Origin of the sequence: Streptomyces sp. NPDC004609, from assembly GCF_042873655.1 — a bacterium.
GTDB lineage: Bacteria > Actinomycetota > Actinomycetes > Streptomycetales > Streptomycetaceae > Streptomyces.
Map to the genome: position 1 here is coordinate 1 of NZ_JBIALS010000036.1, position 57,671 is coordinate 57,671.

A 57,671-nucleotide genomic window follows, 5' to 3' on the forward strand; every position below is an offset into this window, starting at 1 on the left:
TCGCCCTGGCGGCGCCCCCTTCGGCCACCGGGGTCGCCCCCCCCCCCCCCGGCGCCCCCCCCCCCCCGGCCCGCGGGGGCGCGCGGGGCCGGGCCGCGCGCGACGACCGGGAGCGGGACTGGTACCGCCAGATCGTCGACCAGACCGTCGGTTCCTCGCTGATGAAGCGGTACGGAACGCTCGACGAGCAGGCCGCCGCGATCGTCTTCCTCGCCTCGGACGAGGCGTCCTACATCACCGGCACCGTCCTGCCCGTCGCGGGCGGGGACCTCGGCTGAGGCGGCCCGATCCCGGCTCCGGCCGGCCGGTGCTAGCGTTCTGGAGCATGGACACCCGTCCTGAGCAGCGACGAAGCCTGATCGGTCGGGTCGGCGAGGTCGCCGCGCTGACCCGGGCGCTCGACGCTGCCCGCGCGGGCAGGCCCTCGCTGGTGCTCGTCGAAGGGCCCGCGGGCTGCGGCAAGACCGCCCTCGTCGACCATGTGCTCGCGGGCGGCGGGACCGCCGTGGTGCGGGCCACGGGCGTGTCCTGGGAGTCGGGGCTCGCGCTCGGCGTGGCCCGCCAGCTCCTGCGGGCCCGCGGCACGGACCACGAGCACCCCGCCGGGCCCCTGCCCCCGCCCCCCTCCGAGCCGGAGCCCCCGGCCCGGACCCCCGCCACCCCCTTCCCGCCCGCCGTGCCCGCCGCCCCCGCCGTCCCCCCGGGGCAGACCCCCGCCGTGCCCGCCGCGCCCGCGGACCCCGCCTCCTCCGTGCTCGGGGCCGCCGAACAGCTCCACCGCCTGTGGGCGGCGCACCGCCCCCTGGCCGTCGTCGTCGACGACGCCCACTGGTCCGACGCCGACAGCCTGCGCGCGGTCCGCTCCGCCGTACGGCGGATGTCGGACGAACAGGTCCTCGTCGTGCTGATCGCCCGCGACCCCGGAGGCGACGACGAGGCGTACGCGGACCACCCCGCCGAGACCCTGGACTTCCTGGACGGCTGCCGCGACGACTCCATCAGGGTCGGGCCCCTGGGGGCGGAGGACACCAGGGCCCTCGCCCACGAGGCCGCCGGCGTCACCCTGAGCCTGCCCGCGGCGCGCCATCTGTGCCGCCACACCCGGGGCAACCCCCTCCACATCACCCAGCTCCTGCGGGAGCTGCCCCGGGAGACCTGGCAGGACTGGCAGCCCGTCCTGCCCGCGCCCGCCCGCTACACCGCGGCCGTCCACGGCCGGCTGGCGCGCTGCGGGGACGCGGCGCGCACCCTGGTCGAGGTCTGTTCCGTGCTCGGCGAGGACGCCACCGCGGCCGAGGCCGCCGTACTGGCCGGTCTCGGCGATCCGCTGCCCGCCGCCGACGAGGCGCGCACGGCGGGCCTGCTGACCGCGACCGTCGACCCCGGGCGGGCCCTGCTGTCGTTTCCGCACCCGCTGGTGCGGGCCGCCGTGCTCACCGGCATCGGGCTGACCCGGCGGGCCGAACTGCACCGCCGGGCCGCCGGGATCACCCGGGACGAGGGGCGGCGGCTGGCCCACCGCGTCGCCGCCGCCACCACCGCGGACGCCTCACTCGCCACCGAACTCGACGCGTACGCGGCCGAGCGCGCGTCGGCGGGGGAGTGGGCGGCCGTCGCGGACACCCTCGTCAAGGCCAGCCGCCTCAGCACCACCGGGGCCGTACGCCGGGACCGGCTGCTGCGGGCCGTCGACGCGATGGTCGGCGCCGGGGACATCCCCCAGGCCACCGCCTTCGTCGCCGAACTGGAGAGCTTTCCCGCCGGCACCCTCCGGGACGTCGTCCTCGGCTATCTGGCCATCATGAGGGGCCGTGCGGCGGAGGCCGAGACCTTCCTCACCGAGGCGTGGGCGCGCTGCGACCACGAGAAGCGGCCCGATCTGACGGCGAAGATCTGCCAGCGCCGGGTGCTGCACGCCCTGGGCCGCTGGGACGCCGCCGGCCTGGTGGTCTGGGCCCGCCGGGCCCTGGAGCTGGCGGACCCCGCCGATCCGTCCGCGATCGAGTCCGAGGCCGTCCTCGGGCTGGGGCTGGCGGCCACGGGCCGGTCGGACGAGGCCGTCGCCGCCTACGAGGCCGCCGCCGAACGGCTCGTCGGAGGCGCCCAGCCCCAGCGCTTCCAGCTCGGGCGCGGCTGGGTCGACCTCGCGCTCGACGCGCCCGAGGCGGCCCGCCGGCGGCTGGAGGGCGCGGTCCCGACCGGGTACCGCATGGGATCGACCCGGATCTCGCTGTGGGCGCAGGGCTGGCTGGCCCGGACCCAGTTCGCGCTGGGGGCGTGGCCGGAGGCCCTGGAGACCGTGGAGCGGGCGGCCGGCCGCCTCGCGGACGTCCGGATCGAACTCGTCCGGCCGCTGATCCACTGGACCGGCGCCCAGATCCACGCCCTGCGCGGGGACTGGGAGGCAGCCGACCGGCATCTGGCCGAGGCGTCCGCCGGGATGGACCACTACGAGGTGATGCTGGTGCCGTCCTGCCTCGCGCGGGCCCAGGTCGCCGAGGCCCGCGCCGACTACGAGCGGGTCGTGGAGGCCCTGGCGCCGGTCCTGCATCTGCCGTCCGGGGACGCCGTCGACGAGCCGGGCTTCTGGCCCTGGCAGGACGTCTACGCCAACGCCCTGGTGATGACCAACCGCGTCGAGGCGGCGGACGCGTTCCTGAGCCCGTACGAGGAACTCGCCGCCCGCCGCGGCCACTACTCCACCCAGGCCCGGCTGGGCGCCGCCCGCGGCCGGATCACCGGCGCGCACGGCGACATCGAGACCGCGCGGGGGCAGTTCGAGGAGGCGCTCGCCCGGCTGGAGCACCTGCCACTGCCCTACGAGCGGGCCAGTGTGAACTTCGCGTACGGGCAGACCCTGCGCCGCGCGGGCAAGCGCCGGGAGGCCGACACGGTCCTCAAGAACGCCCGCGACGCCTTCGTCACCCTCGGCGCGCGCACCTGCGTCCAGCGCTGCGAACGGGAACTCCAGGCGGGCGGTCTCGGTGTCGCCGAGCGCGGGGCGGCGGCCTTCGCGCTGCCCCGGCTCACCCCCCAGGAGCAGTCCGTGGCCCGGCTGGTCGCCGCCGGTGCGAGCAATCAGGCGGTGGCGCTGGAGCTGTTCATCTCGGTCAAGACCGTGCAGTACCACCTGACGCACATCTACGCGAAGCTCGGCATCCGCTCCCGCGCCGAGCTGGCCGCGCGCTTCCGGGACGAGGCCGGCACGCCCTGACCCCCGGCATACGGCGGGTCAGGAGGAGCGGCGGGTGCTCGCCCGGACCCTCAGTCGGCTCGGTACCACCGAAGGCCGTTCGACGGTCTCGTTGTTGAGCCGCTTCAGCAGCATGGAGACGGCCGCCCCCGCCTGTTCGGCCGGGCGCAGGTCGATCGCGGTGATCGGCGGGTCGGACTGCTGGGCGAAGCGGTTGTCGATGCCGATGGCGAGCATCAGGTCCTCGGGGATGCGCACGCCGCGTTCGCGGCAGGCGCGGGTGGCGCCCTCGCTGTACTGCTCGGCGGAGGCGATCAGCGCGTCCGGCGGCTCGTCGGCGTCCAGCAGGGCACAGGCGGCGCGGTAGGAGTCGGCTTCGAGACGGTCGACGGAGACATGGGCGACCAGCGGCGCCAGACCGTGCTCGGCGCACCACGACTGATAGGCCTGTTCACCGTCGATGGTCCAGGCCCAGGAGGACCGGGCCGACAGCAGGGCTATCCGGCGCGCGCCCTCCCGGTGGAGATGGCCGAGCAGATCGCGCATGTTCTGCTCGTTGTCGCCCGAGACGTAGAAGGGCCGCTCGGGACGGTCCGGGTCGCGCTCGATCGACACGACCGGGATGCCCATGCCCTCCAGCATGTCGATCCGGGGGTCACCGGCGGCCGGGTCGCACAGGACGACACCGTCCGGGCCGATGAGCCGCCACTCGTCCTCGGTGCTGATCCTCGGCGTCAGCATCAGGGCGTACCCCTCGCCGAACGCGGCACGCGCCGATCCGGACGCGATCGTCATGTAGTAGTCGAGACCGATCATGTCGTGCTCGTTGCCGCTGACGTCCCGGTGCGGGAGGACGAGCGCGATGGTGCCGGTACGGCCCTGCCGGAACGCCTGCGCCACCCGGCTCGGCCGGTAGCCGAGGGACGCCGCCGTCTCCCGGATGCGCTCGCGGGTCTCCCGGCGGAGCTTGCCCTTGTTGTTGAGGGCGTCGGAGACGGTCGTCACCGAGACCCCGGCGGCGGCGGCGACATCGCGGATCGTCACCCGGCCGCCTGAAGTCCTGGTCACCTTCACTACGGAACCACCAGATTCCCTCGGAGCACTGCTCGGCATCGACACGGATCAACACGAACCAACGCGGCCGGGGCGCTGTGCACGGTGCCCGGCGCGTACGCATACCGTACGACGGGGGGTGGGGGTATGCCGACAGTCCGGACGACCGGCACCGGGGCCCCGCGATCCGGTGTACGGGGGCCGGCGCCCGCCCCTCGCGTACGGGGACCGCGCCCCGCCCGTCGGCGGGGCGCCGTCCCCGCGTACACGATCAGCGCGTCCCCGCCGGCGCGGGCGCCGTCCACAGCTCGCCCGCCCGGCCCGCCACGACCCGGCCGCCGCGCACGAGCCGGCGCGGGCCGGGCTCGTTGCGCAGGGCGTCGGTGAGCGTGGTCGCCGCCAGCACGGTGAAGTCGGCCCGCCCGCCCGCGCGCAGCTCGCCGTACGGCACCCCGGCCGCCCTGGCCGCGTGGCCGGTCACCAGTTGCCATGCCGTCGCGACGCCCCGGTCGTCCTCGTCGCTCAGCGGGAAGGCATGCCAGGCCATCCGGGCGGTGTCCATCGGGTCGAGATTGCCGAACGGCTCCCAGTTGTCCTGGAGGTTGCCGGTCCCGGCGGCCACGGTCACCCCGGCGGCCAGCAGTTCGTTCGCCCGTGACACACCCCGGTACGGGTAGGAGCCGCCGAGGTTGGACGGGCACACGGTCACCACGATCCCCGCCTCGGCGACCTTGGCGATCACCCGGCGGGCGTCGTCGTCCGGGTAGGTCTCCAGGGCGCCCACGTGGTTGGCGTTGACCAGGCCCTGCATCCCGTGCGCGACCGTGCGCTCGGCCAGTGGCTCCAGCAGCCGCTCGGTGGGGTCGGTGAAGTAGTCGACGTTGATGTCGATGCCGACGCCGAACCGCTCGGCCAGCTCGAACACCTGGTCCAGATGGGTGAGCTGGTCCTCGAACGACCGCTCGTTGTTGGGCCAGCCGCCGACCCGGTGGGCCCCGGCGGCGAGCGCGGCGGCCACCAGGTCGTAGGCGCCCGGGTCCTGGACCAGCCCCTCCTGCGGGAACGCGGTCACCCGCAGCTCCACCAGGTCCGCGTGGGCCTCGCGCGCGTCCATCACGCCTTCGAACGAGGTCAGTCCGGTCACCGTGTCGATGTCCGCCTGGCCCGCGACCGTACCGACGCCCTGCGACGCGGCCAGCCGCAGGAACGCGCCCGCGCGGCCGGCCACCTCGTCCCGGGTGAAGGTGGCCTTCAGATCGCGCTGCCGCTGCATCAGCGCGGGCCGCTCGGTCAGCCGGGCCGGCAGCCCCAGGGGTCCGATCGAACGCCGGCTGAGCGCCTTGTCGGGGTGGCTGTGCGGCTCGGTGAACGGAGGGGTGATCAGCCCCCCGGCGGCGGCGATCCGCTCGGGGGCGGTGACGCCGCCGGCCGCGCCGGGACCGAGGGCGGCGATCCGGCCGTCCCGTACGACGACATCGACCGTGGCGCCGTCGAGCGTGGCGCCCTCGACGATCAGGTCGGCGGTGGTGGTGGTCTCAGAAGCCGTCACGGTTGACGTCCTTGTAGAGGAGGTACGACGGGCGGGTGGATCCGGTCGCGTAGAAGGACTGCGGGCAGTAGGGGGCCATGTAGACGAAGTCGCCGGCCGAGACCTCGACATGGTCGTCACCGAGGTAGTAGACGCCTTCGCCCTCCAGCATGTAGAGGCCGTGTTCCTGGTGGTGGACCTCCACCATCCGGAACCGCGAACCGACGTCGAACCGCATGACGTTCATCGCCATGTCGTAGCGGGCGTCGTCGGGCAGCAGCGGGGCCCAGGTGCCGCCGATGGTCTCGTCGGGGTGGTGGGTGACCTCGTCGGTGTGGCCGATCACCGGCTCCGGAGCCGCGACCCCGGCCACCGGCTCGTACCGGCGCTTGACCCACAGGACCCGGCTCGCGCCCGGTGTCTCGATACCGAAGACGACCCCTTCGGGGAAGTACGCGAACCCGCCCGGCTCCAGGGTGTGGAGGGTGCCGTCGGCCTCGACGAGAGCCCGGCCGTCGAGGACGTAGAGGAAGTTCTCGAAGCCCGAGCCGAGCGGACGGGTGCTGCGGCCGCCCGCCTCGAACTCCAGCAGATACTCGCCGAAGCACGCCGGGACCGCGCGGGGGGTCGCGAGCGGCTTGGCGATCACACCCTCCAGATGCGGAAGCGCGTTCTCGACCAGATTCTCCGGGGTCATCAGGATGTACGCGCCCCGCACGCGACCGCGGCTGGCGCTCACATGATGGACGGTTGGGCTGTGCGTCATGATCAACTCCTGGGTGTGCGGCGTCAGAGGGAATACCGGCCGTCGACGAGAACCGCGCGGCCGTCCACCTGGACGGCGGGGCGCTCGACGACCATGTCGACATGGACCGGGGACTCCCAGTCGGCGCCGGTGTACTCGGGGAAGGGGTGGCCGAAGGCGATGTGCACACCGGGCACGTTCTCGTCGAACAGCAGGTTCCCGGTGATCGCGGGCAGCTCCCGGTTGGTGCCCAGGGCCAGTTCGCCCAGGCGCAGTCCGCCCGGGGCCCCGGCGAGCCAGTCGCGCAGCCGCGACGCGAGAGCGGTGTCGGGGTGGTGAAGCGAGACCGCGGCCCCGCCCGCGACCTCGATCAGCAGCGGTTCGCCGAGCAGCCCGGAAGCGGCGTTGAAGGGGTAGCCGACCACCGACACCGCGAGTACGCCCTCCGCGGTCAGCGGGGTGCAGAACACCTCGCCCTGCGGCAGCCGCCCGCCCTGCCCGCCGCACTGGTAGAGGCCCGTGAAGGGGGTCCAGGGCCGGTCCGGGCCGCACCTCAGCTCCAGCTCGGTGCCGGACGCGCTGGTGACCCGTACGGACCGGCAGCCGGCCAGCAGATCGCGTACGCCCAGGGTGAACCGGGCGACCTCCGTGTAGTCGACGGCCATGCCGATCCCGAGACAGACGTCGTCCAGCGCGGGCATATGGGCATGGCGCGCCCCGAAGCGCTCCAGGTGCTCCCAGAACGACGGGTCCCAGGCGAGCAGATCACCCGGATCGGCCGCCGCGAACACCGTCACGGTCGGGGCGTACGCGTCCAGGGCGCGCCCGATCTCCCGCCGTGCCGCCTCGTAGCCGGCGGCCACATCGGGGATCACCACCACGGCCGCGGTGGTCACGGCGTGGGCCTGGTCGGCGATGACACCGGCCAGCGCCCGGGTCCCGCGGTCGGTCAGCACGAGCACCCGGTCCGACCCGGTGACCGCGAGGCACGTCCGGATCAGCTCACGGGCTCCGCGTGCGACCTCGGCCGCCGAGGGGCTCAGATCCGGCACGGCGCCTCCCCGGACGGCCGCCGGGCGGGCCCGGACAGCGGAAGATAGCGGCCCGAGCCCTTCGGCGCGGTGACGGCTCCGTCGAGCGCCACCGTCCGGCCGCGCACCACCGTCCTGACGACCCGCACCGTGCTGGTGCGGCCGTCGTACGGCGACCAGCGCTCCTCGGCGTGCTGCTGCCGCTCGGAGCTGACCACCCAGTGGGCGTCCAGGTCGAGCAGGGCGAAGTCCGCGTCCATACCCGGCCGCAGGGCCCCCTTCGAGCGGTCCGCGCCGCAGATCCGCGCGGGGCCCTCCGACATCAGGCCGACGATGTCCGCCAGGGGCATCCCGCGCCGCAGCGCCTCGCCGACGACCAGCGGCACGTACTCCTGCACGCTCTGGATGCCGAACGGGCAGCGGAAGACGTCGTCGGACGCGGCGAGCTTGTCGGCGCGGCCGTAGGGGCAGTGGTCGGAGACGACCGCCTGCACGTGACCGGCCCGCACCCGGTCCCACAGCCGCTCGACATGGCGCTCGTCCCGCAGCGGGGGAGCGCACACCCCGAAGCCGCCCAGCGCGGGCAGTTCGGCGGCGTTCAGCAGCAGATGGTGGGCGGTGACCTCGCAGGTGGCGTCCACCCCGGCAGCGCGCGCCCCGGTGACCAGATCGACGGCCTCGGGCGTGGACAGATGGACCAGGTGCACGGCGCAGCCGGTCCTGCGGGCCAGCCGCAGCACCTCCCGTACCGCGTCGATCTCGGTCGACGGCGGACGCGCCTCCAGCAGGGCCGAGAAGTCGGTGCGCCCGCGCGCCCGGAGAGCGGCCTCGCCCGCCGCGAGCGCGTCGCGGTCCTCCGCGTGGACGAGGACCCGGGCCCCGAGCCGTGCCGCGGTCGTCATCCCGGTCAGCAGATCGGCCTCGGTCGCGGGCGGGAAGTCCATGTCGTTCTCGGGGAGGAACGCCTTGAAACCGGGTGCGCCCAGCGCGTGCTGGCCCGCCATCTCGTCCAGCGAGGGCCCGGTCAGCGCGCCCCAGAGACCGAAGTCGACCACCGCGCCCGCCGCGGCCGAGTGCCGCTTGTCGCGGTAGCGGGCGGCGGTCGTGGTCGGCGGGTCGGAGAAGGGGTGCTCGACGACGAAGGTGACTCCGCCCGCGGCGGCGGAACGGGTGCCGGTGTGGAAGTCGGTCTCCAGGGAGATGCCCGGGACATCGAAGTGCACATGCAGATCGATCACCCCGGGGACCAGATGCAGCCCCCTCGCGTCGATCGTCTCCGCGGCGGTGACCCGGGTGCCCGGGGGGACGAGGGCCCGGACCCGTCCGCCGTCGACCAGCAGGGTGCCCGGCCTCGGGCCCTCCGGGGTCAGGACGGTGGCCCCGGCGACGGCGAGATCGACGCGTTCGGCGGACCGGGCGGACCCGGCGGGGGAACGCCCGGCCGTCCCGGACGCGCCCCGCGGGTTCGAGGTGCGCCCGTCGGGCGCGCCGGGGGCGGGCCCGGGGCCGCGGTGCGGACCGGCCCCCGCGGACACGCGGTTCGCGGCGGGCCCGGTGGTGACGTGTGTGCCGCCCGCGCCCGGGACGGGCCCGTCCGGGGTGTACGGGCCGGGTGCGCCCGGCCGGTACGGGGTCACGGCCGCACCGGTTCCGCCGACGCGCGGGCCCCCGTGTTCCGGCGGCTCACCACCCGCCCGCGCCTGAGCGTCGTACGCGTGGAGGGCAGGTTGGCGAGCGCCGTCGCCCGGTCCGGCGCGTCGAACAGCACCAGATCCGCGTCCTCGCCCACCTCGATGTCCCCGGGACGCCCGCCGACCACGGCCGACGCCTGCCCGCAGACCATCTCCCACGCGGTGTCCACCGCGCCCTCGTCGTGGAATCCCGCGCCGAAGAACGCCATCTGGGCGCGGTCCAGCGGATCCAGGGTGCCGAGCGGGTACCAGCCGTCGTTCATGTTGTCGCTGCCCGCGGCGACGACCGCGCCCGCGGCCATCAGCTCCCGGGGGCGCGACAGCCCGCGCGGCCCGCCGTCCAGCAGATTCAGCGGGACGACCACGATCCGTACGTCCGCCTCGGCGACCTTCGCGACGACCCGCGCCGCGTCCGCGTCCGCGTACACCTCCAGACCACAGCAGTGGCTGGCCAGGACATGGCCCTGATATCCGCGCCGGATCGTTTCCTCGGCGAGGTACTCCAGCATGGTCTCGGTCGGGTCGATCATGCAGTCCACGTGGATGTCCACATCGACGTCGAACCGTTCCGCCAGGTCGAAGACCTCGCGGACATGGGCCTTCTGCGCCTCGGCGCCGTCCTCGACATTGGGCCAGCCGCCGATCAGATCGGCGCCGGACGCGAGCGCCTCGGCCAGCAGGGCCCGGGACTCCGGGTCCCGGGCCAGCCCCTCCTGCGGAAAGGCCACGATCTCCACGTCCAGCAGATGCGCCACCCGCTCCCGGGCGGCCAGGACCCCGTGGAAGCCCCGCAGCCCGGAGACGGAGTCGACGTCGACGTTGGCGCGCAGCCGGGTGACGCCGTTCGCGGACGCCAGCCGCAGGGCGCGGGTCGCGCGCTCGGTCACGTCCTCGGCGGTGAAGCCCGCCTTGATGAGCCGGGCGCGTTCGAAGGCGTCCCGGGCGCCGGGGGGCGCGAGGGTGCGGCTGTACGCCTTGTCCGGGTGGTAGTGCGGTTCGGTGAAGGACCGGGAGACGAGTCCGCCGCCCGCGTCCAGGATCTCGGGCGCGACGGCTCCGCCGGCACGGGGGCCGCCGGGGCCGTCCGCGGCGAAGTCCGGGCCGCTCGGTTCGACGGCGGCCACCTTTCCCCCGCGTACCCACAGGTCCACGAGCCCGTCGCGGCCGTGGACACGGCCGCGGCGGATCAGCAGGTCGGGCCCGGACTGCCGGGTGGTCGGCTGGGCGCTCGGCATGGCGGTCTCACCACTCCCATTCGTTGGCGGGTACGCGGATGTCGGACGGGTTGGCGACCACCGCCGTCACGCCGGCCCGCAGGGCGGCGATCTGGAGCGCGAGGTCCATGCTCGGGCCGTTGTGCCCGATCCGGGCCACGTGCTCGGGGGTGTCGGGCAGATGGACGAAGCCGCACCGGGTGGGCAGCCCGCGCAGGGCCGCCAGATGGAGCGCGGTGTACATGACGGCGTTGCAGCCGTGTGTCGAGGCGGAGTTGGAGATCAGCGCGGGCACCCCGGCCTCGCGCATCGCGGTGCTCATGGCCTTGATCGGGAGGGTGGCGAGATAGGCGGCCGGCCCGTCGGGATACAGCGGTTCGCCGGCCGGGCGCCGCCCGTCCTCGGCGAACTGGAAGTCCTCGACGTTGACCGCCGTGCGCTCCACCGTGACGGTGGTCCGTCCCGAGAACACCCCGCAGGAGACGACCGCGGCGGGCGCGCCGTCGCACAGCAGCGGGAACAGGGCCTCTTCGGGCCGCTCGTTCCAGACGAGGCTGCGCCCGACCACACGGTGGCCGCCGATCTCCTCGCCGTCGAGCGCGAGTGCCACGGCGGAACTGGGGTTGTCGGCGTAGTGCAGCTCGGTCCGGCACGCCAGGGTGCCGAAGGCGCCGTTACCGGTCACCAGAATCCAGGGCTGGGTCATCACACATCTTCCGAAGGATGGAATGCACAGATCGTCAGGCGGAAGGGTTGGCGACCGCCATGGCTCAGCATCATGACGGATGACGGCCGGAAAAGAAACGTTTCTTTTTTCGAAAGAAACGTTTCTTTTGGAGTCTTGACCCTGGGAATCCGCCGGTGTTAACTGCCGCCATCAAGCCCGAGCACGAGGGCTCCGCAGCGCGGCCGAAACGTTGGTGGTACCCCGCCGGGGTGGTTCCCTCCGCCGCCCGCATCTCCTCCTTGCTTTCCGCTGATCCCTGCCCTGCGTGACCCCGATCCCTCGCGGAGGTACTTCACTTGAACGCCATCCCCGTCTCCCGCGGCGCCAGACGGCTCACCGTCGCCCTGGTCGCCGGGTCGCTGGCCCTCACCGCCTGCTCCGGTGCCGGCCCCGGCAAGAAGAGCGCGGGCGGGAAGGAACTCGCCGTCACCGAGCTGACCCCGAAGCCGTCCGGCACCCTGGACCGGGTCACCTGGGCGGTGTCCGCCGAGCCCTCCTCGTTCGACTGGATCCACAACGCCAGCTTCGAGACCGGCCAGATCATGGCCAACGTCTGCGAGGGGCTGCTCCGCCTCGCCCCCGACATGTCGCTCCAGCCCGCGCTGGCCGAGTCCTTCAGCAACCCGTCCCCGACGACGTGGGTCTACCGGGTGCGCTCCGGGGTGACCTTCCACGACGGCACCCCGCTGACCGCCGAGGACGCGGCCTTCAGTCTGAGCCGCAATCTCGACGCCAAGGCGGGCTCCTTCTGGTCCGGCGCCTACGAAAACGTTTCTTCAGTGAAGGCCACCGGTCCGCTGGAGGTCACCGTCACGCTCAAGCAGCCCGACGCCCTCTTCAACGCGTACATGAGCAGCCCCGCCGGCATCGTCGACAGCAAGGCGACGGTGACCGCCAAGGGGAAGGCGTACGGCACACCCGGCGGCGGGGTCAACTGCGTCGGCCCGTTCTCGCTCAGCGCGTGGGAGAAGGGGCAGTCGATGACCCTGACCCGCGACGACAAGTACTTCGACCCCGCCCACCGGGCGAAGGCGAAGGAGGTCGTCTTCCGCTTCGTCCGCGACCCCGCCGCCATGGTCAACGGCCTGCTGTCCGACTCCATCGACGGCAGCTGGTTCCTGCCGCCGTCCGCGATCGGGCGGCTGTCGGCGAGCGGCAAGGGCACGGTCTACTACGGCACGTCCACCCAGGGCTTCAACGCCATCGTCATGAACACCGACGGCCCCCTCAAGGACGTCCGCATCCGCCGGGCCCTGTCCATGGCCATCGACCGCGAGGGCATCATCGACGCCGTCATCGGCGGCGCCGGCGAACCCCAGAAGGCACCCGCCGTTCCCGGCTCGTGGGGCTACGCCGAGAAGACGTACCGCGGTGCCTGGGACGGACTGAAGGTCACCGAGCAGAACATCGAGACGGCGAAGAAGCTCGTCGCCGAGGCGGGCGTGCCCGCGGGCCCGATCGTCGTGGCGACCACCAGCGCCGAGGCGGAGGTGCCGGTCATCGGCGCGGAGATCCAGTCCGCCGCCAAGAAGATCGGCCTCGACGTCCGGATCAAGCCCGTCCCCGCCGACCAGTACAACGCCGTCTACACCGACAAGAAGGCCCGTGAGGGCATCGACCTCTATCTGACGGGCTGGGGCACGGACTTCGCCGACCCGCTCCAGATGTACCAGTACTTCCAGACGGACCACTTCTACAACTTCTCCGGCTTCTCCGACCCGCGGTACGACGAACTGATCGTCAAGGCGGGCAGGACCCAGGACGAGGAGGAGCGGGCGCGACTCGTCACCGCCGCGCAGAAGATCGTCGTCGACGAGCTGGTGTGGATCCCGCTGTACGCGCCGTACAACACGCTCTTCCTCAACAAGCGGATCACCGGATCCCCCGCCTCCTACGTGCAGATGCACTACCCGTGGGCCGCCGATCTGGGAGCGTCCTCGTGACGGCCGCGGCGGTCGGCGCCGGCCCGGTCGAGAAGACCCCCGAGGCCCCCGGGCGCCCCGGCCCGGGCCGGGGCGCGGTGGCCGGGGTGCTCATCACCCTCGCCAAGCGGCTCCTCGCCCTCGCCCTGCTGATGCTCGCGACCTCGTTCATCGTCTTCTCGGCGATGTATCTGGCGCCCGGCTCCCCGGAGTCGTTCCTCGCCCGCGGCAACTCCGTCACCGCCGACACCCTCCAGGCCATCCGCGACCAGTACCGGCTCGACGACCCCTTCTTCGAGCGGTACCTCGCCTGGCTGGGCGGCATCGTCACCGGTGACTTCGGGCAGTCGCTCCAGTTCCGCCAGCCCGTCGGCGATCTGATCGCCTCGCGGATCACCACCACCGGCGCCCTGGTCGCGTACGCCTCCGTCCTGATCCTCGCCTCCGGCATCGTCATCGGTGTCATCGCCGCCGTGAAGCGCGGCAGGACCGACAGCGCGGCCATCATCGGCACCACCGTCGCCATGGGCACCCCGTCCTTCGTGATGGCGATCGGGCTCACCTCCCTGTTCGCCGTCACCCTCGGCTGGTTCCCCGCCTTCGGCGCGGGCGAGGGCTTCTTCGGCCGGATCTGGCATCTCACCCTCCCCGCCGTGGCGCTCGCGCTCTCCTCGGCCGCGCTCGTGGCCCGCGCGACCCGCTCCTCCATGCTCGCCGAACTGGGCAAGGAGTACGTCGAGACGGCCCGCGTCCGCGGCATCCCCCAGCGCCGCATCATCTGGCGGCACGCCTTCCGCAACGCGCTGGTGCCCGTCGTCACCCTCGCCGGACTGGTGGTCTCCGGACTGCTGGTGACCACCACGCTGGTGGAGACCGCGTTCGGCCTCAACGGCATGGGCTCGCTGCTGGTGCAGTCGGTCAACGCCAAGGACTTCCCGGTCACCCAGGCGATCGTGCTGATCATCGTCGGCGTGTTCGCGCTCTGCAATCTTCTGGTCGATCTGATCTACCCGCTGGTCGATCCGCGGGTGCGTGGAAAGGCGGGTGCCTGATGGCTGTCGTCACCGACCCCCCGGACACCGCGGCGAACCCCGAAAAGGGCCGCCACAAGGACAACGGACTGGTACGCCGCCGCCTGCTCGGCCGCCTCACGGGCGGCAGCCGGACGGTCACCCTGTCCGCCGCGGTCCTGGTCCTCTTCGTCCTGGTCGCGCTCTTCGCGCCCTGGCTCGCTCCGCACGACCCCGACGCCGTCTCGCTCGCGGACAGCCTTCAGGGCACCTCCGCCGACCATCTCCTCGGCACCGACCAGTCCGGCCGCGATGTGCTGTCCCGGCTGATCCACGGCGCCCGCACCTCGCTGCTCGGCCCGCTCGGCGTCGTCACCGGCGCCACCCTGCTCGGGGTGACCATCGGGGTGATCGCCGCCTGGCGCGGCGGCTGGGTCGACACCGTGCTGTCCCGTGTGGTCGAGCTGATCTTCGCCTTCCCCGGAGTGCTGCTGGCGATCCTCCTGGTCGCCGTGCTCAGCGCCGGCCTCAAGGCGACCGTGCTCGCGCTCGCCATCGCGTACACCCCCTACATGGCCCGGATGACCCGCAGCGCCGCCCTCAGCGAACGCCACCGCCCCTACATCCGCGCCCTGGAGATCCAGGGGTTCTCCGCCGGGAGCATCATCGTGCGGCATCTGCTCCCCAACATCGCGCCGCTCGTCCTGGCACAGGCGTCCCTCTGCTTCGGCTACGCCATGATCGACCTCGCCGGTCTGTCCTTCCTCGGCTTCGGGGTCCAGCCGCCGCAGGCCGACTGGGGAGCCATGATCTCCGAGGGCCAGGTCGCCCTGCTCCAGGGCGCGCCCCTGTCGGCACTCGCCCCCGGCGTCCTCATCGTCGTCGCCGTGGTCGCGTTCAGCCTCATCGGCGAGGGCGTCGCCGACCGCATCAGAAGGGCGGACCGATGACCACCGCACCCCTGAAGGACGCACCGGCGGGCCCGGCCATGCTGGAGGTGGAGGATCTGTCCATCGCGGTCCGCCGCGACCGGAACACCAAGCCGATCCTCGCCTCGGTCTCCCTCAGCTGCGCCCGGGGCGAGATCGTCGGCCTGGTCGGCGAGTCCGGCTCCGGCAAGTCCATGACGCTCCGCACGGCCGTCGGGCTCACCCCGGCCGGCGCGGACGTCGGCGGCCGGGTCCGGGTGTCGGGCCGGGACATGCTCGGCGCCTCCCGGCAGGAGCTGACCGAGGTCAGATCACGGACCGCGGCCATGATCTTCCAGGACCCCCGCGCGCACATCAATCCGTTCCAGCGCATCGGCACCTTCCTCGCCGAGGGGCTGCGGATCCACCAGGGCCTGTCCAAGCAGGCCGCCGCCCGCCGGGCCGCCGGACTCCTGGAGGAGGTCGGGCTGCCCGACCCGCCCCGGCATCTGCGCCAGTACCCGCACGAGATGTCCGGCGGGATGCTCCAGCGCGTGATGATCGCCGCCGCACTGGCGAGCGAACCCGAACTGCTGCTCGCCGACGAGCCGACGACCGCGCTCGATGTGACCACCCAGGCCGAGATCATGTCGATCCTGCTGCGGCTGCGCCGTGAACGCGGCCTGTCGATCGTCCTGGTGACCCACGATCTCGACCTCGCCGTCTCCGTCTGCGACCGCATCCATGTGATGTACGCGGGCTCCGTCGTCGAGGTCGCCACCGCCACCGATCTCGCCCGCGACCCCCGGCACCCGTACACCGCCGCCCTCTTCGCCGCCCGGCCCGCGCCCGACCGCGCGGAGCTGCGGGCGGTGTCGGGCCGGCCGCTGGGGCTGTACGAGGTCGAGGGCGGCTGCGCCTTCGCGTCGAGATGCCCCGAGGCGGCCGGCGTCTGCCGGGAGACGGCACCCGTGGCCAGGCCGGCCGGCGGACACCGGGTGGCCTGCCATCTGGTGACGGAGGACGCGCCCGGGGCGGCCGGACCGCCCGCATCCGCGGACCGTACCGACGGTCCGGACGACCGTGGCGACGGCACCGACCGCACCGCCGACGGAACCGACCGCACCGACCGCTCCGGCATGTTCACGAAGGGAGAGCGGCCGTGACCGACACCCACCCCGTCACCCGGGTCGAGGCCCTGCGCAAGACGTACGACCACGGCCGGGTCGTCGCCGTCGACGACGTCTCCTTCGAGGTGGCCGCCGGAGGATCGCTCGGCATCGTGGGGGAGTCGGGCTCCGGCAAGACCACCACGGCGCGGCTGATCGTCGGCCTGGAGGAGCCCGACGCGGGCCGGGTCTTCTTCGACGGCCGGCAGATCGGCACCGGAGGCAGCCGCAGGCTCCGGCGGCAGCGCGCCCGTACCGTCCAGCTCGTCTTCCAGGACCCGTACCAGAGCCTGGACCCGCGCCAGACCGTGGGGGACGCGGTCGACGAGGTCCTGCGGCTGCACACCACGCTCGCATCGTCCGCGTTCGCCAAGCGGCGGGACGAACTCCTCGGACAGGTCGGCCTCGGCACCCGCGAGGCGGCGGCCCTGCCCCGGGAACTCTCCGGCGGACAGCGCCAGCGCGTCGCGATCGCCCGGGCACTGGCCGCCGACCCCCGGCTGCTGGTCCTCGACGAGGCGGTCGCCGCGCTCGATGTGTCCATCCAGGCCCAGATCCTCAATCTGCTCTCCGAGATCCGCCGCGAGACCGGAGTGGCCCTGATCTTCGTCAGCCACGACCTGGAGGTCGTCCGCTGGGTCGCCGACGACGTGGTCGTCATGTTCCGGGGCTCGGTCGTCGAGAGCGGGTCCACCGCCGACGTACTGGAGAACCCGGAACACCCCTATACCCGGCTCCTGTTGTCCAGCATCCCGCGCCTGGGCTGGGACCCCGCCGACGTGTCGCAGGCGCGACGCGACTTCCTCGCCGCCGTCCCGTGACGGCCGGCCGCCCAGCGACGTCCCGCCCGCCCCGTGGAGGAGAAGCCATGCCCCGCACCACCGCACGCCGCCGGACCCCGGCCCTGGTCGCGCTGACCGTCTGCACCGCCCTCGCCGTCTCCGCCTGCGGCGGGGTCGAAGGCGCGGGCAGGACGGGCACGAACACCCCGGAGCTCACCGAGTCCCTGCCCCCGGCCAAGGGCGAGGTCCCCTCGCTCAGATGGGCGCTGTACGCCGAACCCTCGTCGCTCGACCCCATCTACAGCAACGACTTCCCGCCGATGGAGGTCCTCGCCAACGTCTGCGAGAGCCTGCTGAGCATCGGCCCCGACTTCACCTTCCGGCCCGCGCTCGCCACGTCCTGGACCAACCCCGACCCGCGCACCTGGGTGTACAAGCTCCGCGACAATGTCACCTTCCACAGCGGTGCGAAGCTGACCGCCCAGGACGTCGCGTACAGCCTCGGCCGCAACCTCGACAAGTCCCTCGGCTCGTACCACGACGGCGTCTACGCGAACGTCGAGTCGATCAAGGCGACCGGCGGGAACGAGGTCACCGTACGGCTCAAGCGGCCGGACGCGCAGTTCCACCAGGCGATGGCGACGACCGCGGGGCGGGTGCTCGGCGAGGCCGCGTCCAAGAAGGCCGGGAAGAAGCTCGGCCGTCCCGACGGAGGCGTCGACTGCACCGGGCCGTTCAGGCTGGCGAACTGGTCGGCGGGCAAGTCCATCACCATCGACCGGTTCGACGCGTACTGGGACACCGCGCGCAAGGCCAAGGCGGGCAAGGTCGAGTTCGACTTCATCCGCGACCCCGCCGCCCGCACGACCGCGATGCTCGCGGGTGAGCTGGACGGCTCCTGGTTCGTGCCCGCCTCCGGCTACGGCAAGCTCCTCAACACCGACAAGGGCTCGCTCTACTTCGGCCGTACGGCAGGCAGCTACGTCGGCATGGTGACCGACCTCAAGGGCCCGCTCGCCGATGTCCGCGTCCGCCGGGCGCTGTCCATGTCCGTCGACCGCAAGGGCATCATCTCCGCGGCCGTCTCCGGTGCCGCCGAACCGCTCAAGGCACCCGCCGCGCCGGGCACCTGGGGCTACGCCCAGAAGGAGCTGAAGGCCGCCTACGACGCCCTGCCCGACCCCGGCGGTCCGGTGGAGCAGGCCAAGAAGCTCGTCCAGGAGGCGGGCGCGCCCTCCGAGCCCATCACCATCGCCGTCACCGGCTCCCAGTCCGAGATGCCGGTCATCGCCACGGAGGTCAAGCGCGCCGGGGAGTCCATCGGGCTCAAGGTGAACATCAAGACCCTCCCGGCCGACAACTACAACGCCCTCTACAGCGACGCCAAGGCCCGTGAGGGCATCGACATGATCTTCTCGCTGTGGCAGGCGGACTACCCGGACCCGACCGCGATCTACCAGTACCTCCAGACCGGCGACACCTTCAACTTCGCCCAGTGGTCCAACCCGGAGTTCGACCGGCTGATCAACGAGGCCAAGGCCACCACCGACACCGCCGCGCGTGCCGGACTGATCGCCCGGGCCCAGAAGACGGCGGTCGACGAGGTCATCTGGATGCCGCTGTACACGCCGTTCAACCCGCTCTACCTGAAGAAGGGGCTGACCGGGGCACCGCTCGCCTCCGTCCAGCTCAACTACCCGTGGGCCGCCGACATCGGCGCCGCCCGGTAGGACCACGTCAGGGGGCGTGGGAGCGAGAGGGGAACGGGCCCGCCCGCCGGGCCCGCCTCGCTCAGGGGGAGGCCCCCGGTCCGGATGTCCGCGGACGTCCGGGCCGGGGGCCTTTCGCGTACGGACGACCGCGGCTGTCCGGCGCGGGCCGCCGGGGTCCCTACGGGCGCGCGACCCCTGATCCACCCCGGAGACCGCGCACCGTCCCCTCCGTGACACCGGTCCTCTTTGCGCCACGGTACGTCTCCTGCCGCGGAAGCCCCGTTGACACCATCCGCATGCCCTCGCGCATCTGGCCGGCACCGGCTGGCAGGGCTGGACCCAGTGGTGGCCCACCGCCCTGGTCGGCACCGTCGGTCAGGCCCGTCCGATGGAGGCCATCCGCATCGCCATCAGGGCGTGACCCGGCGGCTCCCGGCCGTCGCCGCGGGCCGCGGCGACGGGAACCGGAATCCCGTGCCTCGGGACCCGGTCCGGACCTTGTCCCGTTCCGTTTGTGCAGACCGGGGCGTATGTCCGATGCCGACCGTCCCGCACCTCTAGCGTGCCTCCGTGGCACATATGCCTTGTGCCGCGGAGAGGAGAAAAATCCCCCGTGGGAATGCCGCGCATCCCCGGAGTCCTCGCCCGTGCGGCGGTCGCGTTACTCGCGGGCGTCACACTCGTCCTGGCCGGGCCGGGACCGGCCCACGCCACGGCCACCCTGAACATCCCCGCGCCGCAGCCGGGCGGGATATCCGCGACCGTGAAGCTCTTCGGCGCCAAGGTGCCCCAGCCGTACAACCCGGACCCCACGGCGTACACGGGCGACCGCAAGTGCCGGCTCCTGTACCACGACTACGAGCCCACGGCGGGCTGCGGCGGCTTCAAGGTCGAGGTCACCTTCCACAACGTGCGCAACCAGCTCGGGTACCAGCCCAGCGGTCCGGTCAGCCCGGAACTGCCGATCACCGACGGGCAGTACAAGTTCTCGGCCTCCGCGGACACCGCCCGCACCTTCCGGTGCCTGCGGCCCGGCGGCGGTTTCGATCCCCGCCACAACCTGGTCGTACGCACCACACAGCAGCCGCTCTCCAACAACTACTACTTCGCCGACGTCGACTGGACCATCTCCGAACTCCAGACCTACCCCGACCGTGATGCGGGTCCGCCCTTCTACGTCAACTTCGCGCCCGTCGAGGTGAACTGTCCGCAGGGCACGACGGCGCACCAGTACGGGCTCAAGGTCTCCAACATCAAGATCACCGCGCATACGCCCTACGTCTTCGGCAGTACGGTCTGGGCCCACCCCGGTCCCTACTACGCCTGACCAATCCGCCGCCGGGCCGGGTGAGACCGCGCCGAGTGCTCTCACGGGTGCGGGACGGAGTCGTCCGTCACGGGTGCAAGACCGCCGGGAAGCGGTCGCCGAAGCCTCCACGGAGGCGGCTTCCCGGTCCGGCGCGGCGGCTCCGGGGGTGCCGCGTCCGGCACCCGCGTGCTCCGGCGGCCCGGCGCCGGGGAGGACGGGCCGGGCTCCCGGAATGTCCCGGGGCGTTCCGGTGCTGCCACGGGACCGAAGGCCCTGGTCCGAGCGGGATTCGCGGTTTATCGTACCTTTGCGGAAGGGGAAACCCGCGCGGACGAGGGGGGAAGCCGCGAACCGGACCGACGAATGGAGGATGCGCGTGCGGTCGCCTCAGCCTTCCGGCACCCCCAACGGGGCACCGGGCACCAGCCCCGTCGGGGAAGCGGACACCGGACAGTCCTGGGACATCGCCGTCGGACCCGCCGTTCGACCCGCCGTTCCCGGCGCTTTCGCGCCCGACGACACCGCCCAGGGCGCCCCGAGCGCCGCGCTGCTGCGCCGCGTCGCCGGATTCCACGAGTCCGGGGTGCGGTCCGCACGCTTCCTGTGGTGCGAGGACGGCCGGTGGGCCCGGTGCGGACTGGAGCTGCGGCCGGGGACCCCGGGCACCGTCGCGCTGACCCTCAGCCCCCTGCCGGGACCGCCCTCCGGGCTGACCGCCCGCGAGATCGACATCATCTCGCTCGTCGCCCTCGGGCTGTCGAACCGGGAGATATCCAGCCGCCTCGGCACCAGCATCCGCACGGTCACCACCCAGGTCGAGCGGCTGCTGAAGAAGCTCGGCCAGGACTCCCGCGCCGGTGTGAGCGCGCTCGCCGTCGACCGTGATCTCATCCGCCTGCCGATCCCGGGCGGTGTCGAGCACCGCTCCGGCATCCGCGTACTGGACATCGAACGGCACAGCGCCACCGTGTCCGCCGTCGCCGCGCCCACCCGCCGCGGGGGACGGCGCGGCGGCCGTGACACCCTCCGTATCGGCACCATCGCCGTCTCCGGGGCGTTCGCCGCCGACGGCTGCGAGACCGCCCAGGGCGCGGCACTCGCCGTCAGCGACATCAACACCCTCCGCCACGACCACGGCCGGTCCGTCGAGCATGTGACCGTGCGGATCGACCCCCTCGACGAGGAGTCGGTACGGACCGGGCTCGCCACGCTCGTCGAGGCGGACGTCGACGCCATCACCAGCAGCTACGCCAGCGCGCTCAGCCCCGCCGTCTTCGAGTTCGCCGCGGACTTCGGCCGGACGTTCCTGCACACCAACACCTGGACGCGCAGTGTGGACGCCGTGCGCGAGGACCCGCGCCGCTACGGGCACGTCTTCCAGACCTGCCCCTCCGAGACCACCTACCAGGCGGCGCTCCTGGCCTATCTGCGCACCCGGCCCACTCCGGGCGACCACGCCCACCGGCTGGCCGTCGTCGAGCTCGACGGCTACGGCTGCGCGGTCACCGACCGGAACTTCGAGACCCGGGTACGGGAGGCGGGCTGGCGGGTCACCTCGACCCACCGGGTCGGGCTGACCGTCGAGCACGTCGACGAGCTGATCGCCGGGGTGCTCGCCGACCGCCCGGACGTGGTCGTCCTGTCGCATCTGTCCGTGGAGACCGCCGCCGAACTGCAGAACGCCATCACCCGGCACAGCCCGAACCAGCTCACGTACCACATCTACACCCCGTCCGTGCCGGGCTTCGCCCGCCGGATCGAGCACGGCGGCGGCCAGGTCGTCTGGTCCACCGTGACCGGCCGCCCGGACGACCCGCTGGGCCGCCGCTTCACCGAGTCGTACGCGCGCACCTTCGGCACCCCGCCCGGCCGCAGCCAGGCCAGCGCCGCCTACGACCAGGTGCGGATGCTGCACGCGGCCTTCTCGATCACCGGCTCGTACCACCCCGGGGCCGTGGGCGGCTATCTGCGGGAGTCCGCGTACCGGGGCGTCAACGGAACCTATCTCTTCGCCGACCCCGGGCAGTCCGTGACGGGCTATCCGTACGGCTCCGGTGACCAGAGCCTGTCCCAGCCCACGCTCACCTACCGGCTGTCGGGCGACGGACAGGAGATCCTGTCCGTCGCCTGACGGCGCGGACCGGAGATCCCGTCCGCCGCCCGGCGGTGGCGGCGGAGGGTGTCAGGACTTCCCGGCGAAGAACTCCGTGTAGTCGTAGCTCACCCGGGGCACCGCGCAGGGGTGCCCCAGCACCAGATGCATGGTCCGGCGCTGCGGCTCGATGACCGCGCTCGCGACCGTCGAGCCCTGCTCCAGCTCGTGCTCCTCGGGGTTCGGGTGGCAGCACAGCGCGTCCGGGTAGTTCTCGTGGTCGCTGAGCACCTCGTGCCAGCCGGCGACCGACGGCCGAGGCATCAGCTCCGCCATCGCGATCGCCCGCTCCCGCCGGAACAGCGTGTCCGGCATGACCTTGGGCCCGTGATCGGTGGCGGAGGACGCGAACGCCGAATCGTCGCTGTCGAAGTGGTTGGCGTGCACCAGATACCCGCCGGGGCCCACCGCCCGCCAGCTGATGTCCGACGCCGAACCGGGGCGGGTCTCCGCGTCCACGGCCCGGCCGTCGCCGACGATCAGATAGTTCGCCGACGACGAGCGGTCGACGGACATCAGCATGTCCTCCGCCGCGTCCACGGACTCCGTCTCCAGCAGGGCCCGCAGCAGCAGGTGGTACGGCATGCCCGGGGCGCCCACGTCCAGCGAGGTCACCAGCGCGTTCGTCAGCACCGTCAGACCGGCCGAGTTCATGCCGAACTTCGCCAGCAGCCCGGCCTCGACGACCGACACCCACCGGGGGCCGTTGGTCGGCTCGGTCTCCAGGACCACGACCGTGCCGTGGGAGAAGGGGATCCAGTCCCAGTTCTGCCCCACGATCGGCTCGGGGCCGCGCAGATCGCAGAACGAGGTGCACTCGGCGGGAGTCCGTCCGCCGTCCGCCGCGAGCTTGCGCGCCTTGCCGGAGAAGAGGATCTCGGTCCGCAGATTCAGGGCGAGGATGTCGGTGAACGCGACTCCCGCGCCCTCCGCGATGCCCTGCATCTCCTCCAGATAGTCGGCGTCGAACCGCTCCACGACCGGGACGAAGGTCTCGGCCAGCGCGGTCGCCGCCTCCCAGGGCATGTCCGCGAACCTGGCGTAGACGCGCTCGTAGCTCTCCAGGGACAGCTGGATCCGGTCGGCGGCCGCGGCCCCGTACTGCCGGCCCCGCCCGCGGGCCCCGCCGCTCGCCCGGACCACCAGGGGTGTTGTCGTACTCATGAGGCGCTCTGCCCTCCGTCCACGGCGATGACGGTGCCGCTGACGTACGCGGCCTCGTCCGATGCGAGGAACAGGCAGACCCGCGCGACCTCGTCGGCGGTACCGAGCCGCCGGGCCGGGATGCGCCGGAGGACCTGTTCGAAAGCCTCGGGGTCGTGCGACACGGTCGTCATCGGGGTGTCGATCACCCCGGGCGCGACCACATTGCACCGGACCCCGCCCGGCCCCCACTCCACGGCCAGCTGACGGGCCAGGGACACCACCGCGCCCTTGCTCGCGCTGTACGCGGCACTGGGCTCGCCCGCGTCGCCGCGCGCGGCCGCGATGCTGGACAGCAGGGTGACACTCCCGCCCTCGCCGCCCTTCAGCATGCGCTCGGCGGCAGCGGCGGCGACCAGCAGGGAACCCCGGGCGTTGATGTTCACGACGGTGTCCCAGTCCGCCGCCGTGGTCGTGACGGCGGGCTTGAAGCGGTAGATCCCCGCGCAGTGCACCAGCGCGTGCGGAGCGAGCCCGCCCCACTCCTCGTCGACCCCGGCGAAGGCGTCGCGCACGGAGCCCTCGTCGGTGATGTCGCAGTGCCGGGTGACCACGCCGTCGTCCTCGCGCGTCTCCTCCCCGACCAGGTCCAGTCCGATGACGGACCAGCCGAGCCGGGAGGCGCCCGACGCGGTCGCGCGCCCGATGCCCGAGAGGGAGCCGGTGACGACCAGTCGTCGCTGCGTGTTCATGAGGTGAGAACTCCTCCGTTGACGTTGATGGTCTGCCCGGTGACGTACTCGGCACCCGAGAGCAGATAGTGGACGGCGTCGGCGACGTCCGCCCCGGCGCCGTGGCGCCCGAGCGGGACCTCGGCGGCCACGAGGTCGCGCTCCTGCTCGAAGGGCCGACCGCTGCGGCGGGACCGCGCGTCCAGTTCCTCGCGGTGCATCTCGGTCATCACATACCCGGGCGCGACCGCGTTGACCGTGCAGACGGGGGCCAGCTCCAGACAGAGCGTCCGCATCAGCGACTGCACGGCCGCCTTGGAGGCGCTGTAGGCGCCGGCACCCGGCGTGGGCTGCTGGGCGAAGAGGGAGCCGATGACGACGATCCGGCCCGTGGCGCCCCGGGCCGCCGTCCGCTCCAGCTCCGGCCGTACGGCCCTGATGCCGTGCAGCACCCCGAAGAAGTTGATGTCGAAGACCCGCCGGATCTCGTCGTCGGGGGTGTCCAGCAGCGGCGTCTCGGGACCGCCGACGGCCGCGTTCGCCACCAGGGCGTCGACACCTCCGAACGCCTCCACCGCCGTCCGGGCCATCGCGGCCGCGTCCTCGGGCCGGGAGACGTCGGCGACCAGCCCGGCCGCGTGCTCCCCGGTCGTGTCCAGGCCGCGGGCGGCGGCCGTCACCTCCGGGTCGACATCGGTGAGGAGGACGTTCCAGCCCTCGGCCACCAGCCGCGCGGCGATGGCGTGCCCGATTCCGCGCGCGGCGCCGGTCACCACCGCCGTACGCCGGGTGACGGCCGTACCCCGGGTCACGACAGCGCCCCGGAGGCGTCACCGGCGGTGGCGGCCGTGCCGGAGGCCGCACCGCGTACGGCACCGGCGATCTCGCCGCACCGCGCGAACCAGATCCGGTCGCGCTCCCTGACGGAGGTCAGGAACCTCTCCAGCATCCGCAGCCTGCCGGGACGCCCGATGATCTGCGGGTGCACGGTCAGGGTGACCAGCCCCCCGGCCTCGTGGATCGCGGAGGTCTCCTCGCTCCACAGCTCCGCCACCTCGCGCGCGGACCGGATCGTCCGGTCCCAGCTCGTCGCGTCGAACCAGAAGTGCGGAGCGTCGTCGAGGGACCAGTGGACCGGGATCTCCACCAGGTCGTGGCCAGGATGGGCGTACGGGGTGATCGCGTCCATCATGTTGGAGGAGTAGCGGAACCCGTTCGCGACCAGCAGATCCAGGGTGTTGGGGCTGATGTCCCAGGACGGCGAACGGTATCCCTCGACCCGGTCGGTGAACCGGCGCAGCACCTTCAGCCCGCGCTCCAGCTCCGCAGCCTCCTCGTCCCGCTCCATCAGATGGGGGGAGCGGTGGGTGAATCCGTGGTGCCCGATTTCATGACCCCGTCCGGCCACGGATTCAAGGATCGCGGGATATCTTTCCGCGTCACCGCCGCAGACGAAAAAAGTGGCCGGTATGTCGAGCCGGGCCAGCATGTCCAGGAGCTGGGGAACCGCGATCTGCGCCCCGTACCGGGCCTGGGAAAGAACTCCCGGGCGGGCGGCGTTCGCGGGGTCCTCGGCGAGCCACAATTCCTCGGCGTCGAAGTCGACCGTCAGCGCCATTGCCGCCCCATAGCCGTCTGGCCACATACGAGGTCCTCTCTCCATTACGGGATAGAGGAACACGTTAACGGCGGGGGTCCGCTTTGCGAACTCCGTAAGATTACGTACACATGCCCTGGTGACGGACGTGCCGGGGCTGGTGGGACGGGTCACTCCGCGGCTGTACGTACAGTTGCGTATGTCGGTCACCGCCGGGGTTTGCCACCCTTCGGGAATCGATTGAACCCCCGTTGAACCGACGGGCGCGGAGAGGAATCACGCCGGTGTCCAGTCCCACCACTGAAAAAGCACCTCAGCTGACGAGAGTGCTGCGGTTGCCCGCGATCGTCCTGTTCGGCCTCACCTACATGTCCCCCGTCGCCGTATTCACGACGTACGGCATCGTCAACGACGAGACCGGCGGCCATCTGCCCGCCGCCTATGTGCTGGCACTCGGCGTCATGCTGCTGACCGCGCACAGTTACGGGCGCATGGTGCGCAGCTACCCGGCGGCCGGTTCCGCGTACAAGTACGCGCAGAAGTCCTTCGGCGGCCACATCGGGTTCCTGACCGGCTGGACCCTGATGCTGGACTATCTGTTCCTGCCGATGGTGTCCTTCCTGCTCGCGGGCATCTATCTGCACGCCGAGTTCCCGGGGGTCCCCCAGGGCGTGTGGAGTGTGGGCGCGCTGCTGCTGGTGCTGGTGTTCAACGTCCTCGGCGTGAAGTTCATCAGCAGGATCACCGCGATCGTGATGGGCATCACCGGACTGCTGCTGGCCTTCTTCGTGATCGTCGGCGGCTCGAAGTCCCAGGTGGGCGCGGGCGACGCGTTCCAGGCGTTCATCCCCGCCTCCGACCAGTGGGGTCTGCTCGCGGGCGGAGCGGCCATCCTGGCGCTGAGTTTCCTCGGCTTCGACGCCGTCTCCACCCTCGCCGAGGAGGCCCACAACCCGCGGCGGACCGTGCCGCTGGGCATCATCCTCACGACCGCGATCGGCGGCGGTCTGTTCATCCTGGTGGCCTGGATCGGTTCCCTGGTCCGCCCGGACAATCAGTTCACCAACTCGGACTCCGCGGGCGCGGAGCTGATGGAGACCGTCGGCGGCAACGCCCTGAGCGGGGCGTTCACCGCGGTCTATGTGCTGGGCTGTATCGGTTCCGCGATGGTCTCCCAGGCCAGCGTCTCCCGCATCATCTTCTCCATGGGCCGCGACGGGCTCCTCCCCAAGCGGGTCTTCGGCCGCCTCCACCCGAAGTTCGGCACCCCGGTGGGTGCGCTGATCGCTGTCTCCGCCGTCGCGGTGCTCTCCGTGGTCCTCACCCTCGACCAGGCCGTCGTCATGATCAACTTCGGTGCCCTGGCCGCGTTCTCGATGGTCAACCTGAGCGTCATCAAGCACTACCTCTTCGGCGCCGACCGCGAACTCGGACCGCGCTCCCTGATCGTCAACGGTCTGCTGCCCGGTCTCGGCTTCGCCACCACGGTCTGGCTGTGGACGAGCCTCACCGGGACGACCTTCGTCGTCGGTCTGCTGTGGATGGCGGCGGGCCTCGTGATCCTCGCGATCACGACCCGGTTCTTCACCCGCCAGCCGCCCGAGCTGCACATGGACGCGGGCGACAAGGACGACATCGCCCTCACTGCGGAGGACGGGACCCCGGACTCGCCGGAGACCGTGGGCGCGCGGTAGTCCGGAGAGCCCGGAGACCTGGCGCGAGCCCGGAGCCCGGAGTCGGCCCGTCCGCCGGCCCGGCTCCGGGCTTCCGGGTTCTCGGGCCCCGGCCCCGGCGCGCGGACCGCGGCCTCCCCGGCCGCTCAGGTCTCCGCGTCCGGGCGGCGCAGCGCTTCGAGGATGTCCCGCACGGGGATGTCCTCGATGCCCGGTTCCGGTTCCGGGTGCGGCTCACCCGCGTCGATCCTCTCCCGGTAGCGGTGGGCCACCGCCCTGAGATCGGCGGCGACCTGATCGATCGGGTCGGCCGCCGGATCGTCCGGGACGATCAGGGTCGTGGTGTGGACGACCTCGCCCCAGACGCTGAGGCTGAACCGGCCGGGCTCGAAGCCGGTCGCGTCCTGGATGTTCACCGACGGCAGCCGCCACTGCTCCGCCGCCAGCAGCTCCCCCCGGAGCCGTTCGACCTGGATCAGGCTCGTCGACCCCTTGTCGGGGTCGAAGTGGTCGATGATGTCGTCGGCCATCTGGATGCGCAGTACCGTTCCGCGGTGGAGGGCACGCTGCCCGGCCTCCCGCCACGACCACGCGTTCCAGGCGGCCCCCTCGCTCTCCTCCAGCCCGGCGAGATCCTCCAGGATCAGGCTCTCGGTGTACCCGGAGGGGACCAGCCGGCACAGTGACCGGGCCGCCAGCAGCGTCCACCGCGCCGAGTCCGACCCCAGCGACCGCTGTACGGCGGCGAGCCGGCGCAGCGCCAGCGTGGCGCCCGGGTTCTCCTCCAGCTCCAGCCACTGGAGCGCGCAGCGCCGCAGATGGTCCTCGGCGGTCCGCGGGTCCCCGGTGCCCTCGGCCGCCGTGGCCAGCAGATCGTGCAGTTTCGCCCGCGGATACGGGTCCCCGGGCTCGGTGAGCGCCATGGCCTCCGTCAGGGGCGCCCGTGCCTCCTGGAACCGCTCCACGGCCAGCAGCTGTTCCCCGAGGCGCCGCAGCGCCGTCGCCACCCCGGCGGCGTCCTCGGCCGCGCGGTGCAGTTCCAGGAGCCGTTCCAGCGCCGGGACCGCCTCCGGCACCGGCGCCTGCGCGCTCTCGACCTCGTCGGCGAAGACCGTCCAGGCCCTGATCTCGGCGGCCGGCATCCCGGTCTCCCGGGCGAGGGACGCGGCCTGCCCGGCTCCCTCCAGTACGGCGGTCATGTCGTGGCCCGGGTCCTGCCGGTCCCGTTCCACGGACGCCAGCAGCAGCTCGATCCGGTGGTCGGGCAGATCGAACGTCTTCGTCAGGGCGTCGGCCGCCAGCCGGTGCCGGCCGGCCTCCTCGGCGTCGTCGAGGTAGCTGTGCAGGTGGAACAGCCGCATGACGGACGTCAGTTCCAGCAACTGGTCGCCCATGGCACGGCTGACGTCCCGCGCGACGGCGTAGTGCTCCTTCGCCGTCTCGTAGTCCTCGCGGACCGACGCGATGTCCCCGAGCGTGAACTCGCAGCTCGCCTCGACGCGTACGGATCTCAGCCGCTGGTTGAGCCGGATCGCCTCACGGACCAGCCGGGTCGCCTCGTCGGTGTCCGGGGGCCGCTGGTTCAGCCACACCGCCGCCAGTTCCTGGAGCGCCATGGACTGGTGGAGGGGCAGATCGAGCCGCTTGAAGTCCTCCAGCACGGCCCGCATCTCGCTGCGGGCCGTGTCGAGGTCGTCCTCGCGGAGGTACTGCACCAGCGCCCGGTCGTAGCGGACACCGGCCACCGCGACCCCCCGGTCCTTCACCTTCCCGGCGGCCGCCATCGCCTCCGTGAACAGCCCGGCGATCCGGGCCCGCTCGCCCGCGCCGCCGTGGCCCGCCCAGTACCGGGCGAGGGTGCGCAGCGCATCGGCGAGGGTGCTGTCGCGCCCGTGCAGCCGGGACAGCGCGATCGCCTCCGTGACCTGAGCGTGGCACCGCTCCGGTGCGCGGCGGCCGGCCTCGGCGGCGGAGTAGCTGAGGATCGCGGCCCGGTCGCGCGGATTGTCCGGGGGACACAGCTCCAGCGCCCGCTCGTAGTACAGATCGGCGTCCGTCGGGTGCCCCAGCTCGCTCTCCGCGTTCGCGAGCTGGAGGAACAGCCGGTGCACCCGGGCGTGCTGGAGCATCTCCCGGCAGATCGCGGCGGACCTGCCGAAGCGCATCCAGTTGAACTCGACCTCCGCCAGCGAGATCGCGGTGTCGACGGCCAGCTCCGGCAGTTCCCCCTCCACGGCGAGGCGGTGGACCTCCCGCAGGATGCCGTGGTCCAGCAGCCGCGCGTCCGCCTCCTCCAGGAAGTCGCCCAGTTCCTCGGCGAGCCGCCGGGCGCACCGGGCCGCCCGTCGCCGCCGCTCGCGCGGATCCGTGAGCGCGAACAGCGGATCGAGCATCAAAGGCACCCGGAACCGGGTCCCCCCGCCCTCCACCGGGGTGCGCTCCAGCAGGCTCAGCCCCGCCAGCTCATGGGCGCGCCGCTCGGTCTCGCCGGGGTCCGTGCCGGTGAGCCGGGCGAGCGTGCCGACCGGCACCGGCAGCAGATACGGCGCCGCCGCCTTCAGCAGATCCCGGGCGGCGGAGTCGATCCGGTCCATCAGCATGGGCGCGAAGATGTTCTTTTCCAGGAACTCCCCGCGCTTGTCGCGCAGCCGGGCCCGCAGCGCCTGCTCGTCGATGTCGCCGTCCATGTCGCTGCGCGCGACGTTGAACAGCCACTCCAGCAGCCGCGGATTCTGCCCGGCGAGCCGGCGGGCCCAGCCCACCACCGGCGGCGGCAGCGGCGCCTGCTGCTGCAACCGGTCCACCAGCCGGTCGAGTTCGGGTTCGAGCAGCGGATGCAGCTCCATCCGCTCCAGATGGCGTACGCAGTCCAGCGCGGGCAGATAGCGGCTGGTGATCACGATCCGGTGCACGGTCACCGACGCCCGGACCGCGTCGACCAGATCGGCGAGCACCGCGGCGGCCTCCGGCAGGGTCACCGGCCGCCCGTCCACCAGCTGCAGATCGTCCGGAGTCAGCCGGTCCTTGCGGAAGTTGAACTCGAACTCGTCCAGCACGATCAGCAGATTGGGCGCCCGGTCGAGGAACGACAGCAGCTGCCTGCGCAGCGGCCGGCCCGGTGTGGGATCGCCGAGGGCCGGGGCGAGGCGGGGGTCGTCCTGGATGGCGCTCAGCAGGGAGCCCTCGTCGAGATGGCCGTGCAGCCACAGGGTGTGCCGGTCGCCGTCGACCAGGCGCTCCCGGATCCGCTGCGCCAGGGTGGTCTTGCCGACACCGCCCATCCCGTGGACGATCAGCCCGGCGGACGGCTGCTCCAGGTCCCAGAAGTCCAGCAGCCGCAGCGCCCGCTGGATCTCGCGCCGCCGCCCGACGAACCGCCGGGGATCCAACGGCTCCCCGGCGAATCCGGAGCGGGACCTGCGGATCACCCGGTCCCGGCCGGGCGCCCGCGCGGGGGTGACCAGCGGCCCCGGCAGCCCGCCGCGCACGAACATCCGCAGCAGATGCCAGTACGGCACCGAGTCCCGGACCAGCCGCCGATAGGTGCCGGCCAGCGCGACCGCGGGCGACAGTCCCTCCGCGAGCTGCTGGTAGAAGGCCGCGGCCGCCCCGGTGGCGGCGCTGTCAGGCACGGGCCGGCCCCACCCCAGGACCAGCGGCGCGGAGCTGCGGGCCAGCGACTCGGCGAGCGAGGCGACCGCGCCCGACTCCGGTGACTCGGCGGTACGGCAGCCGGAGAGGAACACCACGTACGGGGACCGGCCCAGACCGTCGTGGATGTCCTCGGCGGTCGCGGACACCGCCTCGCCGTGCGGCCCCTCGGCGAGGAACCGCGGCCCGTCCTCCGCCAGCACCGCGTGCCCGGTCAGATGGACGACGTCGACGTCGCCGCGGGAGTACTCCAGCACCCGGTGCCGCAGCTGCTCCAGCTCGCCGCTCTCCTCCACCTCCAGCTCGATCCGGAAACGCCGGGTGGCCTCCCAGATCGTCGCCTGCTCGGCGTCGTGGTCGAGCGCGCCGCCCGCGGACTCGGGCGCACACGCCATGAACGCCAGCCGCAGGGGTCTGCTCTGCGGGCTGCGTACGCCGGCCGCGCCGTCCACCTGCCGCACCGGAACGACCGGGTTGGCCGCCGCGACCAGAAAGGCCTCGCCGTCGTGGAGCAGCTCCCACGGCAGATGCCCGAACCCGGCGCCCGTGCCGATGACGAGCGCCAGCACGTCCCACGATCCCCGGGTCCGCCCGATGAATCCCGACAGCCGCCGTTCCGGGGTGTCCAGGAACGTGAACAGCCGGGTCCCGTACGACTCCAGGAGCGCGCGGGCCTCCCCCGGATCGGCCGGGAGCGGGGCGTAGTAGTCGGTCTCCGCGCGCGCCAGCATGTCCTCGATCGAGGAGAGCTCGACGGGCGCGGTGCCGGGCTCGGTGCCCGGCCCGTAGTCGTAGCGCAGTACGGCCCGTCCGGGGCCGAGCCGTTCGACTCGGATGGTGATGGTGCGTTCGCGCTGGTCCATGGCCCGGGGTCCGCCCGCGGGGCCGCTCAGTCGTCCAGCTCCGGCGGCGGCGCCAGCAGCCGGGCCAGCGCGGCCTCGTCGAGGGAGTCCAGGGCGATCCTGCGGCCGTCGACCAGCACCATCAGCACCCGGTCCGGGCGGTCGGGCCGGCCCTTCCAGCGCTTCCACCACCGCGTGATCTGCTCCGCCAGCGCGGCCGACCCGGCGGCGATGCCCACGACGGCGGCGACCGTGACGAGCACGGGCTCCTTGTTCGTCGGATCAGCGGCTATCAGTTCCACGTCGTCGTGGACACCGGGCAGCGCGGCGAGGTCCTCCGCGGCTCTGTGGAACCCGTTGCCCTCGACCAGGATCCGAACCGTCACGAAACCCCCCAAGGCTCAGCTGATCGCTGTTCATATCGTGCCCCAGGAGCCCGGGTTGGGGAAGCGAAACGGCTACGAACGGGTGCAGCGCCCGGTGGGAGAGCTCGCCGGCGGACGGCACTGGAGTCCCTGGTCGGCGGAGCTCCCGCTCAGATAGCGGCCGATGCAGGCGTTGGCGGTGTTCCGGCCGCGTTCGCCGCAGAAGGCGAGCGCGGCCCGCCCGTCCGCGAACGGCCCCGGCGCGTAGATCACCCAGAAGCCCGGCCGCAGCGAGGCGTAGTCGTCGCTGCGGACGTAGACCGCCTCCGGTACGGACTCCCGCACCCGGGCGAGCCGCAGGTCCCGCGCGTCGGTGCCGGAACTCACCGGCTCCGAGAAGAGCTGGGCGATCCAGCGGCCCCCGGAGGCGGGCGGGGGAGCGGACGGCCGCTCCGGCGCCGGCACGGGCTCCCGTTCGGACTCGGGGGCGGGCTTCGACGCCTGTGGGGACGACGGCGCCTCGGCCTTCGGGGAGGCCGTCGGGGAAGGCGTCGAGGAGGGTGCCGGGGACGGGGCGGAGGAGGACGCGGCCGATGCGGGCGGAGCAGCGGCACCGGCCGGGCCCGGCCGTGCGTCCGACTTGTCGTTCCCCGCGTCGCGCAGGGCCAGGAGCAGCGCGGTCGTCGCGACGACCGCCACCACGGCGATCACGGCGACGACGACGGCGGCGGTACGGCTCCGGGACCCGTCCCGGGGACCCGGGGAGCCCGGCACCGACGGGCTCGGAACCGTCGCGTCCGGCACCGGGGGCCGGGGGGTGTCGATCCGGGTCGGTACGGGAGGCACGGTCCCCAGCCCCCCAGGCCCGGGAGGAGGGCCGGGAGGCAGGGGCGGCGGCACCACCGAGGTCATCGTCGGCCGGGCCCACTCCGGCACCCCGCCCGACTCGACCCGCGCCAGCATGGCCTCCAGCGCCGCGGCGTCCGGCCGCGCCCCGGGATCCCGTACGAGCAGGGCCTCCAGTACGGGAGCGAGCGGACCCGACCGCACCGGGGAGGGCACCGGCTCGTCCAGTACGGCGGCCAGTGTCGCGAGCGTCGTCGGCCGCCGCAGCGGACTGACACCCTCCGCGCACACGTACAGCACGACCCCCAGCGACCACAGATCGGACGCCGGGTCGTCGTTCCGCCCCCGGATCCGCTCCGGCGCGATGTACTCGGGCGAGCCGACCAGTTCCCCCGTGGCCGTCAGCGAGGTGGACCCCTGGAGTGCCGCGATCCCGAAGTCCGTGAGAACGGCGGTCCCGTCCGCGCGCAGCAGGATGTTCGCGGGCTTCACGTCCCGGTGCTGGATGCCCGCCGCATGGGCGGCCCGCAGCGCCGACAGCACCTGACGGCCGATCCCGGCGGCCCGGGCCGGGGCCATCGGGCCGTCGTTCAGCCGCTCGTCCAGCGAGGAGCCGGTCACCAGCTCCATCACGATCCACGGATGCGGATCCGTGTCCACGATGTGATGGACCGTCACCACATGGGGATGGCTGAGCCGGGCGAGCGCGCGGGCCTCGCGCAGCACGCGTTCCCGTACGGAGTCGGACGCCGCCCCCTCGTGCCGTACCTCCTTGAGGGCGACCTCCCGGTGCAGGGCGGTGTCCCGCGCCCGCCACACGGTGCCCATTCCTCCGCTGCCGAGCCGTTCGATCAGCTCGAACCGCCCGTCGACCATCTCCCCCGGTGTACTCATGGCCGACAGATTAGACGAAACCGCCCTCCCGGCTCTCCTCCGGCCGCGGCACCCGCTCAGCCCGGCACCCGCTCCGGCGGCGGCCGCCCGCCGTCACCGCCGCGCGTACCGCCGGGCCAGCGCGTGGAACGCCTCCTTGGGCTCCCAGTGCCAGTCGGACGACGGGTCACCGGGGTCGTCCTTGATGACCTTCACCAGGGAGTAGCTCGCCATGTCGAGGTCGTACCGGGGCTCCGCGCGGTGCGGCGACTCGGGGGTGACGAACTCGAACGCCATCGCCGCGTACAGGCCCATCGACTCGAAGACACCGAGGAGTTCGGTGAGATAGGCGGCCTGGACGCGCTCGCTGCGCACCGGATCCCCGATGATCTCCGGCGGCTCCTTGGAGTAGTCCACGATCGCCCACCCCATCCCGCCCCGCTCCGGCGCGCCCTCGAAGGTGCAGGTCCCGAACTCGGTGATCGCCAGCGGCTTCCCCCAGCGCAGATAGCGGGTCAGCTCGCGGACGTACTGCGACCGGCGGGGGAAGTACGAGTAGTAGTCGATGCCGACGATGTCGAAGAGGTTCCAGTCCACGACGTCGTCCTGCGCCGCCGCGTAACTCAGCCTGCCGTGGAACACATCCCTGCCGACGCCCGCCGCGAGCGCGGTGAAACGGTTCAGCCGCCGCTGCATCGCCACCGGGTCGACGTTTCCGTTCATCAGGTTCTCGATCCGCTCCAGCACCGTGTCACCGGGCACGATGCCCGGCACGAACAGCCAGAACTCGCAGCCGACGCTGAGGTCGACCGCCGCACCCTGCCGCCGCAGGCGCTCCGCGAACCGGCCGCACTCCGCGAGATGTTCCAGGATCTCCCCCTCGGGCCGGTCACCGAGCGTGGGCTCCAGCCAGATGTGGAGCCCGCGCTCCGCCGCCTCCCCGGCGGTGGCCGTGAGCCGCTCGACGCCGTCCCCGGTGACCTTGACCGATCCGGCGTGGAGCCGGTGCGCGATGGCGCGGATGTCCCCCCGCATGCGTGCGGCGCTCCACGCGGTGCCCGGGGTGTCCCCGGCAGCGAGCGTGTAGCACACACCCCGGTGCCTCACCCCGCGCCGCCGGCCCGGGCCGCCGTCCGCCGCGGCCGGGCTCCCCGTCCCCAGCGCCGCCGCGGCCCCGACCGCTCCCGCCCCCGCCAGAAACCGTGCCCTGCTGATCCCCTCGTACCGCACCCGTTCCTCCTCCTGATCCGGTGTGGCCGCCAGTCTGGCCGGGTTCGGCACACCGGTATGTCGTCCCTTGGTCTACGGACGTACGGCCAAGGTATGAACTCCGCGACCGCCGCCGGGAGGGCGGTGACGCGACCCCCACGCGCCGCCCCTTCCCGCGGGCCCTCAGGAGGTTCCGGCACCGAAGTCCGGGGCCCGCTCGCGCGGGACATCCGCCAAAGCCGGGCGCGACCGCGCCGGTGGACACCCGAAGCGCTCGCGGAACCGGTGCGTGAGATGGGCGTGGTCCGTGAACCCGGCCGCCGCGGCGACCTCCGCGAGCCGCAGCCGCGTGCGGCCGATGAGCTGGCACGCGAGGTCGAGCCGGACGGTCAGCACCTCGCCCCGGAAGGTCGTACCGGCCTCGGTGAAACGCCGCTGGAGTGAGCGGGGCGCGATCCCCAGAGCGCCCGCCACGTCCGCCAGCCGCCAGGAACGCGCGGGGTCGAGGGCGACCCACTGGCGTACGGTGCCGACCGGATCACGCGCTTCGGGCGCGGCGGGATCGGGCCCCTCCGGGCCCCACTCCAGCCGCCAGCCCACCACCGACGGGGCCGGGCTCCGCCACGCGGCGGCGGGCGGGAGCACCGCCCCGTCCGCGCCGATCAGCCGCACCGCGGGAGCGCTCCCGGTGACCGCGCCCGTGAAGACCTCGTACACGGCGCACACGAACAGGGTCTCGGGGAGCTGGGGAGAGCGGCCGAGGTGGGCCCGGTGACGCACGGACAGGGCGCGGCCGTCCACCGCGACGTCGGTGGTGTGGCCCACGTGGAACCACCGCTCGGCCAGGCGGGACGCCGACACCAGCCCGGGCAGCCCCGCACTCGCCATCAGCGCCTCGACGACCGGGTCCCGCGGGCGGTCCAGCAGATGCCGGGCCGCGTCCCGCACGGCCGGCCGGCCCCTCGCGTACAGCGCGGTGAGCAGCCGGGTGTGCAGCTGCTCGGGGACGGGCGCTCCCGCGGCCAGCAGGCGCTCCGCGACGTCCTCGGCCGATCCGGCACGCGCGGTGTCCGTGCGCAGGGCCCGCAGTACGGCGCGCACCATCGCGGGATGGACGTTCCGCTCCATGTCCGCCGACGGTGCCATGGCGCGATCGTACAAGCGGCCGTCCGGGGCGGGCGGAATCGTGGCGCTATGGACATGCGGGGAGCACGTTTTCTGATCACCGGCGGTACCAGCGGCGTCGGGGCCGCGCTGGTGCGGGCCCTGGCCGGCCGGGGCGCCCGTGTGGCGATCTGCGGCCGGGACACGGCGGCGGTGGCGCGCGCCGGTGCCGGGGGTGTGCACGCGTGGAGGGCGGATCTGTCCGTGCCGGGCGAGGCCGCACGCGTCGTCGCGCTCGCGGCGGGCCGGCTCGGCGGTCTCGACGTCGTCGTCGCCAACGCCGGCGTCCAGTACCCGACGCCCCTGACGTCCGGCCCCGCGCCCGAGGTCCTGTCCCGCGCGCGGGAGGAGATCGCGGTCAACCTCACCTCGGTCGCCGAACTCGCCGCCGCGTCCTGGCCCCATCTCGGTGCCTCGCCGGCGCCCGCCGCGTTCGTCGCCGTCACCTCGGGTCTCGCGTACGCGCCCAAGCGCAGCGCCCCCGTCTACTGCGCGACCAAGGCCGGAGTGCACATCCTGCTGGAGTCCCTGCGCCACCAGGCCCGGCGGGACACCCCCGGGGTACGCGTCCAGGAGGTGGTGCTCCCGCTCGTGGACACCGGTATGACGGCGGGCCGTGAGGGACCGGCGCGGAAGCTCTCCCCGGACGCGGCGGCGGGCGCGATCCTGCGCGGGATCGACCGGGGCCGGGACGTCGTCGCCGTCGGCGCCTCCCGTGCGCTGCTCGCCCTGCTGCGGGTCGCGCCGCCGGTGGGGAAACGCATCCTGCGCGACGCCTGAACGGCGCGACGCGGCGGGGGTGGCGGGGGTGGCGCGGGACCCGGGAGCGGCCGGTCAGTCTCCCGGCCGAGCGATCCGGCCGGTTTCCGCCGGGCGGGGGAGAGGGAGTTCACCGCCGCTGCCGGGAAGTCCGCCTGCCCCGGGGTGGGTTCGGGTACCCGGCCGGTGCGGGGCCGGTTCGGGTGCGGATACCCGGCGGGTTCGGGTTCGTGGGTGCGCGGCCGGTCGGGGGTGGGGGTTTCGGGTGACGCGGCCCGCTCGGGTACGGGGGCGGGCGCCCCGGGCTCAGCCCCGGCCGATGTACGGCATCGCCGTGGCCATCACCGTCACGAACTGCACATTCGCCTCCAGCGGCAGCTCCGCCATGTGCAGCACCGTCCGCGCCACATCCGTCGCGTCCATCACCGGCTCCGCCGCGACCTCGCCGTGTGCCTGGAGGATCCCGGTCTCCATCCGCCGGGTCATCTCGGTCGCCGCGTTGCCGATGTCGATCTGGCCGCAGGCGATCCCGTACTCCCGGCCGTCGAGCGACAGCGACTTCGTCAGACCGGTGATCGCGTGCTTGGTGGAGGTGTAGGGGGCGGACCGCGGGCGCGGCGCATGGGCCGAGACCGAACCGTTGTTGATGATCCGGCCGCCCCGGGGCGACTGGTCCCTCATCGCGCGGAACGCCGCCTGCGCGCACAGGAACGCGCCCGTGAGATTGACGTCGACCACAGCACGCCACTCCTCGTACGGGATGTCCTCGAAGCGGACGCCGCCCGGGCCGGGGACCCCCGCGTTGTTGAAGAGCAGGTCGACCCGGCCGAAGTGCTCCCGGACCGCGGCGAAGAGCGAGGTCACCTGGTCCGGGGAGGTCACATCGGTGGGGACGCACAGCATCCGCCCGCCCGCCGCCGACGCCGTCTGCTCCAGCGCCTCCGCTCTGCGGCCCGCCACCGTCACGGACCAGCCCGCGTCCGCCAGGACGAGGGCGACACTCCGGCCGATGCCCGAACCGGCACCGGTCACCACCGCGACTTTTCCCCTGCTCATGCGCCGCAGCCTAGTGTGGTGACCGGGAACGTTCACCGGCCTGCGACGCCCGGCCACGGCACTTCTCCCCTCGTAGCCCTGCGGGCAGGGGTGGTGCCCCCTGCGTTGTCGGACCGCGCGAGTACGGCGCGTACGAGCTGCGGACCTCCGCCTCGCGCTGCACCGCACCGGACAGCAGATCCAGCCGTTCCACCCCCAGCCGCCGAAGGCTCAGCTCCGCCTGCTGTTTGAGGTACTCGGGGCGGCCCAGCGGCACCCACTCGGACGGCGACGGCCGCGTGACGCCCACCTTGGTGGAGATCACCAGCCCCTCCCGGTAGGGGCGAACCCCAGGCGCCGCACCGGAAGGTCCCCACCGATCGTGGTCGTCTGCGGATGCGAATGAACGCATTCTTCCTTGCTGCCCGTGGTGTCTTTCAGGGGGGCGACGGTAGGAGAACTCCCTGGCGGCACGGAGGGATCGCGTATTACTTCCGCAAGTCCGGTGCTCCGGCGCGGAATTCGCGGAACTACCTCAGCAGGTTCCGCAATTGCCCGGTCCCGGCGAACCGATTCACCGCGCGGCGGCACCGGTCGTTCGTGGCGGAGTACCCGCGGGGCTCGAAAGGGACTCGACCCCTCCGGGAGAGCTGCGAATATAGGAGACCGTTCAACGATATGGAGAGGTCATGCCGAAGCCGGACAGCGGCCCCGCGGGTGGAGAAGGACCCATAACGGCTTCGGAGCCACGGGACGCTGCGGGTGCGGGTGCGGGTGCGGGTGCGGGTGCGGGTGGGGGACGGGCGCCGGGTGCCGGCTCGTCGGCTGTTACGGCGCCGGTGGCGGCGGCCCGTCGCGTGGGACTGGTGGTCACCTTCGTACTCGGCGGCCTCACCGCGCTTCCGCCGCTCTCCATGGACATGTACCTTCCGGCGCTCCCCGCCGTCACCGAGTCGCTGGCGTCGCCCGCCGCGACGATTCAGCTCACGCTGACGGCCTGCCTCGTGGGTATGGCGCTCGGACAGCTGGTCATCGGGCCGATGAGCGACCGCTGGGGGCGCCGCCGTCCACTGCTGGCCGGGATGGCCGTCTATGTCGTCGCCACCGCGATCTGTGCCTTCGCCCCCACCACTGAACTGCTCATCGCCTTCCGTCTCGTCCAGGGACTGGCGGGCTCGGCCGGCATCGTCATCGCCCGAGCGGTCGTCCGCGATCTGTACGACGGCGTGGAGATGGCCCGGTTCTTCTCCACCCTGATGCTGATCTCCGGCGTCGCGCCGATCATCGCGCCGGTGATCGGCGCGCTGGTGCTGCGGGTGACCGACTGGCGCGGCATCTTCGCCGTGCTGACGGTCGTGGGGATCCTGCTCACGCTGGTGGTACTGCGGTGGCTGCCGGAGACGCTGGCACCGGCCCGGCGGCACGGCGGCGGGGTCGGTGAGGCCCTGCGCACGATGCGCGGTCTGCTCGCGGACCGCTTCTTCCTGGGCTACATGCTCACGGGCGGCCTCGCGTTCGCCGTGCTGTTCGCGTACATCGCCGCGTCGCCCTTTGTGGTGCAGGAGATCCACGGGGCGTCCCCGCAGGTCTTCAGCCTCCTGTTCGGCGTCAACTCCATCGGCCTCATCGCGGTCGGCCAGCTCAACGGCAAGGTGCTGGTGGGGCGGGCCAGCCTCGACAAGGTCCTCGGGCTCGGTCTGGCCGTCATCGTCCTCGCGGCGACGGCGCTGCTGCTGATGACCGCGGGGGTGTTCGGCGACGTGGGCCTGGCCGGGGTCTCGGCGGGGCTGTTCGTCCTGATGTCGGCGATGGGCCTGGTGCTGCCCAACACCAACGCGCTCGCCCTCACCCGCACCCCGCATGCGGCGGGGTCTGCGTCGGCGCTGATCGGCACCTCGTCCTTCATGATCGGCGCGGTCGCCTCCCCGCTCGTCGGTATCGCGGGCGAGACGACGGCGGTCCCCATGGCCGTGGTCCAGCTGATCTGTGCCCTGGCAGCGGCGAGCTGCTTCCTGCTCCTGCGCAGGCCGTGGAGCCGCCGGCGGGGGGTTGCGGGCTGAGGCCACTCCGGGTGGGGGAGGTGGGGAGCGCCGATCTCGGCGGTGAGCGGTGCTCGCGTTGGCGAACGCCGCTCGGCTCGACGACCTGTGCTCGCGGTTGGGAGCGGTGCTCACCGGAGCGGTGCTCGTGCGCGAGAGCAGTGCTCACATTGGTGAACACCGCTCGGCTCGACGACCTGTGCTCGCGCCGGTGAGCAGCGCTCACATTCCCGGGACCGGCCCCGCTCGGCCTAGAATCTCTCGGTGAACGCCAGTCTTCCCACCGCCGAAGCCCTGCGTGGCGCACTTGCCGCGCTGCTGGACGGATTGCCGCCCACGCAGGCCGCACAGGCCGTCGAGCGGCTGATCGTCAACTACCGCGGGGACACCCCGACCGATGCGCCCGTACTGCGGGACCGGTCCGATGTCGCCGCGTACGCCGCCTACCGGATGCCCGCGACCTTCGAGGCCGTACGGTGCGCGCTGGGCGCGCTCCGGGACGCGGCGCCCGAGTGGGTGCCGCGCACCCACACCGATGCCGGCGGTGGCACGGGCGCGGCGAGCTGGGCCGTGGCGGAGGCGTGGGAGGGTGCGGACCCGGCGCCGCTGACCACCGTTCTGGACTGGGCCGAGCCCGCGCTGGCGCTGGGCCGGGAGCTGGCGGCCGCCTCGGGAGTGCCCGCGCTCCGCGCCGCCCGCTGGCAGCGTTCTCGTATCAGCTCGGCGCTCCGGATCGAGAGCACTGATCTCGTCACGATCTCGTACGTCCTCAAGGAACTGACCGGGAACGACCGCGCCGCCTTGGTCGCCGAAGCCGCCCGTGAGGCCCGCGCCGTGGTGATCGTCGAGCCCGGCACCCCCGACGGCTACGCCCGCGTCATCGAGGCCCGCGACCGCCTCGTCGAAGCCGGTCTGACGATCGCCGCGCCCTGTCCGCACAGCGACGCCTGTCCGATCGCTCCCGGCGCCGACTGGTGCCACTTCTCGGCGCGGGTCAGCCGTTCCTCGCTGCACCGCCAGGTCAAGGGCGGGTCGCTGGCGTACGAGGACGAGAAGTTCAGCTATGTCGTGGCCACCCGTTTCCCCGTCCGGCCCGCCCCCGCGCGTATCACCCGCAAGCCGCAGATCCGCAAGGGCCTGGTCCTGCTCGACCTCTGCACCGCCGACGACGGACTGCGCCGCGAGACCGTCACCAAACGCCTGGGCCCCCTCTACAAGGCGTCCCGCGACGTCACCTGGGGCGAACAGTGGCCTCCGCCCGAGGCCCCGGCACCCGACGCCCCGCGCCCGTGACGGACAGCGTCATCGGCAGCCGTGGCCACGGCGGGTTCACCGGGGTGGTCCTGGGCTCCGTCGCGCAGCACTGCACCCAGCACGCCCCCTGCCCCGCGGTCGTCGTCCGCGGCCCCGACCACTGATCCGCCTCCCCCGTTCCCCCACCCTTCTCGTTCCCCCAAGGCCTCCTGCGCCCCGTGAGCCTGATGGGTGACGAAGGTGGCCGTGGCTGCCGAGCCTGCCTGTCCCCACCGGTTCCGGCCGCCTCCGCCCTTCCCACCCGGGTTGTGGCTGCCTCCACCGTCCCCCTCACGCCTTGTGCCTGGTGAGTGAGCCGAAGGGGGCCGTGGGTGTCGAAAGGGAGAACGCGCGGAGGCCGCGAGGAACGAGCGGTCGAGCACGATCGACCGTCGACACACACTGAAGGCCCCCGGTGGGGGTCCCCCCGGACGGAGTCTGGGGGAGAGGGAGCCACAAAACAAAGGCGCGCGTCGTTCACTGTCCGGACCACGTTCCCACGGCCCCCGGCCGAGCACGATCCATACGAACCCCTGCCTCCCGCCCGCCCGGACCCCGCCCGCCCGGCCCCCGACCCACCCACCGCCCGTCCCCCAGTCCCCGTCCGCCACCCTTCACCCCGCAGCCCCACGGAAGGCCCCCGGCAGGCGTCTCCCCCGGACGGACTCCGGGGGAGACGGACCCACGAGGCATCACAGCCCGGCCTCACAGCCCGCCGGGCCCCCGCCCGTCACTCACCTCACTCACGCAGCTCCTGAGTGCAGCACTTCACGCTGCCGCCCCCCTTCAGCAGCTCGCCCAGGTCCATCCCGATCGGCTCGTATCCGCGGTCCCGCAGTGGCTCGAACAGCCCCACGGCGGCCTGCGGCAGCAGCACATGGCGGCCGTCGCTCACCGCGTTCAGTCCGAGGGCGGACGCGGCGGCCTCCCCGGCGATCAGGGCGTCGGGGAAGAGCCGTGCCAGGACCGCGCGGCTGCCCGGGGAGAAGGCGCCTGGGTAGTACATGATCTCGTCCGCCGTGTCGTCCAGGACGCTCAGCGCCGTATCGAGGTGGTAGTAGCGCGGGTCGACCAGGTCCAGGCCGATCACGGGCCGGCCGAAGAACTCCTGTGCCTCGTCGTGGGAGAGCGGACTGGAGCGGAAGCCGCGCCCGGCCAGCACGTACGAGGAGGTGACGGCGAAGTCGCCCTCGCCCTCGTTGATGTGGACGGGCTCGTGGATCTCGGTGAATCCGGCGGCGCGGAACCACTCCAGGTGGACCGCGGCCTCGGGCTCCCGTTCGGGGAAGGCGAACCGGGCGCCCAGCACCCGGCCGTCGATGACGGTCGCGCCGTTGGCGGCGAAGACCATGTCGGGCAGGCCGGGTCGCGGCCGGAGCAGCTCGACGGTGTGGCCCAGCGCGGTGTAGCGGTCGCGCAGGTCCTCCCACTGGGTCATGGCCAGCGGCAGATCGACGGGCTTCGCCGGATCCATCCATGGGTTGATGGAGTACGTCACCTTGAAGTGCGCGGGTGGGCACATCAGAAAGCGGCGCGGCGATGCCTCACGAAGCGATGAGCGCAATGAGGGCTCCTCACATACGAGTACAGAGGGATACGCGGGTGTGCGTGCAGCCATGGTGGGGCCAAATCGGCCGTTGTGCAGGGAGGCGACGGGGGGTTCGTCGTTTTGTACGGAAGGGGGGCCGCGTTGCGTTGTGCGAAACCGTAGCCATGCCCGCGCAACAGCGGGGCGAGGGGCCTTCCGGGCGGGCGGACGCAGGAAGAGAAGTCACCGCGTTCAGTGAGACGAGACGTCTCGGAAAAGGGGTTGCCGCGCCCCCCCCTTCCATGAGACGAGACGTCTCGGCTCACCCCTTGGTAGATTGGGCGCCATGGCCGAGACCAGGACCCCCGACTCCCGCCGCCGCAGCGAACGCTCCCGGCGCGCGATCTACGAGGCCGCCCTCGCCCTCGTCACCGAAGTGGGCTACACCCGTACGACCATTGAGGGCATCGCGGCCCGCGCCGGCGTCGGCAAGCAGACGATCTACCGCTGGTGGCCGTCCAAGGCCGCCGTGCTGCTGGAGGCGTTTCTCGATCTTGCCGCACAGACCTCCGAGGGCGGGACCGAACTGCCCGACACCGGGGATCTCGCGGCCGACCTCCGGCTGGTGCTGCGTGCCACCGTCGACGAGCTGAACGACCCCGCCCACGAGGGCCCCAGCAGGGCGCTCGCCGCCGCCGGTGTGGTGGACGCGGAGGTGGGCGCGCAGTTCGTCGAGAAGCTCATGGAACCGCAGATCGAGGCGTACATCCGGCGGCTGCGCTCCGCGGAGGCCGTGGGCCAGATGCGTGCCGGGACCAACGCCCGTATCGCCGTCGAGCTGTTCATCGGGCCGCTCACCCATCGCTGGCTGCTGCGGACGCTCCCGCTGACGCACGAGTACGCCGACACTCTCGTCGAGTACGCCCTGCACGGCCTCGCGCCCCGCGCCTGACCCCGCCGGTACGCGCCCCCCGGGCCGCCCCCGGACGGGTCCCGCGCCCCTCCCGCCCTCTCCCACAAGCCCGCACGGCCTCCCGGCCCCGCCCCGCAACACCAGCCCCCACCCTGCCCCGGCACACCAGCCCTCCGCCCCGCCCTGGCCCGCGCACCCCGTGCCCCATCCCCACCCCGCGCCTGACCCCGCCCCCGCCGGTACGGGTCCCTCGGGCCGCCCCCCCCGACGGGTCCCGCGCCCCGCCCGCACCCCCCCCCGTGACTCCCCCCGGGACCCCGTTGACGCCGTCACCGTGCCCGAGTGGGCGGACCCCCAGGTCACGGGCGGTGCAGTATTCCGTACCACGTGCACCCCGGTGTCCGGAACGGGGCGATGGACCCCCCGGTTGAGGACTGTGGACACCCGGGGAGCAGGATGGTGGGACCATGGCAGTGACCGCGAGGGGCGAGCGTGATGTGTGAGGGGATAGATGGGCGACGGTAAAGGCCGCTACCGCGGCACGGAGAACAGGCTCCCCCGGGAGAACCGGCTGACCCAGTGGCTGCGCCGGCGCCCCAAGGACACCGAGCCGGACGACTCCCGCCGCGAGAATCTGCTGCTTGCCGCCGCTGCCGCGGGCCTGCCGCTCGCGCCCGCCGCGTATCCCGTCTCCTACCGCTGTTCGTGCGAGCGCATCGGGTGTCCGACGCCCGGCCGCCACCCCGTCTCCTTCGCCTGGCAGACGCAGTCCACCACCGACCCCGCCCAGATCCAGCGCTGGGCGCAGGGGCAGCCGCACGCCAATTTCATCACCGCGACCGGCATGGTCCACGATGTGCTGGACGTACCGCTGGAAGCGGGCCGCAGCGCGTTGGAACGGCTTCTGGAACGGGGCATCGACGTCGGTCCGGTCGCCGAGTCCGGCGGCGAGGGCGAGGAGGCGCGGTCGCTGTTCTTCACCGCCACCCGCGGCACGCCCGAGGACGAGGACGAGTGGTGGCCCTGTGAACTGGACTGCCATCCCGAGACCATGGACGAGCACCCCGGGCTGCGGTGGCACTGCCGCGGCAGCTACGTCCTCGTACCCCCGGCCCTGCTCCCCGGCGACCGTGACCATGTGGTCGCGTGGGTACGCGGGCCGGAGCATCCGCTGCCGGACCCGCTGACGCTCCTGGAGACCCTCACGGACGCGTGTGCCCGGTACGCCGGAGAGCACGAGCTGCTCGACCCGCACGAGGCGGCCTGGCCGCTCCACCGCTGACCCCCTGGGCCGCCTCTCCGGGGCGGCCCGCCCTCAACCGCTTGAAGTCCGCCACCCAGGCCCGCACCGAGGCCCGCACCGAGGCCCCCACCGGACCGCCGTACGCCGTCCCGGGTCCGTACGGAAAGCCGCGCGGCCGGCTGCGCAGCAAGCTGGGCGGCCCACCGAACCGGACCACCGCACCGGCCCACCGCACCGGACCACCGCACCGGCCCACCGCACCGGACCACCGCACCGGCCCACCGCACCGGCCCACCGCACCGGCCCACCGCACCGGACCACCGTCCGGTCCGGTGCGGCGTCCGGCCGGCAGCCGAACAGCCTCGGAGGCACTCCGGAAACCCTCCTCGCCGCGGGCGCCCTCGCCCGCCGGTGGGCCCGGACGCCGGTGCGCCCGGGCGGCGGTGGAGCCGGCGGTCAGCCGCCCTTCGCCGTCGTCAGACCCGCGAGGCGCCCGAGCACCTCCACCTTGCCGCCGCCCGGGCCGGACCCGCCCGCCGGCGGGACCAGGACGGCCTGGCTGGAGACCCGCTCCTTGGTGATCGTGGACGTCGCGTTCCCCGTCAGCAGCGGCCGTACATCCGGGTGGATCTTCAGCGGTACGCCCTTGGCCGCCGTCTGGCGCTCGTAGTTGCGAATCGTGAAGAAGACCAGCGCCCCGTCGTCCTCCGTGGCCAGCGCGAGCGGAGCGAAGTCGCCGGTGTCCAGGGGCTGGTCGATCCACTGGGTGGAGATGCCCGGCAGATTCGACGACTTCTTGCGGGCGTCACGCCAGCCGGAGGTGTGCGGGCCGTCCACGAACAGCTTCGGCTCACCGGTCTGCATGAACGCCGTGTACGTCTTGCCCAGTTCGCCCGGAGCGCTCACCAGCCCGGTGGCGTCCGGGGGGACCGGCTCGGCGAACCCGTCGTCGTCCGTCTCCAGTTCGGGCACCCGGTCGGCGGGCAGGACCGTCAGATACGCGGCCTTCCACACGTCCGCGGGGGCGCCGCGGAGAAAGACCAGCAGCCAGCGCTCGTTCGCACCGCCCCGGCCCGACGTGCTTCCGGGGTCCGCGTCCGCGACGAAGTACCGGGGCCAGCCGGCCTTCTTCGGGATCGTGAACTTCGCGTCCGTCAGCTCCAGCGGCACATGCCGCGGATTGCCGCCGGGAAAGTTGGTGCGGCGCGACTTCAGCCCGGCCTGGTTGATCGCGCCGAGCGCCCCCGTGACCCGGTCCGCGTCCAGCGCCGGGTCGTACGCCTTGTCGGCGGCGTTGTACGCGGCGGTGAACTCCCGGAGCGCCTCGGCCGCCTCAGCCTTCGTCGCCGCCGGGACGACCGCCCGCTCCCCGTGCACCGTCACGCACCCGCTCGCCGTCAGGGCCAGCGCCGTCATCGTCACGAGCGCCGCCACCGCGCGCCTGCGGCACAGCGGCGCCACCGCCTCCGCCGTCCGCCCCCGCGACCGGCCCCGCCGCCGGTTCAAACTTCCCACCCGTATCGGCCTTTCCATCGGTCGCCTTCTCCTTGCCCCCCACGCCCCCGACTGAACGACCGAACCCTACCGGGGCGAGGAACAGCGCGAGGGTGGGGATCAGATACAGGGACCAGACCACGACCTGGAGGACGGTCGGGTTGGGCTGGAAGTTGAGAACACCCTTCAGGAGCGTGCCGTACCAGCTGTCCGGCGGGATCGTGGTGCTGATGTCGAACGCCTTGTTCGCCAGACCACCGAGGAAACGGGCCTCCTGGAGGTCGTGGACGCCGTACGCGAGCACACCCGCGGCCACGATCACCAGCATGCCGCCGGTCCAGGTGAAGAACTTCGCCAGATTGATCCGCAGCGCGCCCCGGTAGAACAGCCAGCCGAGCACGACCGCGGTCGCGATGCCGAGCAGCACCCCCATCAGCGGCTGCCCGCTCCCGCTGTCACCCGTGGCCGCCCGTACCGACGCCCATACGAAGAGCGCGGTCTCCAGCCCCTCGCGGGCCACCGCCAGGAAGGCGGTCGCGACCAGCGCGCCCGTGCCCATCCTCAGGGCGGCGTCCAGTTTGCCGTGCAGCTCCGACCTGAGATGCCGTGCGGTGCGCCGCATCCAGAAGACCATCCAGGTCACCAGGACGACCGCGAGGATCGACAGGGTGCCGCCGAGGAGTTCCTGCGCCTCGAACGTCAGCGTCCGCGAGCCGAATTCGAGGGCGAAGCCGAAGCCGAGGGAGAGGGCGACCGCGACGCCGATACCGGTCCAGACGGGCCGGAGCGCGTCACGTCGGCCGGTCTTCACCAGATACGCGATGAGGATGCAGACGACCAGACTGGCCTCAAGACCCTCGCGCAGGCCGATCAGATAGTTGCCGAACACGGCGGGTCCTTTCTGTGGGGTGCGGGCCGCCCGTGCCGGCCGGGACCCGCCACGGGAGCGGATACGGCCACGGACCGCCACGGGAGCGGATACGGCCACGGGTGCGGGGCCGCTACGAGAACAGCGCCCGGCCCCACCAGTCGTCCCTGTCGCGGACGCCCGGCGGGATCGCGAACAGCGCCGAACCCACGTGCTGGATGTACTCGTTGAGGACATCACGCGCGGCCAGCGAACGCTGCACCGGCACGAAGCCTTTGTCGATATCACGCTGGTACGCGAGGAAAAACAGCCCGGCGTCCAGCCGGCCCAGCCCGTCCGTGCCGTCGGTGAACGAGTAGCCGCGGCGCAGCATCTTCGCCCCGCCGTTGGTGTCCGGGTGCGCGAGCCGTACGTGCGCGGTCGGCAGCATGGCCGGAAGGAACGGCTCGTCGCGCTCCTTCGCCCTGCCGACCGGGGCACCCTCGCCCTTGTCCCGGCCGAAGATGTCCTCCTGCTCCTGGAGCGAGGTGCGGTCCCAGGTCTCGATGTTCATCCGGATCCGGCGCGCGACCAGATACGAGCCGCCGGTGAGCCAGGCCGGCCCGTCGTCCGCGGCCACCCACACATGCCTGTCCAACTCGGCGGTGTCGGTGCCGGAGATGTTCCGGGTGCCGTCCTTGAAGCCCATCATGTTGCGCGGGGTCTGCTCGTCGGGGGTCGTCGACGACGTTTTGCCGAACCCGAGCTGGGACCAGCGGACCGCGACCCTGCCGAAGCCGATACGGGCCAGGTTGCGGATCGCGTGCACCGCGACCTGGGGGTCGTCGGCGCACGCCTGGACGCACAGATCGCCGCCGCTGCGGGCCGGGTCGAGACGGTCGCCGGGAAAGGTCTCCAGCTCGACGAGGGCCTTCGGTCGCCTGCCCTCCAGCCCGAAGCGGCCCCTGCCGAACAGCGACGGGCCGAACCCGACCGTCAGCGTCAGCCGCGACGGCTTGAGGCCGAGGGCCTCCCCGGTGTCGTCGGGCGGCGCTTCGGCGAGCCCGCCGAACGCGCCCCCGCCGACCGCCAGGCCCGCCGTCATCCGTTCGGCCGCGCGGGTCCACTCCCGCAGCAGCGCGACCAGTTCGGCCCGGTCCTTCGTACGGACGTCGAAGGCGGCGAAGTGCAGCCGGTCCTGTACGGCGGTGGCGACACCGGCCTGGTGGACACCGTGGAACGGCACCGCGGCACCGGCAGGGGCGGCGGTGGCGGCACCGTCGCGCCCGCCGAGCGCGGCGGCGGTCCCTCCCGCGACGGAGGCGCCTGCGACCAGCCCCGCGCCGCCCCACCCGAGCACCGCCCGCCGCGAGGGCCTGCGGCTCCGGCCGCCCGGCTCCTCACCGCGGGCGCCGCCGTCCGGGCCGTGACCGCCGTGACCGCCATCACCGCCGCCCGTGCCACCTGTACTGTCCGTACGGTCCACCTCGTCCGTACGGTTCGCGAGCTCCGTGCGGTCCGCGGGCCCTGTGGGGTTCGCGGGCTCCGTGCGGCCCGTGTTGTCCGTGCTGCGGTTCGTATCGGGCTCGGACATCTTCCGTACTCCCTACTTCACCACGGCCGCGGCCAGCTTCGACAGCGGCTCCGCGAGCGCGTTCACCGCGTCGCTCAGTTCCTTGCGCTGCGCCTTGCCGACCGTGTCGTACGAGACGAAGTCGTATGTCGTCCCGTTCGCACGGTACTTGTCCAGCAGGGTGTTCAGCGCCGTGAACTGCCGGTCCAGTTCGGCCACGAGCTTCGGGTCGTTCCTGACCGCGACGGGCTTCAGCAGCTCGTGGGACTTCTGCGCGCCCTCCACATTTGCCTTGAAGTCGACCAGGTCGGTGTGGCTGTAGCGCTCCTCCTCACCGGTGACCTTGCCGGTGGCGACCTCGTCCAGCAGTTCCTTGGCGCCGTTCGCCATGGAGGTCGGGGTGATCTCCGCCGTACCGACCTTCTTCTGCCAGTCGGTCAGATCCTTGATCAGGGTGTCGGCGAGGGCCTTCTCCTCGGGGCCGATCCTCCGGTCCTGCCACAGGGCCTTCTCCAGACGGTGCCAGCCGGTCCACTTCTGGCCCTTCTCCAGGCCGTCCTCGCGGAGGTCCACCTTCGGATCGATGTCGCCGAAGGACTCGGCGACCGGCTCGGTGCGCTCCCAGCCGATGCGGGAGGGCGCGTACGCCTTCTTCGCCGCCTCGACGTCCCCGGCCTTGACCGCGTCCGTGAACACCCTCGCCTTCGGCAGGGTCTCGTCGGCCTGCGCCTGCGCGTACTTCCGGTACGCGGCCACCGCGGCGTCCATCTCCGGGCTCCGCCGCGCCGCCTTGCCGCCCGTGACGGTGACCTTCTGCCGGATGCCGTCGCCCTTCATGCCGGGCTTGCAGGCGATCTCGTACGAGCCCGCCTTCACCTCGGCGGTGAGCCGGGCCCGGGTGCCGGGGCCGATGTTCTCGCGCTCGGTGACGATCCGGTCGTCGGGGAACAGGATGTAGACCTCGGTGACCTTGGAGCCCTTGTTCTCGATGTCCAGCTCCACATGGCCCGCCGGGAAGTCCTTCTTCGACACCTCGCAGGAGTCGTCCTCCGCGGTGACCCGTACGGCGCCGTCACCACTCTTGCCGTCGGCCTTCTCGGCGCAGCCCGTGACGGCGGTCAGGGCGACCGCCGCCGCGGCGGCGGTCAGGACGGAGAGACGGACTCGCATACGGACTCCACGGAGAAGAGAGGCGGCCCCGAGGCCGCTGCCGAAGTGGTGAGGCGGACCTAACTTAACCGAGGCTTACCTGACCGAAACCCGCCTTCGCTGTGATGTGGACCTCAAGCAACGGGCCCGGAAACAGGGGGGTCACGAGGCGCCCATGCCGCGCCCATGGCCCGGTCAAGCGGCGGTCAAAACGTCCGTTTCGGGAGGACCACGGGAGCGCCGGAGCGCGGGTGCGGGAAGACCTCGACGGGCTGCCGGTAGACCCGGCTCAGCAACTCGCCGCCGAAGACCGCCGAGGGCTCTCCCTCGGCCTCGATCCGGCCGCCGTCGAGGACGGCGACCCGGTCCGCGTACGCGGCGGCGAGCCCGAGATCGTGGAGCACGACGACGACGGCGTCCCCGCCGGCCGCGCGCGCACGGCAGATCCGGAGCACCAGTTCCTGGTGCCGCAGATCCAGCGCGGCGGTCGGCTCGTCGAGGAGCAGCAGCGCGGTCCGCTGGGCGAGTACCCGGGCCAGGGCGACCCGGGCGCGCTCGCCGCCGGACAGCGCGGAGAAGGGCCGGTCCGCGAACTCCTGCGTCTCGGTGGCGGCCAGGGCTCCGGCGACCGCCTCGTCGTCCTCCTCCTCCCGTTCGGTCCCGGACCAGGGGGCGCGCCCCATCCGTACGACCTCCTCCACCGGGAAGGGGAAGGACAGCGTGGCGGACTGGGGCAGCACGGCCCGGCGCAGGGCCAGCTCGGCCGGGGTCCAGCGCGCGGCCGGGCGGCCCGCGATCCGTACGGAACCCCCGTCGGCGGGGAGATCGGCGGAGAGCGCGGCGAACAGGGTCGACTTGCCCGCGCCGTTGGGCCCGACGAGCGCGAGCACCTCGCCGGCGCGGGCGGACAGGCCGATCCCGGCGAGGACCTCCCGGCCGCCGAGCCGGACCCGGAGCCCGTGCGCCTCGGCCAGCACCTCGCCGGGCAGCGGCCTGCCGGGCAGCTCGCGCCGGCGGATCCCGAAGAGCGTTCTCATGCCCAACCACCTTGCCTGCGACGGGTCCTGCGCAGCAGCCAGAAGAAGAAGGGGCTGCCGAAGAGGGCGGTGAGCACACCGAGCGGAAGCTCGGCGGGCTCGGCGACGGTACGGGCGGCGAGATCACCGGCCGCGAGCATCAGCGCGCCGCCCAGCGCGCTCGCCGGGACGAGGAAGCGGTGGACCGGGCCGTTCATCATGCGCAGCAGATGCGGTACGAGGAGCCCGACGAAGGTGATGATCCCGGCGACGGCGACCGCGGCGGCCGTCAGCAGCGCGACCACCAGGACGAGGACGACACGCAGCCGCTCGACGTCCACCCCCAGATGGCGGGCGGGCCGTTCGCCGAGGGCGAGGAGATCCAGCCTGCGCGCGTACAGCGGCGCGATCACCAGTCCGAGGGCGGCGCAGGGCAGCACGGCGAGCACCTTGGGCCAGGTCGCCTGGGAGAGGGAGCCGAGCTGCCAGAAGGTGATCTGGGTGATCTGCGCGTTGTCGGCGAAGAAGACGAACAGTCCGATGAGCGCCCCGGCGAACGCGTTGACGGCGATACCGGTGAGGATGAGCGTGACGACCTCCGTCTTCCCGCCCGACCGTGACATCGCGTACACCAGCAGCACGGTCGCGAGGCCGGAGACGAACGCGCAGACGGTGACGGTCCAGTTCCCGAGGAAGCTCAGCCCGAGCGCGATCGCGCAGACCGCGCCGACGGCGGCGCCCGCCGAGATCCCGATGATCCCCGGCTCGGCGAGCGGATTGCCGAAGACGCCCTGCATCAGCGCGCCCGCGCATCCCAGGGACGCCCCGACCAGCAGCGCGAGCACCACCCGGGGGAGACGTACGTTCCACAGCACGCTCTCCCCGACCCGGTCGAGCGGCTGCCCGCCGAGCCCCGTCCGGTGCTGGACGGACGCGATGACGTCACCGAGCGGGATGTCGTACGCGCCGTAGCCCGCCGAGACGAGTGAGACGGCGAGCAGCGCGCCGACGAGCGCGAGGGTGAGGAGATACGCGGTGGAGCGCGCCCGCCGGGACGGGGCGCCCTCGCCCGTGGCGACTGCCCCCGGACCCGCGGTGGCTCCCGTACCCGCACGGGTTCCGGCGCCCGCGGCGGTACGCGTACCCGTGCCGGCTCCCGTATCCGCGGCGGTACCAACGCCCGCGCGGGCTGCCGTGTCCGCGCCGGGCGGTACCGGCGCGGTGGCCTCCCGGCCCGTGGTCACCGGCCCGGCGGGAGCGGTGAGTTCCGCCGTACGGGGCCGGGCGGGGCGGTCCGCCGGGTCCGCCCCCGGCCCGGCGGCCACTGCCGCGCGCGGCGCCGCCGTACGGTCCGCTGTCTCGCCGTCCGCCGCCGCACGGTCCGCCGCCGTCCGGTCCGGTTCCGCGGCTCCGCTCGCTGGCACAGCGGCCGCTCCCGGGGCGCCGCCCGGAACGCGGTCCGGCCCCGGGGCCCCGGTCGCGCTCCCGGGGCCCGCCTCCTCAGCGGTCCCGCCGCCCCCGGCCCCTTCCGCGCTCCCACCGCCCGCAGCCGCAGCCGCAGCCGCACCCGCGCCTGCCGCCGTCGGGTCCGTGCCCGGCCCGGTCCGGGGTGTGCGGTCCCGTACCGGCTCGTCCTCGCCGGAAGGTTCCTGCGCGCGGGGGCGCACATGTGTCGCCATCGTCAGCCGCCGTTCGCGTAGAGCTGGTCCACCAGGGACTTGAGGACCTGGTCCGTACGGGGGCCGTAGTTGAGCATCACACCGTCGTCGATCGAGACGACCCTGCGGTCCATGCCCGCCGGGGTCTGGGCGACGCCGGGAATCTTCACCAGGCCGTCGATGCCGTCGACCGACTGGAGGCCCTTGGTCATCACCAGGATGGCGTCGGGCGCCGCCTTGGCGAGGGCCTCGCTGGTGATGGCGGTGAAGTCCTTCGTCAGTCCCGACTCCTTGCCCGCGTCCACCGCACCGGCCGCCTCCAGGAGGGACGCCGCACCGGATTCGCCGCCGCCGAGCAGATAGACGGAGGCCGAGCCCCGCAGATACAGGAACGCGACCCGGGGCTTCTTGCCCTCCCCGGGTTCCGGGATGTCCTTCTGGACCGCCGCGATCCGGGACTCCGTACGCTTCTTGAGCTCGTCCCCGGCCGCCCGGACACCCAGAGCCGCGGACACCGCGTCGATCCGGGTGCCCACGTCCGCCAGGCTCTTCGCCGCCTTCACGGTGACGAGCGGGACGCCCGCGTCCCGTATCTGGGCCACCGCCTCGGCGGGTCCGGTGGTGGTGTCGGCGAGGACGAGCGTCGGCTTCAGCGACAGCACGCTCTCGGCCGAGACGTCGTGTCCCCGTGTCACCACCGGGAGGTCGTCGGCCTGTTCGAAGGTCGCGGTGACATCGCGGGCCACGACCTGCCCGCCGAGGCCGAGCGTGAAGACGATCTCGCTCAGCGACCCCGACAGCGGAACGATCCGGTCCGTCGAGGTGACCGTGACCGGCTTGCCGTCCGCCGAGTCCACGGTCACCGGCAGCCGCGGCTTCGGCGCGCCCTCCAGCGGCTCGACCCGGTCCGCGGGCGCGGAACCGGAGGCGGCCGGGCCCTTCCCGCCCGGGGAGGCGGGGTCGCCGCCCCCGCAGCCGGTCGCCGCCAGGGCGAGGGCGAGCGCGGCGAGAACCCCGCGAACTGGGCGGGGCAGCAGGCGGGGTACCGGGCGGGTTCCGCACCGGGGTCGCGTCGAGCGCGTCGAGAGCACCAAGGGCCGCGAGGGCTGCGAGAGCACCGGGAGCACCGTCCTGTCGTTCTGTGGCGTGCGGTCGGGAGGTCGGGAGGGAACAGGGGCGCCCGCCGTGGGGACAGGGGCGCCGTCGTCGGGGGCGGGTCCGGCCGGAACCGGGTCGCGGGGCTACCGACCTCGGCGAACATAGCTTAGGTTAGCCTTACCTTGCTGGCCAGGCCCTTGCGCCGTGAGCCGCCTCGTCGTCGTACCCCGGGAGAGACCCATGCCGCCGTTCAGACCTGTCCGTGTGCCGGCCGTCGTGCTGCTCGCGGCCCTGCTCGGAGCGCTGCTCCCGGCCGGTGCCGCCCACGCGGCCGAGCGTACGGTCCAGGGCGGCAGGCTCGACTGGGGACTCAAGTCCTCCTTCCAGACCTATGTCACCGGGCCGATAGCCAACGGCAATTGGCGGCTCACCTCGGGCGCGGCCACCGTCGGCAACAGCCAGTTCCGCTTCCACTCGGCCAAGGGCTCGTACGACCCGGCCACCGGCGCCTTCGAGGCCCGGTTCGCGGGCGGGGTCCACTTCACCGGCCACCGCAAGCCCGACGGCACCCAGGAGCTGGACCTCGCGATCAGCCGCCCCACCGTGAAGGTCTCCGGCGGCCGGGGCACTCTCTACGCCGACATGGTCAGCAGGGCCAGGGGCACCGGAAAGGTCACCTCCTCGTCCCAGGTCCCCTTCGCGTCGCTCCAGCTCTCCGGCGTCAACATGCGGGGCGGCTCAGGACCCATCGCCCTCAACGGCATTCCCACGACGCTGACGTCGCAGGGAGCCGCCGCGTTCGCCGGGTTCTACACCGCCGGCACCCCGCTCGACCCGATCAGCCTGAGCGTCGACCTCGCCGCCGAGCGGCCCGGCCGGAGCGCCGAACCGCCGGCCGCCGGGAACGACGGGCCCGCCACGGCGGGCCGGCTCCAGGACGCCGCCGTCGACTGGGGCGTGCGCCGCACGTTCCGCGAGTACGTCACCGGCTCCATCGCCCAGGGGGAGTGGACGCTCTCGGGCGGCGCGCAGGACGGCGGAGCCGTCTTCCGCTTCCCGCAGGGCAAGGGCACCTACGACGCGAGGAGGCAGAGCCTCGACGCGGCCTTCGCCGGATCCGTCCGCTTCACCGGTGAGCGGCTCGATCTGACGCTCACCCGGGTCACCGCGAAGGTGACCGGCGGCAAGGGCACGCTCAGCGCCGATGTCGTCGGCAAGGGCACGACCAGGAAGGCCGTCCCGCTGATCACCTTCGAGGCGCGGGACTTCGCGCCGGAGAACGGGCTCGCCGCGCTCACCGAGGCCCCCGCCACCCTCACGGCGGGCGGCGCCGCGGCGTTCGGCGGCATGTACAAGGCGGGCACCGGGATGGACCCGGTCTCCCTCGCCGTGACCGTGGACAAGAAGGCGAAGCTGCCCGCCCTGCCGGACCTGGGCAGTGATGCCACGCCCGCCCCGCGCGCGACCGGGCCGACGGCTTCGGCCACGCCCGCCGCCGACGCGGTCACCGCCGCGGACTCCTCCGACTCGTCCTCCCCCACGGGGACGTACATCGCCGTGGGAGCGGGAGTGCTCCTCGCCGCGGCGATCGCCCTGTACGCCGTACGCCGTCGCCGTACGGCCGCGAACAGCTGATCCGGGAACGACGGATCCATCCCTCTAGGAGCAGACCCTCATGGCAGTACCCAGACGTCCCCTGTCGATCGCCGCCGCGGCCGCCACCGCGGTCGTGCTCGGGGCCACCGCCCTCGCCGTCCCGGCGGTCGCCTCCACCGGTGGCCCGTCCGGCGGCTCCGGGGCCGCCGAAGCCGGCCCGAGCGCGCCCCGGGCGCCCTACACACTGAAGGAGGGCACGCTGGACTGGGGCTTCAAGGAGACCTTCCGCACCTATGTGACCGGAGCCGCGAAGGGCCGGATCGAGGTCGCGGACGGAGCCCGGCAGGCCCCGGACAACGGCCCGTTCACCTTCACGGGCGGCACCGGCACGTACGACATGGGCAAGCACATCGTCGACACCGCCTTCAAGGGCAGCGTGACCTTCGTCTCCACGGCCCACGGCTACAGCGTCAAGGTCGCCGATCTGAAGCTGGTGACCGAGGGCAAGAGCGGCAGCGTCAAGGCCGATGTCACCCTCAACGGCACGACCCGCGACGACATCGACCTGGCCGTGCTGGATCTGTCGGCCACCACGCCCACCACCGGCCAGGGCGGCGCGATGGTCTTCAAGGACATCCCCGCGACGCTCACCGCCGACGGCGCCACGGCCTTCAACGGCATGTACCAGAAGGGGCAGGTCCTGGACCCGGTCACCCTCACGGTGAAGGCGGAGGCCGGAAAACCGGATCCCGAAACCCCCGAGAAGCCGGAGAAGCCCGAGAAGCCAGAAAGGCCGGAGAAGCCCGAGAAGCCGGCCGGCACGTCGGCCGGCGTCCTCGACGGCAATCTCGACTGGGGCGTCAAGCAGAGCTTCCGCGAGTACGTCACCACCGGCTTCGCCCAGGGGAAGATCGAGGTCGCGGGCGGAGCGGCCGACAACGCCGCCGGGTTCCGCTTTCCCCGGGGCAAGGGCACCTTCGACGCCGGGAAGAAGACCCTCTCGGTCTCCTTCGACGGCTCGGTCCGCTTCCTCGGCCACCTCGACAAGGGCGAGTACGTCCTCGACCTCAGGCTCAGCGACCTCAAGGTCCGGGTCGACGGCACCCGGGGCACCCTGCTCGCCGATGTCAGCACCAAGGACCAGGAGAGCCGCAAGGTCGCCACGTACAACGACCTCGGCGTCGCCTCGCTGAAGGTCCCGGCGGGCGCCCTCAAGGCCGAGAAGAAGGTCGTCACGCTGACCGACGTCCCGGCCACGCTCACGGCGGACGGCGTCAAGGCGTTCGGCGGGATGTACAAGACGGGCACGGTTCTGGACACGCTCGACGTCTCGGCGGCCCTCGACAAGAACGTCCGGCTGCCCGACGCCTCCGGAGGCAGCGGTTCCACCGGCGGCTCGGGCGGCTCGGGCGGTTCCACCGGCGGGACGGCCGGCTCCACGGGCGGGGGCGGCACCACGGGCGGCTCGGTCGGCGGTTCCGTCGGCGGCGGCGGCTCGACGGGCGGCTCCCTGGCCGCCACGGGTGCCGGTGTCCCGACGACCGCGCTGCTCGCGGCGTCGGCGGGCATCGCGGCGGCCGGCGCCGGTGTGGTCTTCGCGACCCGCCGCCGCAGGTCCGTGCAGGGCTGACGCGCACCCGCGGACGCTCTGCGGGCGGATCGACCGTACTGCGGTCCTGCGACGGGTCTGCACCGGCACCGAACACGCCGGTGCGGGCCCGTCGTTGTGGCGTGGCCGACGGTATCCGGCCGACGGGCGCGCCCGGGCCCGGCTGGTGCTTCAATGCCGGGGTGAACGAACGCCCCGCACTCGATGTGCTGAACGTCTTCTGCGGCGCCGACGGGCGGCACGGCAGCGCCCTCGGAGTCGTACGAGACCCCCGTGCCCACCCCGACCAGGAGTCCCGGCAGGCGCTCGCCGCCGAACTCGGCTTCAGCCGGACCGTCTTCGTCGACGACCCCGAGCGCGGGGTCGTCGACATCCACGCCCCCGGTCTGCGGCTCCCGTTCGCCGGGCATCCGCTGGTCGGGGCGGCCTGGCTGCTCGACCTGGAGGAGCTGAACCCCGAGGCGGGGCCGGTGTGGGCCCGCAACGACGGGGAGTTCACCTGGATCACCGCACACGCCCCCTGGGCGCCGCCGACCGTGATCGAGCAGTACGCCACCCCCGACGAGGTCGACGCGCTGCCT

47 protein-coding genes (1 of these 47 running past the window's edge) are annotated in these 57,671 nt (G+C 73.0%); 21 read left to right on the forward strand and 26 right to left on the reverse strand.

Translation table 11 applies throughout. The features are described 5' to 3' along the window. Both ACFYT4_RS28760 and ACFYT4_RS28765 read left to right on the forward strand, forming a co-directional pair. A partial coding sequence (locus ACFYT4_RS28760; protein ID WP_389275166.1) for an SDR family oxidoreductase occupies window positions 1-278 on the forward strand: 278 nt, incomplete at its 5' end. 47 nt (window positions 279-325) lie between these two features. Then, entirely contained in the window at window positions 326-3,214 is a 2,889-nt protein-coding gene (locus tag ACFYT4_RS28765) for an AAA family ATPase (RefSeq protein ID WP_389275169.1), read from the forward strand. 18 nt (window positions 3,215-3,232) lie between these two features. On the opposite strand, the gene ACFYT4_RS28770 is transcribed toward ACFYT4_RS28765, so the two are convergent. The 7 genes from ACFYT4_RS28770 to ACFYT4_RS28800 form a co-directional block, all read right to left on the reverse strand. Then, a complete protein-coding gene (locus tag ACFYT4_RS28770; RefSeq protein WP_389275172.1) occupies window positions 3,233-4,261 on the reverse strand; it encodes a LacI family DNA-binding transcriptional regulator in 1,029 nt (342 codons plus the stop codon). A gap of 256 nt (window positions 4,262-4,517) precedes the next feature. Further along, complete coding sequence (locus ACFYT4_RS28775) at window positions 4,518-5,795, reverse strand: amidohydrolase family protein (protein WP_389275175.1); 1,278 nt, start codon at window positions 5,793-5,795, stop codon at window positions 4,518-4,520. Further along, on the reverse strand, window positions 5,782-6,540 hold the full coding sequence (allE, locus tag ACFYT4_RS28780; protein WP_389275179.1) for a (S)-ureidoglycine aminohydrolase: 759 nt from the start codon (window positions 6,538-6,540) through the stop codon (window positions 5,782-5,784). The genes ACFYT4_RS28775 and allE overlap by 14 nt, the downstream gene beginning before the upstream one ends. A gap of 23 nt (window positions 6,541-6,563) precedes the next feature. Continuing rightward, complete coding sequence (locus ACFYT4_RS28785) at window positions 6,564-7,571, reverse strand: aminopeptidase (protein ID WP_389275182.1); 1,008 nt, start codon at window positions 7,569-7,571, stop codon at window positions 6,564-6,566. Next, window positions 7,559-9,187 (reverse strand): allantoinase AllB, encoded by a 1,629-nt coding sequence (gene allB, locus ACFYT4_RS28790; protein ID WP_389275185.1) that lies wholly within the window; start codon window positions 9,185-9,187, stop codon window positions 7,559-7,561. Before allB ends, ACFYT4_RS28785 begins: the two co-directional genes overlap by 13 nt. Continuing rightward, window positions 9,184-10,476 (reverse strand): amidohydrolase family protein, encoded by a 1,293-nt coding sequence (locus ACFYT4_RS28795; protein WP_389275188.1) that lies wholly within the window; start codon window positions 10,474-10,476, stop codon window positions 9,184-9,186. Before ACFYT4_RS28795 ends, allB begins: the two co-directional genes overlap by 4 nt. 7 nt (window positions 10,477-10,483) lie before the next feature. Then, window positions 10,484-11,161 carry a pyroglutamyl-peptidase I gene (locus ACFYT4_RS28800; protein ID WP_389275191.1) on the reverse strand — a complete coding sequence of 226 codons (678 nt, stop codon included), beginning with the start codon at window positions 11,159-11,161 and terminating at the stop codon, window positions 10,484-10,486. Between the two features lie 317 nt (window positions 11,162-11,478). Here ACFYT4_RS28800 and ACFYT4_RS28805 point away from each other — a divergent pair, with 317 nt between their 5' ends. The 9 genes from ACFYT4_RS28805 to ACFYT4_RS28845 all read left to right on the forward strand — a co-directional run bounded on the left by ACFYT4_RS28805 (window position 11,479) and on the right by ACFYT4_RS28845 (window position 22,125). Next, window positions 11,479-13,125, forward strand: a complete 1,647-nt coding sequence (locus ACFYT4_RS28805; protein ID WP_389275194.1) for an ABC transporter substrate-binding protein — start codon at window positions 11,479-11,481, stop codon at window positions 13,123-13,125. Then, window positions 13,122-14,156, forward strand: a complete 1,035-nt coding sequence (locus ACFYT4_RS28810) for an ABC transporter permease (protein WP_389275197.1) — start codon at window positions 13,122-13,124, stop codon at window positions 14,154-14,156. The genes ACFYT4_RS28805 and ACFYT4_RS28810 overlap by 4 nt, the downstream gene beginning before the upstream one ends. After that, the gene (locus tag ACFYT4_RS28815) at window positions 14,156-15,064 is read left to right on the forward strand and encodes an ABC transporter permease (protein WP_389275200.1); all 909 of its coding nucleotides are present in this window, start codon (window positions 14,156-14,158) and stop codon (window positions 15,062-15,064) included. Before ACFYT4_RS28810 ends, ACFYT4_RS28815 begins: the two co-directional genes overlap by 1 nt. Beyond that, window positions 15,061-16,188: an ABC transporter ATP-binding protein gene (locus ACFYT4_RS28820; RefSeq protein ID WP_389275203.1), complete on the forward strand. Its 1,128-nt coding sequence runs from the start codon at window positions 15,061-15,063 to the stop codon at window positions 16,186-16,188. The genes ACFYT4_RS28815 and ACFYT4_RS28820 overlap by 4 nt, the downstream gene beginning before the upstream one ends. Continuing rightward, a complete protein-coding gene (locus tag ACFYT4_RS28825; protein WP_389275206.1) occupies window positions 16,185-17,012 on the forward strand; it encodes an ATP-binding cassette domain-containing protein in 828 nt (275 codons plus the stop codon). The genes ACFYT4_RS28820 and ACFYT4_RS28825 overlap by 4 nt, the downstream gene beginning before the upstream one ends. Before the next feature lie 47 nt (window positions 17,013-17,059). After that, a complete protein-coding gene (locus tag ACFYT4_RS28830; protein WP_389275209.1) occupies window positions 17,060-18,703 on the forward strand; it encodes an ABC transporter substrate-binding protein in 1,644 nt (547 codons plus the stop codon). Between the two features lie 292 nt (window positions 18,704-18,995). Beyond that, window positions 18,996-19,106: a hypothetical protein gene (locus tag ACFYT4_RS28835; protein WP_389275353.1), complete on the forward strand. Its 111-nt coding sequence runs from the start codon at window positions 18,996-18,998 to the stop codon at window positions 19,104-19,106. Window positions 19,107-19,298: 192 nt separating this feature from the next. Continuing rightward, window positions 19,299-20,012: a hypothetical protein gene (locus tag ACFYT4_RS28840; RefSeq protein ID WP_389275212.1), complete on the forward strand. Its 714-nt coding sequence runs from the start codon at window positions 19,299-19,301 to the stop codon at window positions 20,010-20,012. A gap of 358 nt (window positions 20,013-20,370) precedes the next feature. Continuing rightward, window positions 20,371-22,125: an ABC transporter substrate-binding protein gene (locus tag ACFYT4_RS28845; protein WP_389275215.1), complete on the forward strand. Its 1,755-nt coding sequence runs from the start codon at window positions 20,371-20,373 to the stop codon at window positions 22,123-22,125. Between the two features lie 51 nt (window positions 22,126-22,176). Here ACFYT4_RS28845 and ACFYT4_RS28850 read toward each other — a convergent pair whose 3' ends face one another. The 4 genes from ACFYT4_RS28850 to ACFYT4_RS28865 are packed head-to-tail and all read right to left on the reverse strand — an operon-like array spanning window position 22,177 to window position 25,638. After that, window positions 22,177-23,310 carry a C45 family autoproteolytic acyltransferase/hydolase gene (locus ACFYT4_RS28850; RefSeq protein WP_389275217.1) on the reverse strand — a complete coding sequence of 378 codons (1,134 nt, stop codon included), beginning with the start codon at window positions 23,308-23,310 and terminating at the stop codon, window positions 22,177-22,179. Then, complete coding sequence (locus ACFYT4_RS28855) at window positions 23,307-24,041, reverse strand: SDR family NAD(P)-dependent oxidoreductase (protein ID WP_389275220.1); 735 nt, start codon at window positions 24,039-24,041, stop codon at window positions 23,307-23,309. Before ACFYT4_RS28855 ends, ACFYT4_RS28850 begins: the two co-directional genes overlap by 4 nt. Next, window positions 24,038-24,832, reverse strand: coding sequence for an SDR family NAD(P)-dependent oxidoreductase (locus ACFYT4_RS28860; protein WP_389275223.1), 795 nt, complete (start codon window positions 24,830-24,832; stop codon window positions 24,038-24,040). Before ACFYT4_RS28860 ends, ACFYT4_RS28855 begins: the two co-directional genes overlap by 4 nt. Further along, window positions 24,829-25,638 (reverse strand): polysaccharide deacetylase, encoded by an 810-nt coding sequence (locus tag ACFYT4_RS28865; protein WP_389275226.1) that lies wholly within the window; start codon window positions 25,636-25,638, stop codon window positions 24,829-24,831. The genes ACFYT4_RS28860 and ACFYT4_RS28865 overlap by 4 nt, the downstream gene beginning before the upstream one ends. A gap of 263 nt (window positions 25,639-25,901) precedes the next feature. Here ACFYT4_RS28865 and ACFYT4_RS28870 point away from each other — a divergent pair, with 263 nt between their 5' ends. Next, entirely contained in the window at window positions 25,902-27,311 is a 1,410-nt protein-coding gene (locus tag ACFYT4_RS28870) for an APC family permease (protein WP_389275229.1), read from the forward strand. Between the two features lie 125 nt (window positions 27,312-27,436). Here ACFYT4_RS28870 and ACFYT4_RS28875 read toward each other — a convergent pair whose 3' ends face one another. The 5 genes from ACFYT4_RS28875 to ACFYT4_RS28895 all read right to left on the reverse strand — a co-directional run bounded on the left by ACFYT4_RS28875 (window position 27,437) and on the right by ACFYT4_RS28895 (window position 36,222). After that, window positions 27,437-31,804 (reverse strand): CHAT domain-containing protein, encoded by a 4,368-nt coding sequence (locus ACFYT4_RS28875; protein WP_389275232.1) that lies wholly within the window; start codon window positions 31,802-31,804, stop codon window positions 27,437-27,439. A gap of 26 nt (window positions 31,805-31,830) precedes the next feature. Continuing rightward, window positions 31,831-32,169: a hypothetical protein gene (locus tag ACFYT4_RS28880; protein WP_389275235.1), complete on the reverse strand. Its 339-nt coding sequence runs from the start codon at window positions 32,167-32,169 to the stop codon at window positions 31,831-31,833. Between the two features lie 72 nt (window positions 32,170-32,241). Further along, on the reverse strand, window positions 32,242-33,888 hold the full coding sequence (locus tag ACFYT4_RS28885; protein WP_389275238.1) for a serine/threonine-protein kinase: 1,647 nt from the start codon (window positions 33,886-33,888) through the stop codon (window positions 32,242-32,244). Window positions 33,889-33,981: 93 nt separating this feature from the next. Continuing rightward, window positions 33,982-34,902, reverse strand: a complete 921-nt coding sequence (locus tag ACFYT4_RS28890) for an abortive phage infection protein (RefSeq protein WP_389275240.1) — start codon at window positions 34,900-34,902, stop codon at window positions 33,982-33,984. A 357-nt stretch (window positions 34,903-35,259) separates the two neighbouring features. After that, window positions 35,260-36,222 carry a helix-turn-helix domain-containing protein gene (locus ACFYT4_RS28895; protein ID WP_389275243.1) on the reverse strand — a complete coding sequence of 321 codons (963 nt, stop codon included), beginning with the start codon at window positions 36,220-36,222 and terminating at the stop codon, window positions 35,260-35,262. A 48-nt stretch (window positions 36,223-36,270) separates the two neighbouring features. Between ACFYT4_RS28895 and ACFYT4_RS28900 the strand changes: the two genes are divergently transcribed. Next, window positions 36,271-37,020 (forward strand): SDR family NAD(P)-dependent oxidoreductase, encoded by a 750-nt coding sequence (locus tag ACFYT4_RS28900; RefSeq protein ID WP_389275246.1) that lies wholly within the window; start codon window positions 36,271-36,273, stop codon window positions 37,018-37,020. A gap of 285 nt (window positions 37,021-37,305) precedes the next feature. On the opposite strand, the gene ACFYT4_RS28905 is transcribed toward ACFYT4_RS28900, so the two are convergent. Further along, the gene (locus ACFYT4_RS28905; RefSeq protein ID WP_389275249.1) at window positions 37,306-38,055 is read right to left on the reverse strand and encodes an SDR family oxidoreductase; all 750 of its coding nucleotides are present in this window, start codon (window positions 38,053-38,055) and stop codon (window positions 37,306-37,308) included. A 10-nt stretch (window positions 38,056-38,065) separates the two neighbouring features. Further along, the gene (locus tag ACFYT4_RS28910) at window positions 38,066-38,446 is read right to left on the reverse strand and encodes an aldo/keto reductase (RefSeq protein ID WP_389275252.1); all 381 of its coding nucleotides are present in this window, start codon (window positions 38,444-38,446) and stop codon (window positions 38,066-38,068) included. Window positions 38,447-38,723: 277 nt separating this feature from the next. Here ACFYT4_RS28910 and ACFYT4_RS28915 point away from each other — a divergent pair, with 277 nt between their 5' ends. From ACFYT4_RS28915 to ACFYT4_RS28925, 3 genes are all read left to right on the forward strand, one after another. Next, window positions 38,724-40,094, forward strand: a complete 1,371-nt coding sequence (locus ACFYT4_RS28915) for a multidrug effflux MFS transporter (RefSeq protein ID WP_389275255.1) — start codon at window positions 38,724-38,726, stop codon at window positions 40,092-40,094. 243 nt (window positions 40,095-40,337) lie between these two features. After that, complete coding sequence (locus tag ACFYT4_RS28920) at window positions 40,338-41,366, forward strand: small ribosomal subunit Rsm22 family protein (protein WP_389275258.1); 1,029 nt, start codon at window positions 40,338-40,340, stop codon at window positions 41,364-41,366. After that, on the forward strand, window positions 41,363-41,491 hold the full coding sequence (locus ACFYT4_RS28925) for a universal stress protein (RefSeq protein WP_389275261.1): 129 nt from the start codon (window positions 41,363-41,365) through the stop codon (window positions 41,489-41,491). The genes ACFYT4_RS28920 and ACFYT4_RS28925 overlap by 4 nt, the downstream gene beginning before the upstream one ends. Before the next feature lie 614 nt (window positions 41,492-42,105). On the opposite strand, the gene ddaH is transcribed toward ACFYT4_RS28925, so the two are convergent. Continuing rightward, window positions 42,106-42,930: a dimethylargininase gene (gene ddaH, locus ACFYT4_RS28930; RefSeq protein ID WP_389275263.1), complete on the reverse strand. Its 825-nt coding sequence runs from the start codon at window positions 42,928-42,930 to the stop codon at window positions 42,106-42,108. 310 nt (window positions 42,931-43,240) lie between these two features. On the opposite strand from ddaH, the gene ACFYT4_RS28935 reads away from it, so the two are divergent. Together ACFYT4_RS28935 and ACFYT4_RS28940 are read left to right on the forward strand one after the other, a co-directional pair. Continuing rightward, window positions 43,241-43,846, forward strand: a complete 606-nt coding sequence (locus tag ACFYT4_RS28935; protein WP_389275266.1) for a TetR/AcrR family transcriptional regulator — start codon at window positions 43,241-43,243, stop codon at window positions 43,844-43,846. A 472-nt stretch (window positions 43,847-44,318) separates the two neighbouring features. Next, window positions 44,319-45,089 carry a bifunctional DNA primase/polymerase gene (locus tag ACFYT4_RS28940; protein WP_389275268.1) on the forward strand — a complete coding sequence of 257 codons (771 nt, stop codon included), beginning with the start codon at window positions 44,319-44,321 and terminating at the stop codon, window positions 45,087-45,089. Window positions 45,090-45,506: 417 nt separating this feature from the next. On the opposite strand, the gene ACFYT4_RS28945 is transcribed toward ACFYT4_RS28940, so the two are convergent. The 7 genes from ACFYT4_RS28945 to ACFYT4_RS28975 all read right to left on the reverse strand — a co-directional run bounded on the left by ACFYT4_RS28945 (window position 45,507) and on the right by ACFYT4_RS28975 (window position 53,824). Continuing rightward, complete coding sequence (locus ACFYT4_RS28945; protein WP_389275271.1) at window positions 45,507-46,466, reverse strand: hypothetical protein; 960 nt, start codon at window positions 46,464-46,466, stop codon at window positions 45,507-45,509. Beyond that, a complete protein-coding gene (gene efeU / locus ACFYT4_RS28950; protein WP_389275275.1) occupies window positions 46,384-47,433 on the reverse strand; it encodes an iron uptake transporter permease EfeU in 1,050 nt (349 codons plus the stop codon). Before efeU ends, ACFYT4_RS28945 begins: the two co-directional genes overlap by 83 nt. A gap of 112 nt (window positions 47,434-47,545) precedes the next feature. Then, window positions 47,546-48,985, reverse strand: coding sequence for an iron uptake transporter deferrochelatase/peroxidase subunit (gene efeB / locus ACFYT4_RS28955; protein ID WP_389275278.1), 1,440 nt, complete (start codon window positions 48,983-48,985; stop codon window positions 47,546-47,548). A gap of 12 nt (window positions 48,986-48,997) precedes the next feature. After that, a complete protein-coding gene (gene efeO, locus ACFYT4_RS28960; protein ID WP_389275281.1) occupies window positions 48,998-50,134 on the reverse strand; it encodes an iron uptake system protein EfeO in 1,137 nt (378 codons plus the stop codon). A 185-nt stretch (window positions 50,135-50,319) separates the two neighbouring features. Beyond that, on the reverse strand, window positions 50,320-51,150 hold the full coding sequence (locus ACFYT4_RS28965) for a heme ABC transporter ATP-binding protein (RefSeq protein ID WP_389275284.1): 831 nt from the start codon (window positions 51,148-51,150) through the stop codon (window positions 50,320-50,322). Then, window positions 51,147-52,373 (reverse strand): FecCD family ABC transporter permease, encoded by a 1,227-nt coding sequence (locus tag ACFYT4_RS28970; RefSeq protein WP_389275356.1) that lies wholly within the window; start codon window positions 52,371-52,373, stop codon window positions 51,147-51,149. Before ACFYT4_RS28970 ends, ACFYT4_RS28965 begins: the two co-directional genes overlap by 4 nt. A 437-nt stretch (window positions 52,374-52,810) precedes the next feature. Next, window positions 52,811-53,824, reverse strand: coding sequence for a hemin ABC transporter substrate-binding protein (locus ACFYT4_RS28975; protein WP_389275359.1), 1,014 nt, complete (start codon window positions 53,822-53,824; stop codon window positions 52,811-52,813). A 301-nt stretch (window positions 53,825-54,125) separates the two neighbouring features. On the opposite strand from ACFYT4_RS28975, the gene ACFYT4_RS28980 reads away from it, so the two are divergent. The 3 genes from ACFYT4_RS28980 to ACFYT4_RS28990 all read left to right on the forward strand — a co-directional run. Beyond that, window positions 54,126-55,520, forward strand: a complete 1,395-nt coding sequence (locus tag ACFYT4_RS28980) for an HtaA domain-containing protein (protein WP_389275287.1) — start codon at window positions 54,126-54,128, stop codon at window positions 55,518-55,520. Between the two features lie 40 nt (window positions 55,521-55,560). Next, complete coding sequence (locus ACFYT4_RS28985) at window positions 55,561-57,111, forward strand: HtaA domain-containing protein (RefSeq protein WP_389275290.1); 1,551 nt, start codon at window positions 55,561-55,563, stop codon at window positions 57,109-57,111. A gap of 161 nt (window positions 57,112-57,272) precedes the next feature. Then, window positions 57,273-57,671 carry the 5' portion of a PhzF family phenazine biosynthesis protein gene (locus tag ACFYT4_RS28990; protein ID WP_389275293.1) on the forward strand. Its footprint extends 345 nt past the window's final position, so the window shows 399 of its 744 coding nt (coding positions 1-399); it begins with the start codon at window positions 57,273-57,275; the stop codon falls past the right edge of the window.

Excerpts from the sequence above, each read along its gene's own strand:
- ACFYT4_RS28765 (WP_389275169.1), top strand. The coding sequence starts at position 326 with ATGGACACCCGTCCTGAGCAGCGACGAAGCCTGATCGGTCGGGTCGGC.
- allE (WP_389275179.1), bottom strand. The coding sequence starts at position 6,540 with ATGACGCACAGCCCAACCGTCCATCATGTGAGCGCCAGCCGCGGTCGC.
- ACFYT4_RS28795 (WP_389275188.1), bottom strand. The coding sequence starts at position 10,476 with ATGCCGAGCGCCCAGCCGACCACCCGGCAGTCCGGGCCCGACCTGCTG.
- ACFYT4_RS28800 (WP_389275191.1), bottom strand. The coding sequence starts at position 11,161 with ATGACCCAGCCCTGGATTCTGGTGACCGGTAACGGCGCCTTCGGCACC.
- ACFYT4_RS28815 (WP_389275200.1), top strand. The coding sequence starts at position 14,156 with ATGGCTGTCGTCACCGACCCCCCGGACACCGCGGCGAACCCCGAAAAG.
- ACFYT4_RS28820 (WP_389275203.1), top strand. The coding sequence starts at position 15,061 with ATGACCACCGCACCCCTGAAGGACGCACCGGCGGGCCCGGCCATGCTG.
- ACFYT4_RS28830 (WP_389275209.1), top strand. The coding sequence starts at position 17,060 with ATGCCCCGCACCACCGCACGCCGCCGGACCCCGGCCCTGGTCGCGCTG.
- ACFYT4_RS28850 (WP_389275217.1), bottom strand. The coding sequence starts at position 23,310 with ATGAGTACGACAACACCCCTGGTGGTCCGGGCGAGCGGCGGGGCCCGC.
- ACFYT4_RS28855 (WP_389275220.1), bottom strand. The coding sequence starts at position 24,041 with ATGAACACGCAGCGACGACTGGTCGTCACCGGCTCCCTCTCGGGCATC.
- ACFYT4_RS28865 (WP_389275226.1), bottom strand. The coding sequence starts at position 25,638 with ATGGCGCTGACGGTCGACTTCGACGCCGAGGAATTGTGGCTCGCCGAG.
- ACFYT4_RS28875 (WP_389275232.1), bottom strand. The coding sequence starts at position 31,804 with ATGGACCAGCGCGAACGCACCATCACCATCCGAGTCGAACGGCTCGGC.
- ACFYT4_RS28885 (WP_389275238.1), bottom strand. The coding sequence starts at position 33,888 with ATGAGTACACCGGGGGAGATGGTCGACGGGCGGTTCGAGCTGATCGAA.
- ACFYT4_RS28890 (WP_389275240.1), bottom strand. The coding sequence starts at position 34,902 with ATGCGGGGGGACATCCGCGCCATCGCGCACCGGCTCCACGCCGGATCG.
- ACFYT4_RS28895 (WP_389275243.1), bottom strand. The coding sequence starts at position 36,222 with ATGGCACCGTCGGCGGACATGGAGCGGAACGTCCATCCCGCGATGGTG.
- ACFYT4_RS28900 (WP_389275246.1), top strand. The coding sequence starts at position 36,271 with ATGGACATGCGGGGAGCACGTTTTCTGATCACCGGCGGTACCAGCGGC.
- ACFYT4_RS28905 (WP_389275249.1), bottom strand. The coding sequence starts at position 38,055 with ATGAGCAGGGGAAAAGTCGCGGTGGTGACCGGTGCCGGTTCGGGCATC.
- ACFYT4_RS28910 (WP_389275252.1), bottom strand. The coding sequence starts at position 38,446 with ATGCGTTCATTCGCATCCGCAGACGACCACGATCGGTGGGGACCTTCC.
- ACFYT4_RS28915 (WP_389275255.1), top strand. The coding sequence starts at position 38,724 with ATGCCGAAGCCGGACAGCGGCCCCGCGGGTGGAGAAGGACCCATAACG.
- ACFYT4_RS28935 (WP_389275266.1), top strand. The coding sequence starts at position 43,241 with ATGGCCGAGACCAGGACCCCCGACTCCCGCCGCCGCAGCGAACGCTCC.
- ACFYT4_RS28940 (WP_389275268.1), top strand. The coding sequence starts at position 44,319 with ATGGGCGACGGTAAAGGCCGCTACCGCGGCACGGAGAACAGGCTCCCC.
- ACFYT4_RS28945 (WP_389275271.1), bottom strand. The coding sequence starts at position 46,466 with ATGACGGCGCTGGCCCTGACGGCGAGCGGGTGCGTGACGGTGCACGGG.
- efeB (WP_389275278.1), bottom strand. The coding sequence starts at position 48,985 with ATGTCCGAGCCCGATACGAACCGCAGCACGGACAACACGGGCCGCACG.
- efeO (WP_389275281.1), bottom strand. The coding sequence starts at position 50,134 with ATGCGAGTCCGTCTCTCCGTCCTGACCGCCGCCGCGGCGGCGGTCGCC.
- ACFYT4_RS28965 (WP_389275284.1), bottom strand. The coding sequence starts at position 51,150 with ATGAGAACGCTCTTCGGGATCCGCCGGCGCGAGCTGCCCGGCAGGCCG.
- ACFYT4_RS28980 (WP_389275287.1), top strand. The coding sequence starts at position 54,126 with ATGCCGCCGTTCAGACCTGTCCGTGTGCCGGCCGTCGTGCTGCTCGCG.
- ACFYT4_RS28985 (WP_389275290.1), top strand. The coding sequence starts at position 55,561 with ATGGCAGTACCCAGACGTCCCCTGTCGATCGCCGCCGCGGCCGCCACC.